The 57,671-nt window shown below is 40.1% G+C and carries 46 protein-coding genes, 3 tRNA genes and 1 riboswitch (2 of these 50 running past the window's edge); of the genes, 16 read left to right on the plus strand and 33 right to left on the minus strand.

Features of this window, described 5'->3' with window-relative positions; all coding sequences use genetic code 11:
- From HMPREF3216_RS01995 to HMPREF3216_RS02015, 5 genes are all read right to left on the minus strand, one after another.
- A protein-coding gene (locus HMPREF3216_RS01995) for a tetratricopeptide repeat protein (protein WP_060786707.1) crosses the window boundary here: on the minus strand, nt 1-9 show its start. Its footprint begins 3,255 nt before the window's first position; the window shows 9 of its 3,264 coding nt (coding positions 1-9); the start codon lies at nt 7-9; its stop codon lies off the left edge, out of view.
- Nucleotides 10-244: 235 nt separating this feature from the next.
- Nucleotides 245-1,147, minus strand: a complete 903-nt coding sequence (locus tag HMPREF3216_RS02000; protein WP_060786708.1) for a LysR substrate-binding domain-containing protein — start codon at nt 1,145-1,147, stop codon at nt 245-247.
- Nucleotides 1,148-1,196: 49 nt separating this feature from the next.
- Nucleotides 1,197-2,816, minus strand: coding sequence for an alkyl hydroperoxide reductase subunit F (gene ahpF / locus HMPREF3216_RS02005; protein ID WP_060786709.1), 1,620 nt, complete (start codon nt 2,814-2,816; stop codon nt 1,197-1,199).
- A gap of 92 nt (nt 2,817-2,908) precedes the next feature.
- On the minus strand, nt 2,909-3,472 hold the full coding sequence (gene ahpC / locus HMPREF3216_RS02010) for an alkyl hydroperoxide reductase subunit C (RefSeq protein ID WP_060786800.1): 564 nt from the start codon (nt 3,470-3,472) through the stop codon (nt 2,909-2,911).
- Nucleotides 3,473-3,740: 268 nt separating this feature from the next.
- Nucleotides 3,741-3,816, minus strand: a tRNA-Gly gene (locus HMPREF3216_RS02015).
- A gap of 161 nt (nt 3,817-3,977) precedes the next feature.
- Here HMPREF3216_RS02015 and adhP point away from each other — a divergent pair.
- Nucleotides 3,978-4,988 (plus strand): alcohol dehydrogenase AdhP, encoded by a 1,011-nt coding sequence (adhP, locus tag HMPREF3216_RS02020; protein WP_060786710.1) that lies wholly within the window; start codon nt 3,978-3,980, stop codon nt 4,986-4,988.
- A 125-nt stretch (nt 4,989-5,113) separates the two neighbouring features.
- Here adhP and HMPREF3216_RS02025 read toward each other — a convergent pair whose 3' ends face one another.
- The gene (locus HMPREF3216_RS02025) at nt 5,114-6,127 is read right to left on the minus strand and encodes a glycosyltransferase (RefSeq protein ID WP_060786801.1); all 1,014 of its coding nucleotides are present in this window, start codon (nt 6,125-6,127) and stop codon (nt 5,114-5,116) included.
- A 98-nt stretch (nt 6,128-6,225) separates the two neighbouring features.
- Nucleotides 6,226-6,377: riboswitch (FMN riboswitch) on the plus strand.
- A gap of 5 nt (nt 6,378-6,382) precedes the next feature.
- Between HMPREF3216_RS02025 and HMPREF3216_RS02030 the strand changes: the two genes are divergently transcribed.
- The 5 genes from HMPREF3216_RS02030 to HMPREF3216_RS02050 all read left to right on the plus strand — a co-directional run bounded on the left by HMPREF3216_RS02030 (nt 6,383) and on the right by HMPREF3216_RS02050 (nt 12,735).
- Entirely contained in the window at nt 6,383-6,991 is a 609-nt protein-coding gene (locus HMPREF3216_RS02030) for an ECF transporter S component (RefSeq protein WP_060786711.1), read from the plus strand.
- Nucleotides 6,992-7,026: 35 nt separating this feature from the next.
- Complete coding sequence (locus HMPREF3216_RS02035) at nt 7,027-9,387, plus strand: energy-coupling factor transporter ATPase (protein WP_060786712.1); 2,361 nt, start codon at nt 7,027-7,029, stop codon at nt 9,385-9,387.
- A gap of 191 nt (nt 9,388-9,578) precedes the next feature.
- On the plus strand, nt 9,579-9,884 hold the full coding sequence (locus tag HMPREF3216_RS02040) for a YhbY family RNA-binding protein (protein ID WP_060786713.1): 306 nt from the start codon (nt 9,579-9,581) through the stop codon (nt 9,882-9,884).
- A gap of 308 nt (nt 9,885-10,192) precedes the next feature.
- On the plus strand, nt 10,193-10,939 hold the full coding sequence (locus HMPREF3216_RS02045) for a hypothetical protein (RefSeq protein WP_060786714.1): 747 nt from the start codon (nt 10,193-10,195) through the stop codon (nt 10,937-10,939).
- Between the two features lie 8 nt (nt 10,940-10,947).
- Nucleotides 10,948-12,735 carry an SHIRT domain-containing protein gene (locus HMPREF3216_RS02050; protein ID WP_060786715.1) on the plus strand — a complete coding sequence of 596 codons (1,788 nt, stop codon included), beginning with the start codon at nt 10,948-10,950 and terminating at the stop codon, nt 12,733-12,735.
- A gap of 309 nt (nt 12,736-13,044) precedes the next feature.
- Here HMPREF3216_RS02050 and HMPREF3216_RS02055 read toward each other — a convergent pair whose 3' ends face one another.
- The 4 genes from HMPREF3216_RS02055 to HMPREF3216_RS02070 all read right to left on the minus strand — a co-directional run bounded on the left by HMPREF3216_RS02055 (nt 13,045) and on the right by HMPREF3216_RS02070 (nt 20,019).
- Entirely contained in the window at nt 13,045-14,418 is a 1,374-nt protein-coding gene (locus HMPREF3216_RS02055) for a replication-associated recombination protein A (RefSeq protein ID WP_060786716.1), read from the minus strand.
- A gap of 78 nt (nt 14,419-14,496) precedes the next feature.
- Entirely contained in the window at nt 14,497-17,025 is a 2,529-nt protein-coding gene (locus tag HMPREF3216_RS02060; RefSeq protein ID WP_060786717.1) for a DEAD/DEAH box helicase, read from the minus strand.
- 31 nt (nt 17,026-17,056) lie between these two features.
- The gene (gene der, locus HMPREF3216_RS02065; RefSeq protein ID WP_060786718.1) at nt 17,057-19,249 is read right to left on the minus strand and encodes a bifunctional cytidylate kinase/GTPase Der; all 2,193 of its coding nucleotides are present in this window, start codon (nt 19,247-19,249) and stop codon (nt 17,057-17,059) included.
- Nucleotides 19,246-20,019: a pseudouridine synthase gene (locus HMPREF3216_RS02070; protein WP_060786719.1), complete on the minus strand. Its 774-nt coding sequence runs from the start codon at nt 20,017-20,019 to the stop codon at nt 19,246-19,248. The genes der and HMPREF3216_RS02070 overlap by 4 nt, the downstream gene beginning before the upstream one ends.
- 209 nt (nt 20,020-20,228) lie before the next feature.
- On the opposite strand from HMPREF3216_RS02070, the gene HMPREF3216_RS02075 reads away from it, so the two are divergent.
- Nucleotides 20,229-21,188 (plus strand): MIP/aquaporin family protein, encoded by a 960-nt coding sequence (locus HMPREF3216_RS02075; protein WP_060786720.1) that lies wholly within the window; start codon nt 20,229-20,231, stop codon nt 21,186-21,188.
- 17 nt (nt 21,189-21,205) lie between these two features.
- Here the strand turns inward: HMPREF3216_RS02075 and HMPREF3216_RS02080 are convergent, their stop codons facing one another.
- From HMPREF3216_RS02080 to HMPREF3216_RS02150, 15 genes are all read right to left on the minus strand, one after another.
- Nucleotides 21,206-21,607, minus strand: a complete 402-nt coding sequence (locus HMPREF3216_RS02080) for a hypothetical protein (protein WP_060786721.1) — start codon at nt 21,605-21,607, stop codon at nt 21,206-21,208.
- 136 nt (nt 21,608-21,743) lie between these two features.
- Entirely contained in the window at nt 21,744-23,381 is a 1,638-nt protein-coding gene (gene purH / locus HMPREF3216_RS02085; protein WP_060786802.1) for a bifunctional phosphoribosylaminoimidazolecarboxamide formyltransferase/IMP cyclohydrolase, read from the minus strand.
- A gap of 71 nt (nt 23,382-23,452) precedes the next feature.
- The gene (locus HMPREF3216_RS02090; protein ID WP_060786722.1) at nt 23,453-24,772 is read right to left on the minus strand and encodes a cell division protein PerM; all 1,320 of its coding nucleotides are present in this window, start codon (nt 24,770-24,772) and stop codon (nt 23,453-23,455) included.
- A gap of 87 nt (nt 24,773-24,859) precedes the next feature.
- A complete protein-coding gene (locus HMPREF3216_RS02095; protein ID WP_060786723.1) occupies nt 24,860-25,441 on the minus strand; it encodes an adenine phosphoribosyltransferase in 582 nt (193 codons plus the stop codon).
- An 18-nt stretch (nt 25,442-25,459) separates the two neighbouring features.
- Nucleotides 25,460-25,885, minus strand: a complete 426-nt coding sequence (yajC, locus tag HMPREF3216_RS02100) for a preprotein translocase subunit YajC (RefSeq protein WP_060786724.1) — start codon at nt 25,883-25,885, stop codon at nt 25,460-25,462.
- A gap of 64 nt (nt 25,886-25,949) precedes the next feature.
- Nucleotides 25,950-26,999, minus strand: coding sequence for a Holliday junction branch migration DNA helicase RuvB (gene ruvB / locus HMPREF3216_RS02105; protein ID WP_060786803.1), 1,050 nt, complete (start codon nt 26,997-26,999; stop codon nt 25,950-25,952).
- Nucleotides 27,000-27,046: 47 nt separating this feature from the next.
- Nucleotides 27,047-27,685, minus strand: coding sequence for a Holliday junction branch migration protein RuvA (ruvA, locus tag HMPREF3216_RS02110; RefSeq protein ID WP_060786725.1), 639 nt, complete (start codon nt 27,683-27,685; stop codon nt 27,047-27,049).
- A 56-nt stretch (nt 27,686-27,741) separates the two neighbouring features.
- Nucleotides 27,742-28,323 (minus strand): crossover junction endodeoxyribonuclease RuvC, encoded by a 582-nt coding sequence (ruvC, locus tag HMPREF3216_RS02115; protein ID WP_060786726.1) that lies wholly within the window; start codon nt 28,321-28,323, stop codon nt 27,742-27,744.
- A 6-nt stretch (nt 28,324-28,329) separates the two neighbouring features.
- Nucleotides 28,330-29,088 (minus strand): YebC/PmpR family DNA-binding transcriptional regulator, encoded by a 759-nt coding sequence (locus HMPREF3216_RS02120; RefSeq protein ID WP_060786727.1) that lies wholly within the window; start codon nt 29,086-29,088, stop codon nt 28,330-28,332.
- 76 nt (nt 29,089-29,164) lie between these two features.
- Nucleotides 29,165-29,815, minus strand: a complete 651-nt coding sequence (locus tag HMPREF3216_RS02125; protein ID WP_060786728.1) for a CDP-alcohol phosphatidyltransferase family protein — start codon at nt 29,813-29,815, stop codon at nt 29,165-29,167.
- Between the two features lie 134 nt (nt 29,816-29,949).
- A tRNA-Gln gene (locus HMPREF3216_RS02130) sits at nt 29,950-30,020 on the minus strand.
- Between the two features lie 75 nt (nt 30,021-30,095).
- The gene (locus tag HMPREF3216_RS02135; RefSeq protein WP_060786729.1) at nt 30,096-31,118 is read right to left on the minus strand and encodes a ribose-phosphate diphosphokinase; all 1,023 of its coding nucleotides are present in this window, start codon (nt 31,116-31,118) and stop codon (nt 30,096-30,098) included.
- A 147-nt stretch (nt 31,119-31,265) separates the two neighbouring features.
- Nucleotides 31,266-32,048, minus strand: coding sequence for a nicotinate-nucleotide adenylyltransferase (nadD, locus tag HMPREF3216_RS02140; protein WP_060786730.1), 783 nt, complete (start codon nt 32,046-32,048; stop codon nt 31,266-31,268).
- On the minus strand, nt 32,041-32,616 hold the full coding sequence (locus HMPREF3216_RS02145) for a hypothetical protein (RefSeq protein ID WP_060786731.1): 576 nt from the start codon (nt 32,614-32,616) through the stop codon (nt 32,041-32,043). The genes nadD and HMPREF3216_RS02145 overlap by 8 nt, the downstream gene beginning before the upstream one ends.
- A 16-nt stretch (nt 32,617-32,632) precedes the next feature.
- Nucleotides 32,633-34,015: a glutamate-5-semialdehyde dehydrogenase gene (locus HMPREF3216_RS02150; protein ID WP_060786732.1), complete on the minus strand. Its 1,383-nt coding sequence runs from the start codon at nt 34,013-34,015 to the stop codon at nt 32,633-32,635.
- A 72-nt stretch (nt 34,016-34,087) separates the two neighbouring features.
- Here HMPREF3216_RS02150 and thrC point away from each other — a divergent pair, with 72 nt between their 5' ends.
- A complete protein-coding gene (thrC, locus tag HMPREF3216_RS02155; protein ID WP_060786733.1) occupies nt 34,088-35,605 on the plus strand; it encodes a threonine synthase in 1,518 nt (505 codons plus the stop codon).
- An 11-nt stretch (nt 35,606-35,616) separates the two neighbouring features.
- On the opposite strand, the gene HMPREF3216_RS02160 is transcribed toward thrC, so the two are convergent.
- From HMPREF3216_RS02160 to HMPREF3216_RS02190, 7 genes are all read right to left on the minus strand, one after another.
- Entirely contained in the window at nt 35,617-36,330 is a 714-nt protein-coding gene (locus HMPREF3216_RS02160) for a regulatory protein RecX (protein WP_060786734.1), read from the minus strand.
- A gap of 18 nt (nt 36,331-36,348) precedes the next feature.
- Nucleotides 36,349-37,509 (minus strand): recombinase RecA, encoded by a 1,161-nt coding sequence (gene recA / locus HMPREF3216_RS02165; protein ID WP_060786735.1) that lies wholly within the window; start codon nt 37,507-37,509, stop codon nt 36,349-36,351.
- 256 nt (nt 37,510-37,765) lie between these two features.
- On the minus strand, nt 37,766-37,999 hold the full coding sequence (locus HMPREF3216_RS02170; RefSeq protein WP_020973608.1) for a DUF3046 domain-containing protein: 234 nt from the start codon (nt 37,997-37,999) through the stop codon (nt 37,766-37,768).
- Nucleotides 37,986-38,738, minus strand: coding sequence for a CinA family protein (locus tag HMPREF3216_RS02175; RefSeq protein ID WP_060786736.1), 753 nt, complete (start codon nt 38,736-38,738; stop codon nt 37,986-37,988). The genes HMPREF3216_RS02170 and HMPREF3216_RS02175 overlap by 14 nt, the downstream gene beginning before the upstream one ends.
- Nucleotides 38,739-38,743: 5 nt before the next feature.
- Nucleotides 38,744-39,358, minus strand: a complete 615-nt coding sequence (pgsA, locus tag HMPREF3216_RS02180) for a CDP-diacylglycerol--glycerol-3-phosphate 3-phosphatidyltransferase (protein WP_060786737.1) — start codon at nt 39,356-39,358, stop codon at nt 38,744-38,746.
- A gap of 96 nt (nt 39,359-39,454) precedes the next feature.
- Entirely contained in the window at nt 39,455-42,178 is a 2,724-nt protein-coding gene (locus HMPREF3216_RS02185; RefSeq protein WP_060786738.1) for an FtsK/SpoIIIE family DNA translocase, read from the minus strand.
- Between the two features lie 260 nt (nt 42,179-42,438).
- Nucleotides 42,439-42,514 (minus strand) — tRNA-His (locus HMPREF3216_RS02190).
- Nucleotides 42,515-42,647: 133 nt separating this feature from the next.
- Here HMPREF3216_RS02190 and purT point away from each other — a divergent pair.
- The 6 genes from purT to purD all read left to right on the plus strand — a co-directional run bounded on the left by purT (nt 42,648) and on the right by purD (nt 52,907).
- Nucleotides 42,648-44,024, plus strand: a complete 1,377-nt coding sequence (purT, locus tag HMPREF3216_RS02195) for a formate-dependent phosphoribosylglycinamide formyltransferase (RefSeq protein ID WP_081090915.1) — start codon at nt 42,648-42,650, stop codon at nt 44,022-44,024.
- Between the two features lie 168 nt (nt 44,025-44,192).
- Entirely contained in the window at nt 44,193-44,975 is a 783-nt protein-coding gene (gene purC / locus HMPREF3216_RS02200; RefSeq protein WP_060786739.1) for a phosphoribosylaminoimidazolesuccinocarboxamide synthase, read from the plus strand.
- A gap of 130 nt (nt 44,976-45,105) precedes the next feature.
- Entirely contained in the window at nt 45,106-48,879 is a 3,774-nt protein-coding gene (locus tag HMPREF3216_RS02205) for a phosphoribosylformylglycinamidine synthase (RefSeq protein WP_060786740.1), read from the plus strand.
- A 69-nt stretch (nt 48,880-48,948) separates the two neighbouring features.
- Nucleotides 48,949-50,442, plus strand: coding sequence for an amidophosphoribosyltransferase (gene purF / locus HMPREF3216_RS02210; RefSeq protein WP_060786741.1), 1,494 nt, complete (start codon nt 48,949-48,951; stop codon nt 50,440-50,442).
- Between the two features lie 78 nt (nt 50,443-50,520).
- Nucleotides 50,521-51,555: a phosphoribosylformylglycinamidine cyclo-ligase gene (gene purM / locus HMPREF3216_RS02215; protein ID WP_060786742.1), complete on the plus strand. Its 1,035-nt coding sequence runs from the start codon at nt 50,521-50,523 to the stop codon at nt 51,553-51,555.
- Nucleotides 51,556-51,629: 74 nt separating this feature from the next.
- Nucleotides 51,630-52,907 carry a phosphoribosylamine--glycine ligase gene (gene purD, locus HMPREF3216_RS02220; RefSeq protein ID WP_060786743.1) on the plus strand — a complete coding sequence of 426 codons (1,278 nt, stop codon included), beginning with the start codon at nt 51,630-51,632 and terminating at the stop codon, nt 52,905-52,907.
- Here purD and HMPREF3216_RS02225 read toward each other — a convergent pair.
- Nucleotides 52,904-54,967, minus strand: coding sequence for an LTA synthase family protein (locus HMPREF3216_RS02225; RefSeq protein ID WP_419470998.1), 2,064 nt, complete (start codon nt 54,965-54,967; stop codon nt 52,904-52,906). The two genes, purD and HMPREF3216_RS02225, sit on opposite strands and share 4 nt — an antisense overlap.
- A gap of 281 nt (nt 54,968-55,248) precedes the next feature.
- Here HMPREF3216_RS02225 and HMPREF3216_RS02230 point away from each other — a divergent pair, with 281 nt between their 5' ends.
- A complete protein-coding gene (locus HMPREF3216_RS02230; protein WP_060786744.1) occupies nt 55,249-56,628 on the plus strand; it encodes an alpha/beta hydrolase in 1,380 nt (459 codons plus the stop codon).
- Between the two features lie 2 nt (nt 56,629-56,630).
- A protein-coding gene (locus HMPREF3216_RS02235; RefSeq protein ID WP_060786745.1) for a bifunctional lysylphosphatidylglycerol flippase/synthetase MprF crosses the window boundary here: on the plus strand, nt 56,631-57,671 show its beginning. 1,647 nt of this gene lie beyond the right edge of the window; only the first 1,041 of its 2,688 coding nucleotides appear in the window; it begins with the start codon at nt 56,631-56,633; its stop codon lies off the right edge, out of view.

The raw sequence follows: 57,671 nt of genomic DNA on the forward strand, positions 1-57,671 counted from the left end.
GTCTTGCATATTCCTCATTCTTTCGTCTTTTAATGTTGATTTTTGCGCAAACCAACAGTTCAGTCACGTTTAAACAACTTTATACCTACAATGTTTATACACACATTGATTCTTACTCAAACATTTTAAGTATAGCGGATATTGAATCTAAAAACACAGCTTAAGCACGCGTGTTTTATTGTATAACAATCTAAGATACCCGTGTTTATTTGCTCTTAAAACCTACATTTAACGATTATTGTTTTTAATTTTTATGCAAGTTTGCACATACTCCAGAAATAATCTTGCCTACTCCTTCCATAATCTGGTCTACTGGAGAAGCGGCACGCCAATTTAAGTACAATGAGCGATATGGTTTTGGAGAATTAAACTCGCGAATCGTTAAGCCAGTTGGCTGAACAATAGGCGGAAGGATTGCAAGACGCGGAAGCAGAGTTACATCTTTACTTCCAACAACCATGTATCTTAATGTTTCCAAAGATGTTGCGCAAAATTCCGACTGCTTTGCGCCAACTTTTTGACAAACATCAACCATGCTTCGTCTCATGCAATGGCCATCTTCCAAAAGCAACACTTTTTGACTAGACAATTGAGAAATATCTATTGGAGTACTCTGGTGGCCAAATTCAGAGTTTGTAGACGCCGCTAAAACAAAATCTTCATCAAAAATGTGCTTAACTCTTAGTGTTGACTCGGTTAATCTCTCGCTTAATATTGCAGCATCAATCTGACCACTATGCAGCATTTCTATAAGAGTTGCAGACTTTTCTTCAACAAAACGAACAGTAAAATTAGGCTTAAGTTTACGCAAAACTGGCATTATTCTTGGCATAAGATAAGGGCATAGTGTTGGGAAAACACCCAAAACTACAGTAGACGACCATGGATCTTCTAAGCGTCTTGCTGCTTGATAAATATTGGAAATATCTGCGTGAATGCGATTTGCGTAATACACTACTTCTCTTCCAGCTGGAGTTAAAATTTGTTTTCCAGGTGTACGCTCAATAAGACATACACCTAATAAATCTTCTAACTTTTTAATTTGCGTAGATAAAGTTGGTTGAGAAACATGCATACGTTCAGCAGCCTTTGTAAAACTTTCTTCTTTTGCAAAGGCTATTAAGTATTCAAGCGATTTAATATTCACGTATTCCCCTTATATGTTTCATACATTTTGTTTTATTCTTAAAGTCGTTTTAATTTTGTGGACTTCTAATCAAATAGTCAAAAGCGCTAAGTGCTGCGTTTGCTCCAGATCCATATGCTGTAACAATCTGCTTATAAGGCTCATCCGAGCAATCGCCAGCAGCAAAAATGCCAGGAATATTCGTGCATCCTCTTCTATCTGTTATTATTTCCGCTCGATTGTTAAGACTTAATTTATCTGCAACCCACTTTGTGTTTGGCATTAGTCCAATCTGAACAAACACTCCGTCTGTTTGCAAAACTTTTTCGTTGTTTTTGCTATTTTCTGCTATTTCTTTATTGCGCTCCTTATATTGCACGGCTGTAACCTTTTTGCCATCTCCATCTATTCTACTCATTGCAGCGCTAGTTAATACAGTAGTGTTGGAAAGAGAATTCAAAGTGTTTAGCAATACTTGATCTGCTTTAAGAAAATCCATAAATTCAATAACGGTAACGTGATTTGCAATACCTGCTAAATCAATTGCAGCTTCGACTCCAGAGTTTCCGCCGCCAACAACTACAACGTTTTTGTTTTTAAACAAAGGACCATCACAATGAGGGCAGAATGACACTCCCCTGTTTCGGTAATCATCTTCCCCAGGGATGCCAAGCGTTCTCCAAGTAGCGCCAGTTGCAATAATAACAGCTTTAGCTTTTAGACTTCCACCAGATTTGGTGTGTATTGTGTGCAAACCATAAGCTTCTTTAGCAATATCTAAAGATGTAGCCCAGTCTGGTGTAAAAACATCAATATTGTACTGTGCAATATGATTTGTTAAATCACTAGCAAGTTGCGCTCCTGTTGTGTGCGCTTGAGAAATGTGGTTTTCTATGCTTTCTGTTTCAACAACTTGCCCGCCTCTATGATCCATAATCATTGCCGTTTTAAGGCCTTTTCTAGCGGTGTATATTGCAGCTGCGCTGGCAGCAGGGCCTCCACCTACAATAAGAACATCGTATGGATTTTTAGAGTTCATTTTCTGTGCCATTAAAGAATCCGCAGAATCCGCAGAATCGCCATTTTTTTCTTGACTTAAAAGAACAGAAACTAATTCGTCTATAGAAGATCTGCCAGAAGAAATCATTTTTCCATTTTCAAAAACAGCAGGAACGCTCATAACACCAAGACTGTCTACCTCATTTTTAAAAGCGCTTCCCTCTACCGAAATATGCTTTACTTTTGGATTAATAATGGAAATAGTGTTAAGAGATTGAACAACTTCTGGGCAGTTGATGCAAGTAACCGACATGTATGTAGTAACATTATGATTTCCAAGCTGCAGAATGGCTTTGCGCTGTTCGTTACTAATTTTTGGAGCATAACCACTTACTTGCAAAAGTGCAAGAACTAAAGAGCTAAATTCGTGTCCTAGAGGCAATCCTGCAAAACTTACGGAAACATTATTTTGTGGATTTAAAACTTCAAAGCTTGGTCTTCGATTTGTACTACTTTTATTGCCTTCTATAACGGTGATTTTGTTGCTTTGATTTGCTACTTCTTGTAAAAGCTCAATAACTTTTTTAGAATTTTCGTCATTTTCAACGTACGCAACAAGATTAATTGGATTAACCATTTTTTGCAGTAATCCAGCAAGTTGAGTAGTTAAGTTTGAATCCAATAAAGTCATTATTTTCACTTTCTATAGCAAATCAAAGCAACATTAAAATTAAATAGTGTTAGAAATTATGCGATTAAATCACACATAAATCACGCATAAAATCAGATTTTTCCAACCAAATCAATTGATGGAGCAAGTGTTTCTTCTCCCTGCTCCCATTTTGCTGGGCATACTTCGCCTGGGTGAGCTGCAATAAACTGAGCTGCCTTAACTTTGCGAAGCATCTCGTCTGCGTTTCTACCAATTCCATCTGCAGTCATCTCGTAGAACTGAATGTTTCCCTGAGGGTCTACAAGGAATGTGGCACGGTGAGCTAAGCCAGATTCTTCATTTAAAGCATTAAAGTTTTTAGAAAGTGCGCCATTTGGGTCTCCAAGCATTGTGTACTTGACTTTTGCAATGGCTTTAGAATCGTCATGCCAGGCTTTGTGAACAAAGTGAGTGTCTGTAGAAACAGAGTAAACTTCTACACCTAGCTCTTTAAGCTCTTCGTAGTGGTTTGCAAGATCTTCAAGTTCTGTAGGGCAAACAAACGAAAAATCTGCTGGATAGAAGAAGAATATAGCCCACTTTCCAAGAACATCATTATCGCTTACTTCTACAAATTCACCATTCTTATATCCATTTACTTTAAACGGAAGAATATGTGTACCAATAAGGCTCATAATAACTCCAATCTTTAATCGCTTGTTAAAATCTTTTGATTGCGTTGTTTGCAATACTTTTAGTTAAACGTGTTAAATAGCTTGCTAAGAGTCTGGATTTAACTACATTCTTATAATAGATTATTTATATCAAAAATCATATATCTATAGACAATATCTATAGCTAAAAGGGTGTTGTATCAATATCATTTTTATATTTTATGCTTGATATTTCAACGAAAACAACGCATAAGCAACAAGTAATACAAGATTTACGATTAATGAATGATGGAGCGGACAGCGGGACTCGAACCCGCGGTCTCAACCTTGGCAAGGTTGCGCTTTACCAACTAAGCTATATCCGCAAACAGTTAACCAGTATAAGTCCACTTTTTTAAATATGCAAATTGTGGAATGTCGTAAAAAAAAATTACATATTTGTAACTAAAACCAAAAAAATTATGTAAAATAAGAATGGATTTATTCCAGGTTGTTGGAATAAAAGCAATAGAACAAGGAGGTATCTATGAAGGCTATTGTTGCAACAAAGGATAAGAGGGCTCAAGTCGTAGAAAAGGAACTTCGCCCATTGAAATTTGGTGAAGCCTTACTCGACATGGAATGCTGCGGCGTATGTCATACCGATCTTCACGTTAAGAACCAAGATTTTGGCGATAAAACAGGCGTTGTGCTTGGCCACGAAGGCATTGGTATTGTTAAGGAAGTTGGCCCTGGAGTAACAACGTTAAAGCCAGGCGACCGCGCATCTGTGGCATGGTTCTTTAAGGGATGCGGACACTGCGAGTATTGCACTACTGGTAGGGAAACATTGTGCCGTAGCGTTTTGAACGCAGGCTACACTGCCGATGGCGGCATGTCTCAAGAGTGCATTGTTGCAGCAGATTATGCTGTAAAGGTTCCAGAAGGCTTGGATCCAGCTCCTGCAAGCTCCATCACTTGCGCTGGTGTTACAACCTACAAGGCCATTAAGGAATCTGGTGTACACCCAGGCGAATGGCTTATTCTCTTTGGCCTTGGCGGCCTTGGAAATCTTGCGTTGCAATATGCAAAGAATGTATTTGGTGCGCACGTAATCGCAGTAGATGTTAACGACGCTCAGCTTGAATTCGCTAAGGAATATGGCGCAGATTTGTGCGTAAACCCACTTAAGGAAAATGTTCCTGAATTCGCTATGAAGAAGGTGGGCGGCGCTCATGGCGCTGTTGTAACCGCTGTAAGCAAGGCTGCTTTTAACTGCGCAGTTGACTCTGTGCGAGCAGGCGGCACTGTAGCAGCTGTTGGTCTTCCACCAGAAGACATGGAACTTAGCATTCCTCGCCTTGTTCTCGACGGAATCCGCTTGGTTGGATCTCTTGTTGGAACTCGTAAAGATTTGGAAGAAGCATTCCAGTTTGGTGCTGAAGGCAAGGTTGTTCCAAAATGCCACATGCGCAAGATGGAAGACATTAACGACATCTTCGACGAAATGCTTAGCGGTAAGATTCGTGGTCGAATGGTAATTGACCTTTCTCACTGAGTTAAACTAAAAAGAGATAAGTTATAAAATCTAAAAGCCACTTAGCAAACGCTAGGTGGCTTTTGGTTTATGTTTTAAAACGTTTTAAGATGTTTAAGATGTTTTAAGACTTAATGTTTTACACACTATTTTAACGGCGGCATAGGCTTCCAGTTAGAATCGTGCAAAATTTTTCTGCTTGCAATCCAACCTGTAAAAAGCTTTTTAATGCCAGTTAGAATATGTTCACGATCTACAGCAACAAGCCTAATAAGCTCTTTTGCAGCCGTTAACGCGGTTCCAAGAGCAAACATAAATGGCCTATAATCGCCGTTAGTCATAAAGTATCGAGCCATAAATCCGCGATTTTTCATAATATAATAGCGGTTCATGTCGGAAGTGGAATTTAGCTGACGAACACCAGCAATATCCCAATTAGGAATATTACGAGTTCTGCGAAGAATAATGTCATTTACAACAATCGGATTTGTAACTTTGCTAGCAAGATAGCCATAAGTAGTGTCATCCCAATAAATAAAGTAGCGCGAATCTGGAAGTCCGATTTTCTCTACAATATTGCGCTTGAACAATCCGCCTTCAAAGCACATTGTGTTCATAACGCGGTAGCCGGATGGGCCAAATGCGGCTGGAGCTATTGGATTAGGGATTCCAAGCGAAACAATAAAGTTATACTGCCAGTAAAAATCGCCGCCGTCGTAATCTAAACGGCTTCCTTGAATTACATCGTGGCTTTTAGTCCACTTGTAAAGACGCTCAATGGATTCTGGAACTGTTTCAACATCGTCGTCCATAACCCAGAACCATTGCGCTCCAAGCTCGTAGGCTTTTTTAACTCCTGCGCTAAAACCGCCAGCTCCCCCAAGATTGCTGCTTTGAGGCGCATAAACAACGCGGTTTGAAGCGCCAGAATCGTCCACGCTAGAAGCACCCCATCTGCGGGAAAGAATATCACTTAAATCATCCACCATTTTGCGCGTTTTTTCGCTGCTTTCGTTGTCTACAATAACAATTCGCCATGGGCATTTATTTAAGCATTCAAAAGATTTAAATAGATTTGCAAGAAGCTCTTGACGCTTGTATGTAACAACAACAATCGCAATCTTATCGATATTTTGGTTATTATTCGTAACTTCACTCATGATTTTAATTTTACACTTAGCATTGCCATCAAGCGAATTAGCAAGTTTAAATTTTACGCAATATTTCTTAAATGTTCTTAGCATAAGATAAAAATAAAGAGTAGTTTCAGGGAAGGTGAAAATCCTTACTGGCGGTAACGAGGCAATTCTTGTATTACTGAATTTTCTCGAAGCCCGCGAGCGGCATTGCGCTGCTGATTCGGTTAAAGTCCGAAGCCAACGGTTAAAGTCCGGATGAAAGAAACGGAGGCTCTAATGAGCATTTCACATAATAGTAATAATAAAACAAGCAATCGCACGAGTAGTTACGCAAACAATCACAAAACAAACTCTGGCACAAGCTATTGGTCAAGCGAAAAAATCGCTAAATACGCGCTGTTTGTTGCTCTCTCAATGGCTGTAAGCTTTATAGAATTTCCACTTATTCCAGACTTAAGTTATCTTAAATACGATCCTTCGGGAATTGTGTGCTTAATTGCAGGATTTGCCTACGGGCCTTATGCTGCCGCAGTCGTAAGCGTGCTAGGATTTGCTCCACACTTCTTCACTAACCCGTTTGGAGCAATAATGGCAATATTAGTTTCACTGGGCGCTTCTGTTAGCGCTGCAATCGTCTACAAAAAAATTAGAACTAAAGAAGGCGCTATTATCTCTCTTGTAGTTGGCTCTGTAGTTGCGATTGCTCTTGCAATAGTTGGAAACCTTATTATTACGCCGCTTTACGCTCATATGAGTGTTGAACAAGTTGCCGCTCTTATTGTTCCAGCTCTGCTACCATTTAACTTGATTAAGCTTGCTCTACACTGTGCAGTAACAATGCTTGTTTATAAGCCTGTTTCAAACCTGCTTAATTACAGCAAATAATTATTTGCATCTTTAATTAAAGAAACAAGCGAATTATGCAAAGCAATAAAGTTATTCAAGATAAAACAATTTGCAAAGACGAAAAAAGCAATACTGATTATTGTGCTAAAAAAGATAATGCTGTTTCTTTGCAAAAAGTTTGCTTTAGCTATGATGGCGGAAAAACTTGGATTCTAGACAAAATAGATCTTGAAATTGCATATGGTCAAAGAATTGCCATTATTGGCAAAAACGGGTGCGGAAAATCAACACTAGCTAAAATAATCGCTGGCCTTTCTTCCCCAGATTCTGGAACTGTTAGTCTATGTGGAACAGAAGTTTTTAAAACAAACAACGTTGATCCGTTAGCATATCAAAAGGCAAGAGAATCTATTGGAGCATTGTTTCAAAGCCCAGAAGACCAAATCGTTACAACAGTTGTAGAAGACGATGTTGCTTTTGGGCTGGAAAACTTAGGTGTTTTGCAAAAAACGATGGTTCAGCGCATAGACAAGGCTCTACTCGCTGTAGGAATGGAAAATAGGCGTTTTAGCGACCCAAGCAATATGAGCGGAGGCCAGCAGCAACGTGTAGCTATTGCATCGTCGATTGCTACAAAATCAAAGCTTCTTGTACTAGACGAACCTACTAGCATGCTAGATTCTTATGCAAAAGCAGACGTTGACAATCTTTTTGACGATTTGCAAAAACGCGGAACAACAATCGTACAAGTAACGCATAAGATTAGCGAATGCAAAAACGCGGATCGAATACTTTTACTAGAAAACGGAAAATTGCGTGATGTAAATTTATTGGAATTAGAAGAGTTTTACGCGCAAAAATCGCAAGCTGCTATTGAATTAAAAAGCATGACGAATAATGTAGAAAATTCAAATATAGCAGTTGAGGTATCGAATTTAAGACTTAGCTATAGCAAAAATCAAACTCCTGTATTCTACGATTATTCACTAACAGTAAAAACTGCAGAAACCGTTGCAATTATGGGCAAAAACGGGTGTGGAAAATCAACGCTAGCAAAAGCTATATGCGGTCTTCTTAAATACGATTCTGGATCCGTTTGCGTAAATGGCGTAAAAATTTGTAAAAATACAAGCAAAAAACAAATGCGAGAAATTCGCAAAAACATTGGTTACGTTATGCAATTGCCAGAGCAGCAGCTTTTTGAGCAAACTGTGTTTGAAGACGTAGCATATGGGCCAAAAAACTTTGGGCTAGATGGGTGCGAATTGCATTCCCGAGTATTAAGTACGTTAAAATCGTTGAATATTGAACACTTAGCACAAAAATCACCGTTCGAACTTTCTGGCGGCCAGCAACGCTTAGTGGCAATTGCAGGAATTTTGGCATGCAATCCAAAGATTTTGGTTTTAGACGAGCCTACTGCAGGGTTAGATCTTGAATCCGCAAAAACCATACGAAAAATTTTAGGTGATTTACACAATAATGGCGTAACTATTATTGTTATTACGCATGATTTAAACGAAGCAAAATCGCTTGGAGCGCGCATAGTTACACTAAAGTCGAACGAAAATAAAGAACAAGCACAAAATAAAACGTGTAAAAAAATTAATCAAAATAATCAAAGCTCAAAAAATAATCACAATAAACAAAGCAATCACAATAAACAAAGCCAATCTTTACTTTCTAACTTAGACCCAAGGATAACACTGTTTTCTTGCTTAATACTTATGTTTAGTGCGTTTAGTATTACAAACTTTATTCAGCTGGCAATGCTTACGCTATCAACTCTTGCATTAGCGATTTGTTCAAAAATGAACATTATAAAACTCTTACAATCAATCCACATGTTCATTGCAATATTTGTATTTTCTGGATTGCTTAATATGCTGGTAGTTCGCTCTGGGACTGAAATTTTTAAAATTTTTACAATACCAATTACAAGCGATGGAATAAAGTTTGCAATATTATTCTCCGCAAGATTTTCACTAGTTATAATAATCGGATTAATAATCGTATTAGCAATAAGTCAAACGCGACTAACTGAAGCATGCGCATCTATTATTTCACCGCTTAAAATCGTAGGATTGCCAATCCAGGAAATTGCTCTTATTATGAGCCTTGCTCTGCGATTTTTGCCAACTCTTATAAAAGAGGCAAAGTCAATTGCGCTAGCACAAACTGCAAGAGGCGGAAGCATAAAAGAAGGATCAATAAAAAAACGACTACACGCAATTACGTCTCTTATAGTTCCAGGATTTGCAAGCGTTATTCGCCACGCAGATATTCTTGGACTTGCGTTAGATTCCAGATGCTACGTACCTGGCGCAAAACGAACGCACTTGCATGCGCAAAAAATACAGCTAAAAGACATTGTTTTTGTAATAATTACCCTGGCCATTGTGTGCGGAATAATTTTTGCTGGAATATTTATATAGACGGAATATTTATATTAAACGCGCCATATTAATCGCGATTCTTACGGTTACTGTATAATCCGATAAGCATTAAAATTTAAGCGTTACAAATAGATAGTCGCATTTGTGTAAGTGTTTTGTTTAGTATTTACTGTTTAAGTTTTAATACTTTGCACTCGGCAAATTTAAACTGCGATTTGGAAGGAATAATAATGGCATTAACTAAAAAGCAGATTAAGCAATTGCGTGCGCTCGCTAACACTTTAAGCCCATTGCTTTACGTTGGAAAGAACGACATTAGCGACGCTGCTGTTAAGCAGGCGGATGAAACAATGCAATCGCACGAGCTTATGAAGTGTGCTGTGCAAGACGGCTCTGGCTTAAGCGCAAAAGAAGCTGCGACTGAGCTTGCGGAGCATCTTGGTGCAGAAGTTGTGCAAGTAATTGGAAACCGCTTTGTGCTGTTCCGTGTTTCCAATCGCGAAGATATTGACCACATTATGCTTGTTCGTGAATAAATTATGCTCCATGACTCTAAGGCTTATTCGTAATCAATTTTATATCCTAGTGAATCATTGAGCATTTTATATTTGACTATGTTAAACTCTAATTCCTATTTTCCCATGTTAATTACTGGGTTTTTCAAAATGCGTTTTATTTATTTAGATGGTAAATAAAGCCAAAAATTTTCTGTGTTTAAATAGTTTTGCATATAGACATACCCCCCCCCGTACATGTAAAATGCAATTGTATTGCAATATCCCTTGTGTGAGGCACTGCACACATTCGTAATAATTTACTCAAAATTTTTACAAAAGGATTAAACATGCGTTTGCATATTTTAGCGCGAGTTGCAACGTCTGCTTTACTCGCATTCAGTATAATTCCAGCCACTGCTGTGGCAGCAAATTCTAACGTCTCAATTTCATTTAGCAATCCGGATACAGTTCCGATTACAGGAACCGCAAAGTTATCGCAAACACTGATTAAAAATAAAGGTAGCGTAAGCGATAACGGAAAAACATATAATGGAAAACTCCAAGGCGAAGTAGATGCGAAAGACCTATTTGATGACGCATATACCATGTATAAGGATCATATGGAGAAGAAATTCGTTGGCCCATTTTTCTATAGACGTCCTGTAAAGAATTTTATTATGTATGATAATGGCGAAAAATTCCCAACCATGCATCTTAAAGTCAAATTCCCGACTAATTTTACGGTAAACAAAGATAATATTGAAGCAACTGCTAGCACTTCTATTATTAGCGAAGTTTCACAGGTATATGATTCCGCTAACAATACCGTTGACATTACTTATAATCTTGGTAATTGGAATGATTATGAAGGTTTCTTCAAACTTGTTGAAGCAGAACGTAATAGCAGTAATAATCACCCACTAAAGCTCTCAATACCTTATTCGGTAAAACTTGACAACACAACTGAGCAAAAACTAGGCGATATTACTCTTCAGGGAGATTGTCATCTTTACAAATATGGCAGACTCAATCCTAAAGGAACGCCGATTCTCAATATTACATCAACTATGACTGTTCCCGTAAATAAGAGGTGAGTGAAGCAATGAAGAAATATCGCGCATTTATAGCATTATTATTAGCATCAATACTTGTTACACCGTCGATAGCATATTGCGTACCAGAAACCGTAAAACCTGCTGATAATAAAGTAGACGATGACTACTATTGGGCCAAGCTAAGTGATTATACTCCATCAAATTCATCATTTAAAATCAACAAGTACCCAACAGGTTTACTTAAACCAGAAAACAGTAAAAACAATTGGTTTACACCACCAACTGACAGCGCAGATAGTAGCTATACAACTACTGGAAACGTTTCAGGCCTCCCAGTAACAAATAACATTTCATCCACTGATTACTGGAAAACTAATGACGTATGTTCACCTAAGAATGCTGGCTCTTCTTTAAATACATTGGAAGAGTACAAAAGTAAAAATATTGACTTAGTTTGTGCAGCTGATTCCCCAAACCCAAACATCTATGGAGATTTAAGCATAGGCAATGATACTGGGAACAAAAGTATACCTGAATTTAAAGATGGAAGTAAAGTTAATCTTAATTTTTCTCTTAATATGAGAACATTTAGAGAAAGCTATAATTCATCTCTGTTACTTGAAAAACAACCAATTTGGGTAGATAGCAATACTAAGATTAGTGGAACTAACCATTCTGATACTGGAGAAGAAGCATTAGTGAATTGGTATTTTGCCAATGATGCTGAACTTATGTTTGTACTTAATCTTCCAAAAGAAGCGAAAGTAGATAATTCAACAAAATATTCAATTACTGGACTTGGTGAAAAAAAGTTTAATAATCCTGTTGCAACATCTACGAGTAACAATGATGGAACTACTACACTTACAATCAAAGTAAGAAAGAAAGATGCAACTCCAATAACTTACAAAGATCTTACTATTGCAATTAATAGTATTGAAAATGTTTCTCTTAAAATTGAAAACGTTACGTTATCACGCAAAGATAGTAATGACAAACCGGCTCGCATCACAGGATACGCGTACGGAATGCTTGATATGCTTGCTAGCCCTAACAAAGATAGTGTCGTAAAACCTTCCGCTAATCAAAATACAACAGGAAATAATAATAATCAGGTTTTCATCGCTCGCACAAATTATCTTTTTGCAGCCAAGCAAAGCGACGAAGGTAGAGATGCTAATGCCGAAAAGGGCAAGGATAGCAAACCTACAAAACCAAATCTGATTACGTTTAGTTTTAAGGTAAAGAAACCAGAAACTTATAGCGTAACGTATAGCTTCAAATCTGGAACTAGTGAAAAATCACTTCCTGCAGAAGTAACAGCTTTGCTTCCTGCAAGCACATCTGGGCATAATAATGGAGTAAACATTACGCCTGCGAAACCTTCAAAAACTTCTGTTGATATTAAGGATAAAGACGGCAAAAAGCTAGGAACATGGAATTTCGCTGGATGGAGCCCAACATCAGCTATTATAAATAATGCTGATGTTTCCTTCGTTGGCACATGGAATTTCACTCCAGTAGAAGAACCAAATCCAGGTTCTAATACTCCACCAATTCCGGACCATCCTCACGATCCAGAGACGCCAGATAAACCAGATACACCGGTAACTCCAAAGAATCCAAATAAACCACAGGAAGAATTACAAACGAAACAAGTATCACCTGAACCTAATACAGGCGCAGCACAGACAGAAAAAAGCGAAGATCAGCAAATTCTTGCAAAAACTGGTGTAAACACTGTATTTATTGCAATATTTGCAATATTTATGTTATTACTAGCTGCATCATTGCGAAAAATTCTTCCACGTCAACAAATAAAACATCTACGATAATTTAACGAAATTAGTTGAAATTATTTAGAACATGTAAAAGGCTCATAGTTTGCAATACTTACTATGAGCCTTTTACATTTTTTGTGTAGCATTAATGTATTACACATACATACGCTAGTTCCAAAATAGGATAAAAGACATAATAGAACTGTTATCAGCTAACACCTTTAGCTTATATTTGCGCAAATTTTTTAGAATCTTTCGACACCAATAGTTTATGATTCAAAATCAACAATTGTTACTTTTCTATTGCAAAACTAGTATTTTGTTTTTTAGTTTTGATAAATACAAATAATCATCAATTAATCATCAATTTTTATCTTCATGATTGTGAAGAATATTGCGAATTTGAGATAAACGTTGCGAAATCTCGTGCTCGTAGCCGCGATTATTTGGGTGGTAATATTCTCTGCCAACCAACTCGTCTGGCATATATTGTTGAGGAGCAACCGCACCTGGATAATCGTGAGCATACTTATATCCATCATGATTACCCCAGCTTTTCATCAAAGCAGTTGGAGCATTGCGCAAATAAAGCGGCACTTGACCAATATTGCCAGAATCAACATCTTTAAGAGCCTGATTAATAGCATTGTAACTTGCGTTTGATTTAGGAGCAGTTGCTACAGCAATAACAGCTTCCGAAAGAATAATGCGTGCTTCTGGCATGCCAATTAGAGCAACTGCTTGAGCTGCAGCAACAGTTACTTGCAAAATTTGAGGAGCAGCCATTCCAACTTCTTCGGCAGCAGCAATCATAATGCGTCTTGCAATAAAACGCGGGTCTTCCCCAGCTCTAAGCATACGTGCTAAATAATGCAAAGAAGCATCAACATCACTTCCACGCATTGACTTAATAAAAGCAGAAATCACATCGTAATGATCGTCGCCATCTTTGTCGTAGCGAACTGTATTAGTATCCATTACGTTAGAAACAATATCGGCAGTAATTACAGGCTTTTTCTTGCCGTGCTGCAGCGCAATATCTCCAGTTACCGCTCCTGCTGCCGCTTCTAGAATCGTAAGAGTTTTGCGCGCGTCTCCCCCGCTTAAGCGAATAATAGAATCAATAGCTTCATCATCAATTTTAAGCTGATTATTAAGTCCATTTTTGCTTGCAACAGCTCGTTCTACAAGCGTGTGCAAGTCTTCTACACTAAGCGACTCAAGTTTAACAACTACTGATCTGCTAAGCAGCGGCTTGATAATTGAAAAACTTGGATTTTCGGTTGTAGCACCAATAAAAGTTATATCGCGATTTTCTACGCTTGGAAGCAAAGCATCTTGCTGCGATTTAGAAAAACGGTGAACTTCATCAATAAACAGTACTGTTTCTTGGCCTTTACTAACTAAACGCTCATGCGCGCGATCTAGAACTGCGCGAATGTCTTTAACTCCAGAAGTTACAGCAGAAAGCTCTTCAAATACACGACCAGACTGATGAGCCACAATATACGCAAGAGTGGTTTTGCCAACACCTGGAGGGCCAAATAACACAACAGAGCTTGGAGATGTAAGAGAACCTTTAGATTGCGGATTTGCAAGCCTTCGCAAAGGCGAACCATCTTTTAGCGCATGAGTTTGACCCAGTACATCTTCAATTGCACTTGGACGCATGCGAACAGCCAGAGGACGAATTAAATCCCCTGGATTGCTGCTTGCTGTAAATAAATCCTGAACCATAATCTAATTATACGCAATCTATAGAACAAACGTTCGACTATATTTTGTATCTTGCTCTAAATCTTAAGTAAAACAAGACTAAACGTGCGACACGCTGTAATCAAAGAAAACAACTTCGCCCGTATCTTGTGTGGAGTCCAAATCAACAATTCCAGTAATAGCCCAATTACGGTCTCCGTCCGAGTCGTCAATAATCTGCCGAACTTTCCACGAATGCTCACTCTTCTCTAGCGAATCGTCCAAAATAAACAAGTCGCCACCACGAGCTTTGGCATCAATACCAACATATTCATGCTCATCGTAATAGTCGTCGAGCACATCATTCCACTCGTGAACGCCGTAGCCCCAAGCTTTATCAAGCTCTCCTAAAGTATCCGCATCTTCCAAATCCATAAGCTGCACGCGGCGGAACATTGCGTTTCGAATCAACACAACAAGTCCACGACGATCCTCAACTACAGACTCAGAAGTTCCAGGCGCGGCCATAGTTACAGCGCTAGCTTCAGCGTCCGACCCTCCAGCACTCTCCCACTCGTCAACAAGACTAGAATCAATAGAGCGCACAACAAGGCGAAGCCAAGAAATAATATCACGCAATTCTTCGTTAAGCATATCTTCTGGCACAGTGCGAGCAAGCGAACGGTAGGCATCCGAAAGGTAACGAAGAAGCGTTCCCTCACTTCTAGCAATGCCATAGCGCGAAATGTAGCCAGTAAAATCGGAAGCAGTTTCAACCATGTCTCGAAGCACAGATTTAGGCTTTAGCCAGTAGTCGTTTGCCCACGGAACATCTTTGCGATATTGCGCAAAAGCAGGAGTTAGCAAATCTTCCAAAGGCTTAGGATAGCTAACTTCCGCCAAGCGTTCCATGCGCTCTTCGTAATCAATACCATCATCCTTCATGCCAGCCATTGCAGCATCGCGAGCCTTGCGTTCTTGAGCGCGCAGAACAGGCTTAGGGTCATCCAAAGTTGCTTCAACCATAGAAATTACGTCAAGAGCGTAGCTTTCAGATTCTGGGTCTAGAAGTTCCAAAGCTGCGAGCAAGAATGGAGAAAGCGGCTGATCTAGCGCAAAACCTTCAGGCATAGCAACATCAAGATCATAATCACAAGAACCGTCTGAAAGCTCTCTGCATTCAATGACTTGAGTATCAAGCAAAGTTTGGAAAATATCGTCGCAACGCTCAAGCAATTTTTCTTTATCTTGCGGCTTTTGTGCGCTATCTTCAATAAGTTTTTCAACGCGTGCTCTAGCATCCCCACCTTGCGTAACTTCGTTCAAAATCATTGAGTGTGTTACAACCATGTGAGGATTCAAAGTTTCTGGAGCGCTTTCAATAAGCTTAGTAAACGTTGGCTCGCCCCAAACTACAAAGCCTTCTGGAGCTTTCTTACGCTTAACTTTTTTAAGCTTTTTAGGATCATTTCCAGCTTTTGCAACAGCGCGCGCGTTTTCAATCTCGAACTCTGGAGCCTCTGCAACTACTAAGCCCTCAGTATCGAATCCCATTCTGCCTGCACGTCCTGCAATTTGATGAAACTCGCGAGCGCGAAGCTTTCTACTACGATTTCCATCAAATTTTGTAAGAGCTGTAAGCACAACCGAGTGAATTGGCACGTTAATACCAACGCCAAGAGTGTCTGTTCCGCAAATAACTGGCAGCAATCCCTGCTGTGCGAGCTGTTCGACGAGCCTACGGTATCGCGGAAGCATACCAGCATGATGCACGCCAACTCCTGTGCGCAGTAGTCTTTGCAAAATTTTGCCGAAGCCTGTAGTAAATTTAGTACCTTTAATTGCTTGAGCAATTTTGTCTCGCTGCTCTTTGCTAGAAACTCCAGTACTTGCGAGCGCTTGAGCTGTTTCTAGAGCTGCATCTTGCGAAAAATGAACTACGTAAATCGGCGTTAAACCCTTGTTAAATAAGAGTTCTACGGTTGTAGCAAGTGGCTTATCTGTGTACTCGTATTCGAGTGGGATTGGCCTTGGCGCGTCTGCAATAATATCAACACTTCTTTTTGTTGATTTTTCTAAGCGTTCCGCAATATCCGTTACGTCTCCAAGAGTTGCGCTCATAAGCAAAAATTGCGTGTTTGCAAGAGTAAGTAGCGGAACTTGCCAAGCCCATCCTCGCTCTGGGTCTCCATAGTAGTGGAATTCGTCCATTGCAACGCAATCAACTTTTGCGTTTGCACCTTCGCGCAGAGCTTGATTTGCTAAGATTTCCGCCGTGCAGCAGATTATTGGAGCATCCGCGTTAATATGCGAGTCGCCAGTAATCATGCCTACGTTGTCTCGCCCAAAAATCGCAACTAAATCGAAGAATTTTTCGGATACAAGTGCTTTGATTGGCGCAGTGTAGTAGGAGCGTCTGCCTGTGGCGAGTGCCGCAAAATGCATGCCGAGGGCGACTAGTGATTTTCCAGAACCTGTTGGAGTGTTTAAGACTACGTGGTCTCCTGCAAGCAAATCCATAACGGATTCTTCTTGATGCGGCCACAAATCTACATGCTTATTAGTCTTAACCCAATCAACAAATGCTTGAAAAATCTCGTCTTCGCTAGCATGATGCAAATCAAGAGCTAACTCGCCTAATCCAGCCATACTACGCTCCTACTCAACTTTACTTGCGATTTTACTTGCGCTTCTTTTTATCTCGTACTTTTACGGAGATTTGAATAGGAGTTCCCTCAAATCCAAACTCTTCTCGAAGAGAACGCTCAATAAAGCGACGGTAACCGTGCTCTAAGAAGCCTGTTGTAAAGATTACAAAACGCGGAGGGCGCGTAGAAGCTTGCGTTGCAAATAAGATTCGCGCTTGCTTTCCACCTCGCAAAGGATGTGGATGAGCAGACTGAATACGACCTAAGAAGGCGTTAAGCTTGCCTGTAGGAATGCGCTTATCCCAGTTTTCTAAGGCTGTTCGCATAGCGCGCGCAAGACGGTTAGTATGCCATCCCGTTTTTGCAGAAAGGTTCACACGCTCAGCCCAAGTGACGCGTTCAAACTCCGTTTTCCACAAGCGTTCCATACGCTGCCTGGAGAACTCGTCCATCAAATCCCACTTGTTAAACACAAGTACGATTGCGCGACCTGCATCCACAGCCTGGCTCATAACTTTTAGATCCTGCTCTGCAATCGGCTGAGAAGAATCAAAAAGAATCAAAGCAAGTTCCGAGCGTTCAATCGCAGCTTGCGTACGAAGTGAAGAATAGTATTCAGCACCCGTAAGCTTATGCTGCCTGCGCTTAATACCAGCTGTGTCAATAAACAGCCAGTCTTCTCCGTCAACTCGCACAACTTCGTCAACAGGGTCTCTAGTGGTTCCAGCTAAGTCGTTTACAACAGAACGCTCCTCGTGAGCCAAATGGTTTAGGAGCGAAGACTTTCCAACATTTGGTCTGCCAACTAAAGCAACCCTACGAAGACCTTGCGGAGTTAAGAATCCAGAAGTCTTATTCGCTTTCTTTAAAGATGCAAGAGCCGCGTCAAGCAAATCTCCAACGCCTCTTCCGTGCATTGCAGAAATTCCGTAAGGCTCGCCCATTCCAAGCTTCCAAAACTCTGCCGTTAAATACTCGCTTCTAGCGTCATCAACCTTGTTAACAGCCAAAGTAATAGGCTTACCAGCAGCACGAAGCATGGAAACAATGCGCTCGTCGGTAGCTGTTAAGCCAACTTGACCATCTACTAGAAAAATCACAGCGTCACTTAAACGCACTGCTACTTGCGCTTGCTGAGCAATCGAAGAATCAATGCCTTCAACATCTGCTTCCCAGCCGCCTGTATCTACCAGCTTGAAGTTGGTTCCGGCCCACTCAGCATCGTAGCTTACGCGATCCCTTGTAACACCTGGAGTATCTTCTACAACAGCGACCCTGTGACCCAAAATACGGTTTACAAGCGTTGATTTTCCAACGTTTGGTCGGCCTATAACGGCAATTACTCCAACCGCTTTAGTATCTTTCGATTCATCTTCGCCTGCTAGATCTCCGCTAAGAAGCGCACGGTCTTCATCATCAAGATCGTAGCCTTCAAGATTCGCTGCGTAACGGTCGTATTCGTCTTGCTCAATAGCAGCGTCAACCATCTCCACAAGCGCGTCGAGAGTCTGCTCAAAAGTCAAATCAGAATTATCGAGCGTCGTAACACCGTCTGCTGCTTGAAGAAAATGCGTTACTTTAGCATCTTTAGCATCGCGAGCGCGAATATTGTCTTCTTCAGACGATTGATTATTTTGCAAATTTTCTTGATTACTATCTTGCTTATTTCTACGCGCCTGACGCACATCTTCTCTTGCAGTAAGAAGCACGCGAACTTGCGCATTAGGGGCTACAACAGTAGTAATATCACGGCCTTCTGCCACTATTCCTAAGCCAGCCGAGAATGATTCTTCACTAGATTCTGCCGATATATACGCGCGCTGAGCAGCAATTAGCATGCGGCGCACTGCAGGAATAGAAGATACGGTAGAAACGCACGAAGAAACATCGCTAGAGCGTAATTCTTCGCTAACATCTTTTCCGTCGAATTTAACTACGGGATTTTTTGGATCCACACTAAATTCAGCATGATCTTCGGTAAATAATGCTCCAACGGCTTCAATAATTTGATCAAAACGCTTAGAATCCGCACTATTTGCAGGCTGGCCATCTTCATTCAATTCAAGCTGTGTGCTTAAATCAATACCTTGCTTTAAGCAAAATAACGCTGCAGCTCTATACATTGCACCCGTATCTAAATACGCAAAGCCGTAGTATTGTGCTAACGCGCGAGAAGTAGAGGATTTTCCAACTCCTGCAGGACCATCAATTGCTACGCAAATCACAGACCAACCTCCTTAGAAAGCGAGCGCACTTCTACTTGCGAAAGAACGCGATATGACCCAGCTTTTAAGTCTCCTAATTTAATCGGGCCAATTTGCGTTCTAACAAGACGTTTTACTGGGAATCCAACGGCTCCAAAAATCCTACGCACAATGCGATTTTTGCCAGAGTGTAGAACAACTTTTACCATTGTTGTATCGTGATTTTGGTCGATTATTGCGCAGCGATCTAGCTTAATCCACCCGTCGTCTAAATTTACGCCTTGGGAAACTAGTCTGCGGCAAATCATGCCGTTAATCTTGCCTTCAACGGTTGCAATATATGTTTTTTCAACTTCATACTTTGGGTGCATTACGTGCTGGCTTAACTCACCATCGTTGGTCATTAAAATAAGACCTTCCGAATCGTAGTCTAAACGACCCATGTGGAAGATTCGCTCGTACTTATCTCCAACAATATCTCTTAAAGTAAAGCGACCTTTAGGATCATCCATTGCACTCAAAACTCGTTTTGGCTTGTTAAGAGCCAGCGTTACAAGCTTGTGATTGAACTTTACTCTAGAGCCGTCTACACGAATCTTTTGCTTGCTTGGATCTACTCGAGTTCCGAGTGTTGTTACAAGCTCATCATCTACTTCAACACGCCCATCAAGGATTATTTCTTCGCATTTGCGTCTCGAACCAAATCCAGCTTCTGCTAGTAACTTTTGCAGTCGAACGGCGTTTTTGTCATCTGAATGCGCCTGATTGGCGCGGGAATATGCGTTTGGCATCGTTCTCCCAACGTGACCTAATTAATGTTATTTACTAATTTTGTGGCTATTTTTGCATATTTTTTTAATATTTTTTAATAATCACAGCAAATTACCACGTTTTTCTATGTTAGCGTATGGCATAGCCGTGATACTATAGCAAACGTTTGGTTGTGTTGTAAATAACAAAAACAATACAACAATATACAAAATTAACGTAAGGAATTGTTATGACTAACACTTTGCAAGCGGAGTGCTCAGCTTCTAAACAAAAATCAGCTGCTAGTGCACCTCTTATTTTTAGAATTTTTGCAGAATTTGTTTCAAGCGTTTTTGCTTTGTTTACTGTTTACATGTTTTCGTCTGTTGTAACAGCAATGTATGGCGTAAACGTTCTTTTGATTGCTGCAGGAACTGGCTTAGCTTATGCTGCAGCAATTAGCATATCTGCTAAAGTTTCGGGCGGACACGTTAATCCTGCGGTAACTATTGCATCTATGCTCACTGGAAGAACGTCTTATATTTCGGGAATTTTGTACATTGTGGCTCAGGTTATAGGCGCTATTGTTGCTGCAGCTTTAACCGTTTTTATTCTTCCACAAACTAAGATGGTTCCAGCAAAAACATGGTTTGCTCCAGTTGTAAACGGTTTTGAAAGCGCTTCTATCTCCGCAAACCAGCTAAAGAGTGTTAATGCTTCTTTTGGCGTTATTGCAGCCCTGATTGTTGAAGTCATTGCCGTTCTTATTATTGTTGCAACCGCAATGACTTACACTCGCGAAGATGGTAGTGCAAAATGCACGTACGCAGCACACATGGGCATTGCCTATTCCGTTGGCACTTTTATTACCTACCAAATCACTGGAACAGGTCTTAATCCAGCTCGCTCCACCGGAATTGCTATTTTTGCTCAGTCAAAGAAGTTGGCTGTTGCTCCGTTAAGCCAGCTTTGGGTATTTTGGATTGCTCCTATTTTTGCGGCAGCTCTAGTTGGATTTGTAATGCTTATTTCTAAGCTTGTAAGCACTCCTTCTATACACGAAGCTAGCAGCATTAACAACTCCAACAATGCTGGCGATTCTTCCTTAAACGATTCTTTGCAAAACAATTCAGCACTTAACGCAGAATCGGAAAATAGCGAGAGCAAGGAAGACAAGGAAATTAACCCGTTCTATAACGAAGATAAATAGTTATATAAACAAAAAGATTACATAAAAACAAAAATGGAAAAATACGTTACTAAGAGTCCAACTCCTAGTGCGATGCTTATAAAAGAGTCAAAACCAACTGATCTGACTTTCCAAGGGCTTCGTTGAGTAAAAATTAAACGTATTGCTCCAAGAATAATGGCTGTTGCAGAAATAATAACTGTTGCAGCCATTATTTTTCCAATAAAAGCTAATATTGCGCACACACATACAATTGCTGCCACAAACCATTGAGCATACGGCTTTCCCTCTTTTGCTTCCGAAACATAAATGTGATTATTTGCCGGATTATTTGCTGGATTATTTGCTGGATTATTTTCCAGATTGTTGACGCTATTGTTTGTGCTTTCTTTAAACGCGATTTTTGATTCTTGTTCGTTGCTCTGCTGGTTAATTGTCATACTTGTATAATACATAAAAAGCCTTGGAAAGTATATTAAACACAATCCAAGGCTTTACGTTAATCAATTAATCGAGTTAATCTAACTGACTAATCATCTATTTGCAAAAACACAATCTGCAAATAGCGATTGATTTTTAGTGGAAGAAGTGCCTCGTTCCAGTAGTGTACATTGTAACGCCAGCTTTACGCGCTGCTTCAAACACTTCCTCGTCTCTAATTGAACCTCCAGGCTGAACAATTGCGCGAACGCCTGCATTAATCAGAATTTGAGGACCATCTGCAAATGGGAAGAATGCGTCGGATGCTGCAACAGATCCTTTAGCACGTTCTAATCCATCTGCCAAAGTATTGGCTCTTTCAACTGCAAGATTGCATGAATCAACTCTATTAACTTGACCCATTCCAATTCCAACAGTTGCTAAATCATGCGCAAGCAAAATGGCATTTGACTTTACGCATCTAAGCGAACGCCACGCAAACTCTAAGTCTTTTAAGGTGGTTTCGTCTACTGGATCTCCAGAAACAAGAGTCCAATTTTTAGGATTATCCCCTAAATCATCAATCTTGTCTGCGCTCTGAACCAAAGCTCCGCCGTCAATAGGATGCACTTGCAAACCTAGAAGAGGAGGATTTGCAACCTTTAGGATTCGCAAATTCTTCTTTTTTGTGCGCAATAATTCTAATGCTTCTGGATCATAATCTGGAGCCACAATTACTTCTGTAAAGATTGGACGCACACTTTGCGCCATTTCTAGCGTAACTGTTGAATTACAGGCAATCACTCCGCCATATGCGCTTACAGGATCGCATGCATGAGCCTTTCTATGAGCCTCTGCAGCCGTTTTTCCAATCGCTAAGCCGCAAGGATTGTTATGCTTGCAAACTGCAACTGCAATTTGTGGAGCAAAATCCCAAACAGCACGCCATGCCGCATCCGCATCAACATAATTGTTATAGCTCATTGGTTTTCCGCCAAGAAGTTCAGCTTGCGCTAAACCACCTTTATGCAACGGGTCAAGGTAAAGCCCCGCCTGCTGGTGCGGATTTTCGCCATATCGAAGATTATGCTCTAAATGCCAAGTGCGTGTGTAATCTGCAGGAAGCAACTCTTCACTTGATTTATCAAGAGAATCCTCGCTGTTTTCTGTATTTTCTAGCATGCTTTGCGGCATTGGCCAAGTGTTATTTGTCCATTGGCATATTGCAGCATCGTAAGCTGCTGTATGAGCAAATGCTTTACCAGCCAAATATTCACGCTCTTGCAAGCTAAAGCCTTCTCCAGAAGCAATTCGATTAGCTAAAAGTTTATAATCTGCAGGATCTGTAATAACTGCCACAGATTTATGATTTTTAGCAGCTGCTCGAATCATTGATGGACCACCAATATCAATTTTTTCAATAATGGCGTCATTTTCCGCACCACTCATAACCGTGTTTACAAATGGATACAGATTCACAACAACAGCGTCAAATGGCTGGATTTCTAAGTCTTTAAGCTGCTTTACATGGTCTGGATTGCTCATATCTGCTAAAATGCCAGCGTGAATATGAGGGTCTAGAGTCTTAACTCTACCATCTAAGCTTTCTGGGAATCCTGTTACATCCGCAACCTGAGTAACGCTAACACCCAATTCTTGAAGCTTTAAAGCAGTTGAACCTGTTGAAACAACCTGAGTTCCACACTTTTTAAAAGCTTCTGCAAGCGTTTCTAACCCTTCTTTGCAAAATACCGAAACCAGTACTCGCTTTATAGACCTTTTACCTGTGGTTATCAGCACATCTGCACTTGATTCTTGCGCATGTATCTGTTGCACGGGGTTCCCTCCTTGTGTTGGATGAGGATTTATTTTTTATTAGCTTTTGAACTAACTATTCTAGAATTTCTAGTTTCAGTTTTGTTCTCAAGCAAAGGTTGATTTTTGGATAAAATTTTGCTTCTTAAAACTTGAATTCCAACTATTATTGCGCAAACTAAAAGAACAATAAGCCAAGCGCAGCCAAAACCGTATATTGTTAAATGACCCAAGGAACGAACACTTCTGCTTACATTAACTCCAACATTCGCTAATCTAAATCTACCTAAGCTTCCGTTTGCAAATATAAGCAATATGCTCATGGAAAGTATTACAACCATACAAGACGCAACCAATACTATTGCAGACTGCGCAAATGCGAAAGCCGTTTTTTTCCAATCAACTTTATTTTCATCAAAGCAAATTCTAAGATTGCACAACTTTGAATACAAGATTACAAACAAAGCCAAAATAGTGCATAGAACAAACAATATGCTAACTGTGGCTGTTCTATACAGTGAATCTTTTATAGCATCTGGAAATATTGAAAATAGTGGAACAGGAGGCAATGATTTTTTGTTAGTAGAAAAAACACTAAAGCTTGCAACACTTCCAATGTTAAATCCTGATCCAGCAATCCAAGATAACGCCCATAACGCAATATTTGGAAGCCAAACTAAACAAGCAATAGAGGTTAAAATCCTAGATCCGATTTGCATTCCAAGTTTAGAAAAAGCAATCTCAACGTTGCTTGAACCAATTACACACCAAAAGATAATTGTTAAAACCGCAACAATCGCATAAATAGCCAAAACACTTATAGAACAATAAGCACAAGTTTTTACAGATTTAATCGTTCGTTCGGAAAAATGTTTTGCTAATTCTTGTTTTATTTGAGCAAACGCGGAAGAGTGTGGTGCAACTACAATAATCATTGCTAAAACATACACACAAATGCTTTTTAGCAATATTATTGGCAAAGAATCCAATAGCTCAATATTTGTATTTTGAGATATTACAGCGTTTATAAACACCCAAACAAATAGGCCAATTAAATTTTCAACCTGCCCGCTTTTTAGTTTTTTCATTGCAATTGCAAGAGTAGAAACTAAAAGAATCGTTAGTCCAAGAGGAATAATCGTAAGAATAAAATCATTAAATCCAAGCCCTACTCCTTGAGAAAAAAGAAGCAAAGCCCAAGTTAAAGACATTGAAGAATCCGAAAGATTGCCAGTTCCTTCTTCAATAGATATAACCAAAAGCGTTAAAGACATAAACAATCCAACAACAAGAGCAAAAACAAAAATTGTTATTGCTGGAATAGCTAAACCCTTTAAAACACTAATAAGAGAAGACTTTAGCTTTTTCACAATTACTTCCCCTCCTACTGTTTAAGGTTTATTTTGGATTATTTATATATTTAACGCTTTAGGCTTAAACAACAATCTGTAGTATTTTTAGGCTGGCATTCTCATTAGACTAGAGCATTTATAGGATTGCAAATCGCTCATTCCATTAATGCCAGTTAACTCCATTACAAAGCAGAATCCAGCAACAACACCTTCAGCTCTTTCAACAAGCTTTGCGGCGGCTTTTGCTGTTCCTCCTGTTGCAATTAAATCATCCACAATAAGAACACGCTGACCAGGCTTAATCAAACCTTTTTCTATCTCGATTTTAGCTTCGCCATATTCAAGAGAATATGATTCACTAATAACCTCTGGAGGTAATTTTCCAGCTTTTCTTACTGCAATAAAACCTTTATTTAAGCGCGCAGCTAATGCTGGGCCAAATAAGAATCCACGAGCTTCAAGACCTGCAACCAAATCAAATGAGTCTTTAGAAACAGGTAAAGAATCAACAAGTGATTCAATAAGAATTTGCATTGCACGAGCATCTGCAAATACAGGTAGAAAATCGCGAAAAACAATCTTTGGATTTGGGAATCCTGGGATTGTGCGAACAAGAGACGCTAAATAATCAGCATCCTGATTGCTAACATTCTTTAAAGGCTTTACAGTAATATCAGTTGTTGTCATAATCCAAATGTTCTTATTTTAGTTTTCTTTATTTTCACCAGATTCATTAGATTCTGGAACCTGATTAGAATCGTTGGATTCTTGCGATTCATCAACATTTTCAGAGTTTGAATCTTCAGCGCTGTTAGCATCTTGAGAATTATCTTCTTTATCGTAGCTATTAAAATCTACGCGAACATAAACTCTATTAACAGCACGGAAAGATACGCGCAACAAACTGTTTTCAGAATCTATAACAATCTCTTCGTGATCGGCATCAACGCTAACAACCTTACCAATAATTCCACCAATGGTTATAACCTCAACACCAGGCTTTAGTGAATCATGGAAAGAGCGCAATTCGGTTTGACGCTTCTTCATGCTACGAGATTGGAACCACATGATACCAACCATGGCTACTACAAGAACAATAAGCATGCCATACTGGCTAAAGAATTGGGGCACAATAAACTCCTTAAGTTATCCAACCCTAAGACGGTAAAACACCGCCCAAATCAAGAATTTTAGGCTATCTATCTGACATTTTTGGCGACTCCAGACCCAAATGCTCCCAAGCTTTTTTGGTTGCAACGCGACCCTTTGGAGTACGAATAAGAAAGCCCTCGCGAACTAAATATGGCTCACAAACAGTTTCAACTGTTTCTGACTCTTCTCCAACCATTGCAGCCAAATTGTTAAGGCCAACAGGGCCTCCATTAAATTGGCTAACAATAGCTTTTAGCACAGCAATATCTAGTCTATCTAAGCCCTGCTTATCAATCTGGTATAAAGCTAAAGCTTTTACAACCGATTCACAATCTACTTCTTTAAGATTGTTAACAACAGCCCAATCTCTAACGCGCCTTAAAAGACGGTTTGCAATCCTAGGAGTTCCTCTAGAACGCATTGCGAGTTCTTTAGCAGCCTGATCTGCAAGTTTTACGCCTAAAACTGTAGAAGAACGCTCAATAAGTTTTTCTAGCTCATCTTTAGGGTAAAAATCAAGATGCGCTGTAAAACCAAAACGAGCACGAAGCGGAGAAGGAAGCATGCCTTCTCTTGTAGTAGCTCCAACAACAGTAAAATGCGGCAATGTAAGCGGTATAGAAGAAGCTCCAGGGCCTTTTCCAACCATAACGTCTACTCTAAAATCTTCCATTGCAATGTAAAGCAATTCTTCAGCAGCGCGAGGAAGTCTGTGAATTTCGTCAATAAATAGTACCTCGCCCGTATCTAGCGAACTTAAAATCGACGCTAAATCGCCAGCATGTTGAATTGCAGGACCAGAAGTTACACGAATAGACACACCAAGTTCGTTAGCAACAATCATTGCTAACGTTGTTTTTCCAAGACCTGGAGGACCCGCAAGAAGTATATGATCTGGCGGAACATTACGTAATCTTGCCGCATCCAAAAAAAGTTGCAGCTGAGCTTTTAATAAAGGCTGACCAATAAAACCTTCTAGAGCATGAGGCCTTAGCTCTTCGTCGCTAATCTGCTCGTTTTCTATAGGAGACGAGGAAACCATTCTTAAAGAATTTTCTAGCACGCCCGTATTTAACGCTTGCGTATCTTGCATATTATTGTTTACGCTGTTAGAACTGTTTTCTTTTAAAGTCACCATTATCACCTGCCTCTATCGAGCGAAGATAAAGCCATACGCAAAACTTTTGGCATATCTGCATCACTAATTGGCAAAGAAATATCTTCCTGAGCACAAACATTTTCCACCGCTTTTTGAGCGTCAAACTGCTTCCAGCCTAAAGACATTAATCCAACAACAACTTTGCGCATAGAAGAATCGCCAAAATCACTAATATTCTTGTTTGTATTTTTATCTACACTATCTTTGCTTAGCAAAGACATGTCGATAGAGCCTTTAAGTTCAAGAATTATTTTTTGCGCGCCCTTTTTGCCTAACCCAGGAGCGGAAGAAAGCGCAGAAACATCTGAATCTGCAATAGCCTGCATTAAACGATCTACACTTAACGTTGACAGCAAAGAAAGAGCCACTTTAGGCCCTACTCCACTAACTTTTTGTTGAATTTGAAGAAAAATACGTTTTGATGCAATGCTTGTAAAACCATAAAGCGTAATAGCATCTTGACTAACTTGCAAAGACGTATAAACCTTAACTTCTTGACCTTCTCGCAAAGACGACAAATCTGAAGAAGGCATATAAACCTCGTAGCCAACGCCACAAACACAGATAAGCGCACAGCGAGAATCAATAGACTCCACAACGCCACTAAGCATACCAATCATGCGCTCACCTTTCGGATAAAATCTGCAATTTATAGAACAGATGTTCTATAAATATCCTACATACCTCGCCCGACAGAACTTGATCCGCGCGCCGCACGCAAAGATTCAGCCCACTTTCTTTGAGCAGCCGTTAAATGTTGTTCTCTCTCCCCTCCCTGAAGTGCTCCAGCAGGCCTAAGAGCATGGCAAATAGCCTGAGCTAAAGCATCGGCAGCATCTGCAGGAGTTGGCAAAACATTAAGATTTAAAAGACGAGCAACCATGCGCTCCACTTGCTGTTTTCCAGCACCGCCATTGCCAGCAACAGCCAACTTAACCTCTGTAGGAGTATGCAAAGCAACAGGAATACCCCTTTGAGCTGCAGCAAGCATTGCTACTCCAGCAACTTGAGCAGTACCCAAAACGGTATTTAGATTTTCTTGAGCAAATACTCGCTCAATCGAAACAACATCTGGCGAAAACCGCTCTATTTTTTCAACCAGTCCGTTGTAAATCTCAAGAAGTCGTAAATCCTGAGAAGTCTTTGGATTACTTCTTAAAACGTCGACGTGAATAAAAGAAAGCCGACGAGAAACGCCGGCTTCAATCACGCCGACCCCGCAGCGAGTAAGCCCGGGGTCAACGCCCAAAATCATCATTGGAAACTATTCTGCTTCCTCAAGCTGAGCCATAACTTCATCCGAAGCGGTCCAGTTGCTATAAATGTTCTGAACATCGTCCAAATCATCGAGATTGTCAATCAAGCGAGACACCTTTTGAGCATCTTCAAAGCTCAACTCAACCTCATTATTTGGATGCATAACGATTTCAGCAGAATCGTAGTCAAAACCAGCCTCTTGCAAAGCCTTACGAACCGTTACCAAATCGCTAGAATCCGTGTATACAGAATACACATCTCCATCATCAGCAACGTCTTCTGCACCTGCTTCTGCAGCAATATCAAAAAGCTTGCTGTAGTCAACACCTTCGCTAGGAACTTCAATCAAGCCCTTGCGCTCAAAGTTAAAGCTCACAGAACCGCTTGTAGCCAAAGATCCATTGCCCTTTGTAAGAGTAGAGCGAACATCTGCTGCAGCGCGATTACGATTATCTGTAAGGCACTCAATAATCAAGCCAACGCCTGCAGGAGCATAGCCTTCGTAAACAATCTCTTCGTAGTTTGCGCCGCCTGCTTCTTCGCCAGAACCACGCTTAACAGCGCGCTTAATGTTATCTGCTGGCATAGAAGCTTTCTTAGCTTTAACAATTGCATCGTACAAAGTTGGGTTACCATCTGGGTCTCCACCACCAAGACGAGCTGCAATTTCAATATTCTTAATAAGCTTGGCGAAAAGCTTGCCGCGCTTTGCGTCGATAGCGGCCTTCTTGTGCTTTGTGGTCGCCCACTTGGAATGACCTGACATGATACTCCTAAAAAGTGTACGGTTACGTAAACGTGATGATTTTAATGCGCTTTAGCGACAAATCACCAAATTTGATTTAGTCAAGCGCATTTTTAACTTCAAAAATACGCTGAACAACGGTTATGGCTCCACCAACGCAAAGAATAATCATTGCCAAGCAAAGCCACAGTAGCCAACCAGTTAATCCACTTAATCCCATTGCAACTAAAATTATGGCCACTCTATCGGCGCGAGTAATCAAGCCTTTTTTAGCATCCACTCCAACAGACTCGCCTCTTGCTCTTGCATATGACGTTACAAAAGCAAACATCATAGCAACTAGAGAGCAGACTAATCCGCAAGAACGCAAAAAATTATTTACGCAAAATGGCAAATATAAACAAATGCTTAGATTATTTGAGCGATATAAACAAATGCAAACACACGCAAAAAGCGACCAATCCGCAATCCTATCGAGCGTAGAATCTAAAAATGCACCAAATTTAGTTCCACCGTTCTTATTTGTTAAAGCAGCAACAGAACCATCCAAAGCGTCTGCAAGAACAAAAATCGTAAGTAAAATCGTACCAAACAAAAGTTGGCCAGTTATTGAAACAAAAATAGCCGTTGCAACAAGTGCCAAGGCACCAAAAACAGTAACACCGTTAGCAGTACAACCAAATTTAACAAGAAGCTTTGCAACCGGCGAAATAACACGTTTGAATCCGCTTCTTAAAGATTCCAACATATTAAGCCTTTCTTTGAAAACAAGCACAAAACACGCACAAAACAAGTACTACAAACTCGTTTTAAAACCCGTTTTAAGCTACAACAGCTATGTTAACAAAAACGCCGCTTAAAACTAAGCGGCGCTAATTCTAGCTCCCTCACCTGGATTCGAACCAAGACAAAGGGTTCCAAAGACCCGTGTGCTGCCATTACACCATGAGGGAACGGCGGAAAAACCGCCAAGTCACTATTATGCCATAACAATCGACATCGTCAAGTTTGGCGTGGCGAAATAGGATTTATGCAAATAAGAACCCTTGTCCATGATGCTCTGGATAGGTGTCAAACAGCTTTGCAACAGATCCATCTTCAAACACAGCCTTAATTGCACTAGCCAAAAGCGGAGCAATAGAAAGAACTGTTAAACCATCCCAACGCTTTTCTTGTGGAATAGGAACAGTATCTGTTAACACCACTTCGCGAGCGCCGCAATTCTTTAAGCGCTCAACGGCAGGCCCCGAAAGAACGCCGTGCGTTGCAACAACAGTTACAGACTTGGCTCCAGCGTCTTTAAGAACGCTACAAGCTCCAGCAATTGTTCCAGCAGTATCGATTAAATCGTCAACCATAACGCAATCGCGACCAGCAACATCTCCAACAACACGATTTGCTACAGCTTGATTTGGACGCGTAATATCCCTGGTTTTGTGCACAAATGCAAGAGGACCTCCGCCTAAGCGCTGCGCCCACTGTTCTGCAACACGAATTCGACCTGCGTCTGGCGAAACAACTGTTACATTGCCTAAATCTTTGCTAAAGCGGTCTCTCACATAATCTACTAGCACTGGCATAGCAATCAAATGATCGACTGGGCCATCAAAGAATCCTTGAGATTGTGCCGCGTGCAAGTCAACGCTCATAATACGATCGGCGCCTGCGGTCTTAAGCAAATCAAACATCAAACGGCAAGAGATAGGCTCACGACCGCGATGCTTTTTGTCTTGTCTTGAATATCCAAGCAACGGGCACACAGCGGTAATAGAACGGGCAGATGCGCGCTTTAAAGCATCAATCATAATCAACTGTTCCATAATGGACTTATTGACTGGATCGCTGTGACTTTGAAGCACAAACACGTCTGTTCCTCGCACAGACTGAGTGTATCGAACATACATTTCGCCGTTAGCAAAATCGTATGCCGTTGTTTCCAATACTTCTATACCAAGCTGATTCGCAACATCTTTAGCAAGCTTAGGATGCGCGCGACCAGTTACGAGAACAAGGTTTTTATCTGGCTTTCCTTCAAGGATGATGCTCACCATATCTCCAAACGCTAGTTCGCTAACCGCCCACAAAAACGGACTGTTTTTAATACTATCTATTTGCGCAGACTATAAGTCTCAAGCTGTTTCGTACATAACAAATCGTTGCAAAGAATTGCAAATCGTTACAAAAAACATTACAAATCATTACAAATCGCGCATATACAATCCGTGCTTAACAATATATTGCACAACGCCATCTGGAACCAAGTACCAAACTGGCTCACCATGTTCTGCACGCTTGCGAACATCTGTTGAAGATATTGCCAATGCTGGAATCTCTAATATGTCAACTGGAAAACGATGATTGTGGCAATTAATCATATCGTCGCAAGAATCGTAAGATGCAGAACGAGCCTCAATTTGAGCAAACTTCTCAGGATTTGCATACCCTGGCCTGGTAACTGCAACAAATCTTGCTAAATTCCACAATTCCTTAGCGTCTTTCCATTGCATAATCTCCGCAATGGCGTCTGCACCAGTAATAAAGAACAGGTCTGCTTGCGGATGCTGAGCGCGTATATCTTTAAGCGTATCAATGGTGTAGGTAACGCCTGGCCTATCAATATCTACTCTAGAAACAGTAAATTTTGGGTTCGAAGCCGTTGCAATTACGGTCATTAAATATCGGTCTTCCGCATTTGTAACTTTTTTATCTAGCTTAAAAATAGGCTTTCCAGTTGGAACGAATATAACTTCATCCAAATCGTACACCCACGCAACTTCGGAAGCTGCCACCAAGTGTCCATTATGAATTGGATCAAAAGTACCACCCATAATTCCTATGCGCGGTCGCTGATGAACATTACCTCTTGCAGACTGCTTGCGCTTAGAAGCATTTACCGAAACAGGTGCACTAGTTTGACTCTGATTAATAGATCCTTGGAATAAATCCGACATCCTGCGTTCTGTAGAATTATTACTACTCATTTACTTGAGCTTTCGCATCTTCCTCATCGTCTGCTTTAGCTTCACTAATCACGCTAGAAGCAACATTCGCCTTGTCGGGATTAATATTGCCCATTTCTTCATTCCACTCATCTTGAACAACTCGCTTAATTTCTTCAAAAGTTGGAAGAGGAAAATCAGGCTGGAAAAAGCCTCTAATATTGGCAACACACTCGGTTATTTCAACAAGAACTTCGCTCATATTATCAACAAGACCAGCACGCTCAAGTTTACTAAACTCCAATATATTGCTTTCCATTTTTTGCAGATTACAATTAATCGACTCTACTGTCTCACTGCTATCTGGCCTAATAACATCTCGATTATCCCTATCTGGCCAACCCATTAAAACTGCATCAGCATATTCAAGAGAAGACCTTTGGCTAGCAGAAGCAATTCCATCTTCTATTTGAACCAAAAACACATAACGAACAATAGACAATCTTTCAGCTGCAATATCTAAAGCATCAAGCACATTAGAATTAGATATGCTTACAAATCCATTTACGCGTTCTTTATGTGTTTTAGATAATTGTGATGTATCAGGCATATTCTTAACCTTACTCTTAAGCCCTTATTTGTCCATCTCCATAGCCAATCCACTTTGTAGTTGTCATTTCTATTAAGCCCATTGGTCCTCTTGCATGCAACTTTTGAGTGGAAATTCCAAGCTCGGCTCCAAAACCAAACTCGCCGCCGTCCGTAAACCTTGTTGAAGCGTTTACCATAACAACAGCACTGTCTATTGACGAAACAAACTCATTAATCGTTAAATAATCTTGTGCAATAATCGTTTCCGTATGACCCGTTGAATATTTTGAAATATGATTAACGGCATCTTTAACACCATTTACAACTTTTACTCCGATTTGCAAAGATAGATATTCTGTAGACCAATCCTCATTATTTGCTCGCTCTAATTTAATGCCATTTATGTTTGCATCGCTTAGAATGTTGTAGGAAATCTCATCTGCATGAATCAAAACATTATGCTTCGCCAATTCACTTGCAACTTTTGGCAAAAATTCTTTAGCAATGCTTTTGTCTACAAGCAATTTTTCTGCAGCGTTACAAACTCCAACTCGTTGCGTTTTTGCGTTTATAATAATCGGAATTGCTTCATCAAAGTTTGCCGTTTTATCTACGTAAATATGAACATTTCCAGCGCCAGTTTCAATAACTGGAACTGTTGATTCTTTAACAACAGCCGCGATTAGATTTGCACTTCCTCTAGGAACCAAAACATCAATATGACCATGTGCGTGCATCATTGACGTTGCGCCGCTTCTGCCTAAATCGTCCACAGATTCTATAAGATTTTCGCTTACGCCAGAATCTTTTAAGACTTGCCTAATTACTGTAATTGTTGCACGATTTGTATTCTCGGCCGCACTTCCACCTCTTAAAATTACAGCATTTGAAGATTTTATGCATAAAGACGCAACATCCACAGTTACATTTGGCCTGGCCTCATAAATCATTCCCATTACGCCAATTGGAACTCTAACTTGCGAAAGTCTAATACCATTTTCCAGCGTGTATCCTCGAACAACTTGGCCCACAGGATCTTGCAATTGCGCTATTTTTTTAACACTTTTAGCAGACTGAATTATTCTTTCTTTATTAAACACAAGTCTGTCTAATTTCCCAGCATCCATGCCGTTACTTTTAGCTTTTTCTATATCTTTAAGATTTGCTTTTTCAATAAATTCAGCGTTACTTTCAATTGCATTTGCTATAGCGTTTAAAAGATTATTCTTAAAAGTCGCATTAGCTTTAGCAAATTCCCGCTGAGCGTTTCGCGCATCATCTGCTCTAGAAAAAACAATAGAATCGGCAGCAGAATCAGCAGCAGAATCTAAAGAAGCCCCACATTCTTTAGACACATTGCCTTGTGCATTATCACGCGTTTTATCAAACTTTATATCACTATTAGTCATATTGAACATATTAGCAATAGCAGTGCTTAGGCTCCACCTCTTCGGGTAACATGTATAACAATTGGCACAAATGGAGGAATTATGGCAGAAAACACTACGAATGCAGTTATGTTTCATAGCACTAGGTCGAATTCTAAAACCTATACGTCGAAGCAAGCTATTCGTAGAGGCATAGCCGAAGACGGTGGCTTGTTTGTTACCGATTGCCTTTCAGATGCGCGCTACGATATTTCTAATCTTCCTGGAAAAACTTATAAGCAGATTGCTAAAGACGTTCTTAAAATCCTCCTTCCAGATTTTACATCTAGCGAGCTTAATGAATGCGTTGAAAATGCTTATGGAAATCAGTGGGAAGATTGCGAAATTACTCCGTTAAAGCCTCTCGGCACTAACAACGATTTTGTTCTAGAGCTTTTCCACGGCCCTACTTGCGCATTTAAAGATGTTGCTTTGCAGATTTTGCCACAATTTATTAGTCATGCAAAAGATGCGTCGGATTCTAATCAAAACGTTATGATTCTTACTGCTACTTCTGGAGACACTGGTAAAGCTGCTTTATCGGGATTTGCAGACGTTGAAGGCACTTCTATGGTTACTTTCTACCCAGAAGGAAAGGTTAGTAAAGTACAAGAGTTGCAAATGACAACTCAAAGTGGAAACAATGTTAGAGTTTGCGCAGTTAGAGGTAATTTTGACGATGCGCAAAGCGGAGTTAAAAAAATCTTTACCAACACTTCGATTAATGAATCGATTAATAACAATAATCACGCTTTGCTTTCTTCTGCAAATTCAATCAATATTGGAAGGCTGATTCCGCAAGTTGTTTATTACTTCTACGCTTATTCAAAGCTTGTTGAGCGTGGCTCTATAGAACTTGGCAGCGAAGTAGAATTTTGCGTTCCAACTGGCAATTTTGGCAATATTCTTGCAGGATATTACGCAAAAATGCTTGGTCTTCCTGTAAAGCACCTGATTGTGGCAAGTAACAGCAACAATGTTTTGTTTGACTTTTTGGTTAGCGGAACCTACAACAAAATTCGCCCGTTCCATCAAACTGTTGCTCCTTCTATGGATATTCTTGTTTCTTCCAACTTGGAACGCATGCTTTATTACATGTGCAATAAAGATACACGACTTATGCAAATGCTTATGAATGATTTGCAACAATGGGGTGCTTTTGAAATACCAGAAGACGTGCTTTCTAAAATTCGAGAACTCTTTGGATGCGGCTGGGCAAACGAGAACCAGATTCGCGATTCCATAAAAGAATGCTGGAATAATCACAATTATGTTATTGATCCACATACTGCTTGTGGTTACTTTGTTATGAGCCATATTCCTCACGATTCTAGTGTCCCTCGTGTTCTTTTAAGCACTGCAAGCCCGTATAAATTCCCTAGAGTTGTTTGCCAAGCATTGGGCTTAAATGTTGAAGGTTTAGATGACTTTGATTGCATGGAACTATTAGAGAATACAACTTCTACTAAGGCTCCTAAAATGCTTAGCGATCTTAAGAATAAAACAGCTAGATTCAACGACGTTATTAATGTTGAAGATATGCCAGATTACGTTCTTAAATGTGCTAATCAGATTTGCTGAATCTTTATGATTTAAGACTTAAACAAAGCATAATACACTTCGTTTAGCATGCTTAAATCATGACCTTTTCTAGCTCCTGCAGAAAAGAATCTTCGTCTTCTAACATCTGATTCTAGACTTTTTGTTCGCTCTGCTGTTTTTTTGCCTAAATCCCATGCAGCTTGTTCAAAAACACCATTTTCTCTAGCCTCTTGCAAAGATGAGGTTATTATTATAGATGGAACTCCCTTTTTTTGCAGCTCCATGCGAGTTGCACGTTCTCCTAATGTTCTAGATGCACATGAGCGTATAACAGACTGAGCGTACTGTTCATCGTTAATTAGATGCAAATCTTCTAATCTGCTTACTACAGAATCAATAGTGTTCTCGTTATATCCCTTATTTATAAGCCTATCTTTTAAATCATTTGAAGATCTTGGCGCATAATCCAACATTCTTAAAGCAGACTCTCTACAGCTATCAAAATCACATGCTTTTTTAGAATCAACTTTTTTAACAGCTTTATTATTGTTAAAAGAACTGTACTTTTGCAATCTATAAGACGAATGGCATGAGTCTTCTTCGCAATCACCTATTTCAGCACTATTCTCTAAATAATGCGAATTAACAACTTCTAAACTACAATCATCTTCTGCACACACATTCTTGTTTTTAACATCATTTTCGTTAAAAACAGAAGCATCTGCTGGCTTATGATTGCGAAGAAAACTCTCAACACTAATCATCTATTAGTCTTCTTACTATTAGTCTTCGTTCTTGGAATCCTTAGTTGAAGCGTTTAGCTTATCTTCTGCTACAGAATCTGACTTTGCTTTTGCACTATCGTCTTCGTCTTCTACTTCAACAAACTGATCTTCTGGTTTCATTAGCCCAAAAGCAACTTTTACCTTATCGCTAATTTCTTCCGTAATAGCTGGATTGTCTTTAAGGAATTGACGAACGTTTTCCCTACCTTGACCAAGCTGTTCACCCTCATAAGTAAACCAAGAACCAGACTTTTTAATAACATCGCACTGAACAGCCATATCGATTACAGAGCCTTCAGTAGATATTCCTTCTCCGTAAAGAACGTCAAATTCAGCGGTTTTAAATGGTGGAGCCATTTTGTTCTTAACAATCTTTACTTTAGTTCGGTTACCAACGGCTTCTTCTCCGTTTTTAATAGTAGAAACACGCCTAATATCCATACGAACAGACGAATAGAATTTAAGAGCTTTACCGCCTGTAGTTGTTTCTGGACTACCAAAGAATACGCCGATTTTCTCTCGGAGCTGATTAATAAAGATTGCTGTTGTTCCAGCTTGAGACAAAGCGCCAGTCATCTTTCTTAAAGCCTGGCTCATTAAGCGCGCTTGCAAACCAACATGGCTATCTCCCATGTCTCCGTCAATTTCTGCCTTTGGAACCAAAGCCGCAACAGAATCAACCACTATAACATCTAGTGCGCCAGAACGAATAAGCATATCTGCAATCTCTAAAGCTTGCTCACCATTATCTGGCTGAGAAACAATAAGAGAATCTGTATCAACACCTAATTTACGCGCATAAACTGGATCTAAAGCATGTTCTGCATCAATAAATGCTGCAACTCCGCCATTCTTTTGAGCGTTAGCAACAATGTGCAAAGCTAGTGTTGTTTTACCAGAAGATTCAGGTCCATAAACCTCTACAATACGCCCGCGAGGAACACCACCAATTCCCAAAGCCATATCTAGAGCAAGAGAACCAGTAGGAATAACCTCTACATCTTGTAGTGGCCTATCTCCTAATCTCATTGCAGAACCCTTGCCGTACTGCTTTTCAACATTTGCAAGAGCCATCTCTAATGCTGCTTTTCTACGAGGATCCGCCTTGTCGGCATCAATAAGACGATCCACAGCACCCTTTTTTGCTTGTTGTGCCATATTATTACTCCTTTCGCATGCCGATGTATTGACGACCATACTCAATACATGATGCCCGTGCAAGCGTTTTAGAGCAATGTGGTTAAAGGCTTTTTTCCACTAACCAATAGGCACTTACACGCTGCAAGAAGCCCAACAATTAAATATTATACACCATAAACGAACATTTGTTCGATAAGCGTGTTGGCTTGAAATTTCAACAAAAATACAGGCAACCAGACATCAACTAAAATAAATCACAAAATAAAATAATCATTTATTTTGCTGGAAGTGGCGGAGCATTATGGTCTTTACCCCAACGCTTGCTATCTGGAATATTCATGTGATCGCATAAAACATTCCAAACAATCCTAGGCTCCACGCCAGCATCAATTGCCTCGCGCGCGCTCATGCCATCAAGTTTTTGCAGCTCCTGATCTTTAGCAATACTCCTGCCGAATTCTCTGCCAAAAACCTCTTCAAGAAGCTCCCAAAATTCACGTTCGCGCATAAAAAATCCAATCTTCAAAAATAAGCGCATAAAAAATCTTGATTAGCACATCAACAACTCCAACGCGAACATCTTGTCTCTGCCCAACAATATTTAACTGCGCACAAATAGTAAATCCGCAATCCAACGAGTCAATATTGCATTTGCTTAAAGAAATATTGCTTATTTTGCCGCATCCGCAATCAAAAACATAGTCTTTAATCTCGCTGATTTTTAACGAAACAGAATCAAAATCAAGCAAAGAACAGCAATCTGAAGCAGAATTGGGAATAAAAATACCAACGTAAGCTAAACCAGCTGGCTTTGTACCATCTGAGCCAGGCCCTGCAACTCCCGTAGTAGAAAATCCAATAACAGGAAAATCTGCATTATCAACGTCTTTTTTAGGCTCTAAACACTCGTATTGCCACTTGGAGCCGCTATATAATCTTGCACAACCAAACGCCATTTGTTTAGCAACGCTAGGCTCTACAGCACCGAAAGTTTTAAGAAAATCGGGGTCCACTCCAAGAATCTTAGATTTTTCGCGAATATCATACGTAACAGCAGAACCGAGAAAAACCTTTGAAGCTCCAGGAATCTTTACAAACGAATCTGCAAGAAGACCTCCAGTTAAAGATTCTGCACAACAAATATGCAAAGACTTGTTTGCGCAAAAATCAAGAATCTTACTTACTAAAACGTCTGTAGAATCATTCACTAAATCGTTTGCTAAAGCGCTTGCTAAGTCGTTACACATTTTTATCAACGCTTAAACGCACCGCGAACATAAAGGAATCCAGAATAAAGTGCAAAACCAAGAGCAATGCCAATAAAACCGTAGCAAACAGCGTAATAGCACACAACCCACATCGACACATTATAAACACAAAATATTGGAACAATAGGCGCAAGAAGCATTGCTATGCCAACAGATTGAGAAAGCGTCTTATATTTTCCTGCCCAAGATGCTGCAATAACTTTTCCGCCTTTATCAATAACATAAAAACGCAAAACAGTAATGCCGATTTCTCTAAGAACAAACAAAAGAGTAATCCACCAATAAAGTTCGCCAAAAGCAGAAGCAATAATAAGAGCGGAAAGTATTAAAAGCTTATCGGCAATAGGGTCCAAGAGCTTTCCAAGTTCTGTAACTTGATTGTATTTTCTAGCCATCCACCCATCAAGCTTATCTGTTGAAGCTGCGACTATAAACAGCACAAATGCGCTCCATCGAACCGAAGTGGACGCATAGCCCCAAGGACCTGAAATAAGGTACAAAACGATGAATACAACAGAAAGAGCTATTCGCACATAAGTCACAATGTTTGGAGCGCAATTCCAACCTTCAAGCAACTTAGACTTACCTTTTTGCAACATTGTTAATACCTCCATAACCGCTACACAAACATGGTATAGCAAACGCAAAACTTAATTAAACATTTATAAAATTTATAAACGATTTATAAACAATCCTTAATTCAAAGAATCAGACTCACCTTTAATAAAAGCTAAAACTTTAGGTAAATCTTGCGGCTGAACAAGAACTTCACGAGCTTTAGACCCTTCGGAAGGGCCAACAACTCCTCTAGACTCAAGCAAATCCATAAGTCTGCCCGCCTTTGAGAATCCAACACGAAGCTTTCGCTGAAGCATAGAAGTAGATCCAAACTGCGCACCAACAACAAGCTCAGCAGCTTGAAGAAGCTCGTCCATATCGTCACCAATATCCGTTGTTTTAGCTTGAATCTGAGCCTGTTCATCTGCCTTTGCAGCCATTTGCTCAATATCTTCCCTATAACGAGGCTTTCGCTGAGTTCTAACGTATTCCACAGCTTTACGAATCTCCGATTCACTAACCCAAGATCCTTGAACTCGCTGCGGCTTAGCAGCACCCATTGGAAGAAACAGCGCATCTCCTTGACCAATCAAAGTTTCCGCACCAACAGTGTCTAAAATAACACGAGAATCTGTAGCAGAAGACGTAGCAAAAGCTAATCGAGACGGAATATTTGCCTTAATCAAGCCAGTTACAACATCAACGGACGGGCGCTGAGTTGCAAGCACCAAATGCACACCAGCTGCACGAGCAAGCTGAGTTATTCGCTGAATAGAACTTTCAACGTCATTTTTTGCAACCATCATCAAATCAGCCATCTCGTCTACAACAACAAGCAAATACGGGTATGGCGCAACTTTTCTCTCGGAGCCTTTAGGCGCATGAACCTTACCTTCTCGAACAGCCTTGTTGAAGTCTTTAACATGGCGGAAACCAAAGAATTGCAAATCGTCGTAACGCGCATCCATCTCTTTAACAACCCATTCAAGAGCCTGAGCCGCTTTTTTAGGATCTGTAATAATCGGAGTTAGCAAATGCGGAATTCCGGCATATGCAGAAAGCTCCACTCGCTTTGGATCTACCAAAATCATGCGAACCTGCTCTGGAGTTGCACGCATAATAATCGAAGTTAGCATAGAGTTTATAAAGCTTGACTTACCAGAGCCAGTAGCTCCCGCAACAAGAAGATGCGGCATTTTATCGAGCGCTGCTGTTACAAAATGACCCTCAACATCTTTACCAACACCAGTGAGCATAGGATTTGAATCTTGTCGAGCTTTATCTGATCTTAAAACATCTCCAAGGTTTACAATCTCTCGATCTACGTTTGGAATCTCAATACCAATCGCAGACTTTCCTGGAATTGGAGACAAAATACGCACATCCGTGCTTGCCACAGCGTATGCAATATTCTTCTGCAGATTTGTAACCTTCTCAACTTTTACGCCAGGGCCTAATTCAACCTCGTATTGCGTAACGGAAGGGCCTCGCAAAAAGCCAATAACCTTTGCATCCACTTCAAACTGTTCAAACGTAGATGTTAACGCGCGAATTACTCGATCGTTTGCAGGAGTTCTAGTTGCGTGAGGCTTTCCATGAACAAGCATGTTTAAATCTGGCAATCTGTACGGTTCTTCTTTGTAGTCTTTTGAACCATCGCTTAAATATTCATCACCATTATTTGCGCTATTTGCACTAACACTATTTACATCAGCGCTATTTTCATCATTTTCTTGCGATAATCTATATTGATCCAATTGCTCGGCAGGAATTTTACTCCAAGGGTCTGCTCCACTATATTGTGAATTGCCACTAATAGGCGCCTTTGGGTACTCATCAATATACATTTTGCCAGACGATTGCAAAGAACCATTAGAGGCAACAATACGAGGATGTTGGCTACGATTCTCATCTTCTTGCTCGCCAATCTTAGAGTCATATTCTCCAGCAGGGCCATCTTCTTGATTTGGCTTAGAAGAAGCAGAAATAAAAGCGTCGTCACCAGCATACGCATCTAAAAGCTCGCTGTTATTATCTTTCTTTTTAGAGCCAAACAGAGTGTTGAAAAGCTTTGAAATTACTGAATTATGCAGAGTTTTGCGCGACTTTTCGCCTTCGGAAGCATCATGAGTTGGAACACCTTCTGCAAACTCAAGATTTTCACTGTTAGCAGAGCTTAAATCTTTAGAATCATAAGATTCATCATCTGGATTATCTTTAGCATCCCTAGACTTTTTAAAAATAACAGAAGATACAAATTGAGTAATGTCTGTAACATGCAGCTTAAGAATCATTAGAAGAGCAAAAATAGCGATAATAACAAAGATTGCAAGAGCAAAAGTTTTAGATAACCCCCATGCTAATGGCGAACCCAAGGAAAATCCTAATAATCCTCCAGCTTTTTGCAAATCATCTATATTAAATTCCTGATTTTTGCTTGCAAACAAAATGTCTAAAATGGAGCAAATAGACCATAGTAAAAGAACAAAGCCGCCTATAACGCGCGGATTACCAGATTTAGCACCACTATTTCGCATAAGTCTAATTGCAACCGCACTAAGCCACACTGGCAAAACAACACTCATAACTCCAAAAACAGCAGAAGACAATGAGTGCAAGGCAATTCCTAAGAATCCGCTAACTCTAAACCATTCGGATGCACAAAAAAGAACAGCAAGAATAAGCATTACAAAACACAAGCCGTCCCTGCGATAGGCTTCATCATATTGCCCAACTCCAAAAAGTGAGCGAACTGCTTTGCCAATAACACGCGGTACAAAAAGAAGAGCAGACTCCCAAAATGGCTCACCAGAAGAGACTTTTGACAATGTTTTAGACTGCTTACCACCCTTGTCTGGCATACAACCGCTCCTTTTTAAAATGCTAAGTCTAAGTCCACTAACCGCTAATTACAGCACACAATCGCCAGCTTTTAGCTAACTAAGTACCACACCAACCGAATTACTTAAACAATATCCAATCACCTATTAGCAAATCATTAGCCTTAACTATTCTACTCCATTGCATAAAACAACTCGTGCATAAATAGGACGGATTATAGGGGTTGGGCTATAGCCTAAAAGTCATGAAAAAAAAAACGGCTGGAAACCAGCCGAATAAGTGGGGTGGCTAACGCGGCTTGAACGCGCGACCTTCTGAACCACAATCAGATGCTCTACCGACTGAGCTATAGCCACCATTACGGCGCGAAACCCTTCGGGAATCGCACAACAGAGGAATACTATACACGATTTTTTTCATTTACGCTAGCCCACACGTTTTCGGCGCGTCGCAAGAAAATACGACATTACTTAATGACACAATATAAATATGAGTTTTTTGCAAAAATCGGATGCAAGCATTGCGTCTAATAAAGAGCCAAACAATAACAAAAATGCAAATAACGATTTAAGCAAGAGCATTGCAAACAATCGAACTTTTGGCATTTTAAATTCAAAATCACACACAACTACAGTCCTTCTTTTAGGTTCTGGAGAACTTGGAAAAGAAATTGCTATAGAACTTATAAGACTTGGCGTTAAAGTGTGCGCTGCAGACAGTTATGCAAATGCTCCAGCAATGCAAGTTGCACAAGAAAATCGCGTTTTAGACATGAGCGATTCCAAAAAACTGCAAGATTTAATAGATGATATAAATCCAAACATAATAATTCCAGAAATTGAAGCAATATCAACCGAAGTATTAAGGAATGTTGTAAAAAACAAAAAGATTCAAGTTGTTCCAAGCTCCGATATTACTGCGATTGCAATGGACCGCGAAGCTTTACGAAAAATAGCACACGAAGACATTGGCTTGCCTACTACACCATATCGCTTTGCTTCTAGCTACAAAGAATTAGAAGAAGGCGCCAAGCAGGTGGGATACCCTTGTGTTGTAAAACCAATAATGAGTTCTTCTGGGCATGGTCAATCTATTGTAAAAGATTCTAAAAATCTTCAAGAAGCTTGGTACGAAGCTCAAAACGGAAGAAGATCTAAGCATAAAAGTGCAGATGCACAAAACGATATATCTCGTGTAATCGTGGAAGCATTAGCACCTTTAGACTATGAGCTAACTGTTTTAACTGTATGCTCTAGCGCTGGAATAACAACATGTGAACCTATTGCTCAATGCCAAAAAAATGGCGATTATAGGCAATCGTGGCAGCCAGCAAACATACCAGAAAGCGTTCGTCTTAATGCTCAAAACATTGCTAAACAAGCAGTAGAGGGCTTAAGCAAAATTGCAAAGAATAACGGCGAAACCGGCTGGGGCGTTTATGGAGTTGAACTTTTTGTTCTTAAAAATGGAGATTTACTTTTTAACGAATTATCTCCAAGACCTCACGACACTGGCATGGTAACAATGATTTCGCAATATTACAGCGAGTTTGCCCTACACGTTTTAGCAGTGTTAGGCGTTCCAATTACGCAAAAACACACAGCTCTTTGCCTAAAAGATAACGAAGTTGCTTTAAGCTACGCTCTTGTTGTGCAAGGAAACGGAGCTGTAGGATTTACAAATCTTGCGCAAGCATTAGATGAAGAAGATTGCCAACGCAGCAGCATACGAATTTTTGGAAAGCCAGAAGTTCACGGCTCAAGAAGGATGGGTGTTATTTTGACAGTGTCAAGCAGCCAGCAGAAAGCAAAATCTTTTGCGACACGCATTGCAGATTTGCTGCACACAGTTGAACTTCCCGCATAAACCGTTGAAAAATCAAGGTTTTTACCATTACATTTACGTAAAAAATCAAAAAATAATCTAACTAAATTGTAGGTAACAATTGTTAGTCTAATCGTGCTGGCAGGTTGAATAAATCATCAAATATGATGATTTACGCCGTCCGCATAAATGCAACAGAGAGGCACGTCAATGGAAAAACTTGACAAGTTGTATGAAGGCAAAGCAAAAAAATTGTATGCCACCAATAACGATAACGTATTGTGGGTTCAATACATGAATCAAGCCACAGCTGGCAATGGTCTTAAAAAAGCTCAAATTGCTGGAAAAGGCAGCTTAAATAATCAAATCACCTCTTTAATATTCAATCTTCTTAATGCTCGTGGTGTAAAAAGCCATTTTCTTGGAAGAATCTCTAATACCGAGCAACTCGTTAAGCGCATGAAGATGTTTCCGCTAGAAATAATCATGAGAAACACAGCTGCGGGATCTTTTGCAAAACGATATGCAGTTAAAGAAGGAACTGCCCTAAAAAAGCCTCTTTTGGAATTTTGCGTAAAGTCAGACGATCTTGGTGATCCATTTATTAACCCAGATGGCGTTGTGGCTTTAGGTCTTGCTAGCGAAAGCGAAATGGCAGAAATTACAAAGCAGGCTCATGCTGTAAATAATGCACTTTTAGACATCTTCAACAAAATTGACGTTCAACTCGTTGACTTTAAGATTGAAGAAGGCGTTGACGCGCAAGGAAACATTCTTCTTGCAGACGAGATAACGCCAGATACGTGCAGACTTTGGGACAAGCGAAATGCAAATGGATCCGAAGTAAGTCACTTAGACAAAGACTTGTTCAGACGCGATTTAGGAGACATAATCCCAGCCTACGAAGAAATATTCTCAAGGCTTAAATCTCTTGCGCAAAGCGAAGGAGTGAACTTCGACGAAGTCAATCCAAACGATTGCACTGAACAATGATTTTAATGTGGCTCGCATCTTTTAAGGTGCGAGCCACGCGCGTTCTTAAACGAATAAAACAAGTAAAAACAAAAACAAAAATAGCCAAACTACAAAATAGCAAAAACTACAATTGTAAGGCAGGTTCACCGTGGTATTTCGCGTTTATGTTGAAAAACGATCTGGTTTCGATATAAAAGCCCAACATCTTAATCACGAGCTTAAAGAGATTCTTGGTATTAATTCCCTAAGATCCACGCGCATAATCAACAGGTACGACGTAGAGGGAATATCTAAAGAACTTTTTAATACTGCAATTAAAACTGTTCTTAGCGAACCGCCAGTAGATAATACATACGACTACTTGCCTATTAGCACAAATGAACACGTTTTTGCTATAGAGTTCCTTCCAGGGCAATTTGACCAACGTGCACAATCGGCAAGCGAATGCATACAAATGATTAGTCAGGGAGAATGCCCTAAGGTTAAAACAGCTCAAATTCTTGCATTTAAAGGCGATTTAACTAAAGAAGACCTTGATGCAATAAAACACTACGTTATTAATCCAGTAGAAGCTCGCGAGGCATCTTTAGATGAAGTTAGCACGCTTGCAACCGAAGCGATTGTTCCAGCAAATGTAGAGGTATTAGACGGATTTAACGACTTAGATTCCATTGGATTACAAAAATTCATAGAAGACCGCGCGCTTGCAATGGACTTAGCTGATGCCAAATTCTGCCAGGATTATTTTAAAAACGAAAATCGTAATCCAACTATTACCGAAATAAAAGTAATAGACACGTACTGGTCTGATCATTGCCGTCACACTACGTTTGGAACACATTTTAAAGACGTACAAATAGATGATGAGCAAGTAAAAGATGCTTTTAATCGCTATCTTAAATTAAGGGAAGAGCTTAAGCGTACAAATAAGCCGATTTGCCTTATGGACATGGCAACTATTGGCGCAAAATATTTAAAGCATACCGGAAAGCTTAAAAACTTAGACGAATCCGAAGAAATCAACGCGTGCACAGTAAAAGTAAAGGTTGACGTTAACGGGCACGATGAAGACTGGCTGTTTTTGTTTAAAAACGAAACGCATAATCATCCTACAGAAATAGAACCTTTTGGTGGAGCCGCAACATGCATTGGCGGTTGCATTCGTGACCCACTTTCTGGCAGATCCTATGTGTATCAGGCAATGCGAGTAACAGGAGCAGCCGACCCTAGAACGCCTATTAGCGAAACTTTAGAAGGAAAACTATCTCAAAGAAAAATCGTAACTTCGGCAGCTGCAGGATATTCGTCTTACGGAAATCAGATTGGACTTGCAACAGGCGAAGTTCACGAGCTTTACCATCCAGGATATGTTGCAAAGCGCATGGAAGTTGGAGCTGTTGTAGCTGCTACACCAGCAGACCATGTTCGCAGGGAAACGCCTGAGGCAGGAGATGTGATTATTCTTCTTGGTGGCAGAACTGGAAGAGACGGAATAGGCGGTGCAACTGGTGCTTCTAAAGCTCAAGATACTGAAAGCATTGAAGAATGCGGAGCAGAAGTACAAAAAGGAAACGCACCTATTGAGCGTAAACTACAACGACTTTTTAGACGAAAAGATGCATGCCGTCTTATTAAGCGTTGCAACGATTTTGGCGCGGGCGGAGTTAGTGTTGCCACGGGCGAAATCGCAGATGGATTGATTATTGACTTAGACAAAGTCTCTAAAAAATACGAAGGGCTTGATGGCACCGAACTTGCTATTTCCGAGTCTCAAGAGCGCATGGCTGTTGATGTTGCCGCAAGCGACGTAGACGAATTTTTGAGCTACGCTCGTCAAGAGAATCTGGAAGCGCAAGTTGTTGCAACAGTTACAAAAGAAGCTCGAATGAAGATGACTTGGCGAGGGAAAACAATTGTTGATTTAAGCCGAGAATTCTTAGCTTCTAATGGCGCTTCTAAAACTCAAGATATTCACGTTGAAGGTGGCAAAAACTACACTACAAAGTGGCAAGACGCAAGTGACGAATATGCTAATAAGACTTTTAGCGAGCGCATAAAAGATCTTGTTTCAAATATTAATGTTTGCTCAAATAAAGGTCTTAGTGAAATGTTTGACTCCACTATTGGAGCCGCAACGGTTCTTATGCCATTTGGAGGCCGCCGACAACTCACTCCAGCACAAGCAATGAGCGCAAAATTCCCAGTATTCGGCGAAACAAACACCGCTTCTGCAATGGCTTGGGGCTTTAACCCGTACATTATGGAAAAGAATCAATTTACGGGCGCTTACTTAGCTGTTGTAGAATCTTTGGCAAAGCTTGTAGCAAGCGGTTTTACAATCGAAAACGCTTATTTAAGTCTTCAGGAATATTTTGGCAAGCCGCAAAACGTTCCAGAACGTTGGGGCAAACCTACTGCAGCCGTTCTTGGTGCTTTATGCGCTCAAATTGATTTTGGAGTTGCTGCGATTGGCGGTAAAGACTCTATGAGCGGAAGCTTTGAAAATCTTGATGTTCCACCAACCCTTATATCTTTTGCTGTTTCTACAGGAGACGCTCGCTTGGCAGTATCTCCAGAGTTTAAGAAAACAAATAGCAAAATCCTTAAGATTTCGCCAATCTACAAGCAAGACGGCCTTACTCCTAACGCTCAAAGCTTCTTAGAGGCGATTAGGATTGTGGAAAATCTTACTTCAAATAAGCATGCGCTCGCAGTTAGTACTCCAGGTTTTGGAGCTAGTGCGGAAAGCTTGTTTAAGATGACTTTAGGTAATCATATTGGCTTAAAGCTTAATGAGTCTGTTAAAACCGACGACTTATTTAAGCCTAGCTACGGAACTTTCTTTGTAGAAGTAAACGAAGATTTTAACGTTAACGATTTTGCGAGCGAATTTAGCAAAGATCTTGTAAATGTTGAATTTATTGGCCAAACTTGCAGTGAATTTAAGTTTTATATTTGCAATGAAGCTATTAGTTTAGACGATTTGCAAGAAGATTGGGAAAGTCCTCTAGAGGGCATCTTCCCTTACAGAGCTAAGGGCAATGCGGTTCGCGCAATAAATTCCACTAATCGCAAGCCTATTCGAAATCATATGAAATCTCACAGAAGAACGCCGTTAAGCAAGCCGCGCGTTATTATTCCAGTCTTCCCTGGCAATAATTGCGAATACGACACTCAAGCAGCGTTTGAAAAGGCTGGAGCAGAATGCAAAACGCTTATAATCAACAATTTAAGCGCTAATGATGTTGTAGAGTCTGCACAAGAGCTTGTTAAAGAGATTAATAAAAGCCAGATTGTTATGATTCCAGGCGGTTTTTCTGGAGGAGATGAGCCAGACGGTTCTGCAAAGTTTATAGCGGCATTCTTTAGAAATCCTGCTGTTAGCGACTCTGTTCGCGATTTGCTAAACAATCGAGATGGCTTAATGCTTGGTATTTGCAACGGCTTCCAAGCACTTATTAAGCTTGGTCTTGTTCCATTTGGAGATATTGTTCCAATGGATGCAGAATGCCCAACTTTAACGTTTAACACTATTGGAAGGCATCAAAGCAAGATTGTTCGAACTCGCGTTGCTTCTAATCTTTCTCCTTGGCTTTCAAATTGCAAAGTTGGAGATATTCATAATGTTGCAATATCTCATGGCGAGGGTCGATTTGTAGCGTTGCCAGAAGTTATGGATGCGCTTATACAAAACGGTCAGGTTGCCACACAATACGTTGACAGCAATGGCGTTCCAAGCATGAATCTTAAGGTAAATCCAAACGGGTCACTTATGGCTGTAGAAGGAATCACAAGCCCAGACGGAAGAGTGTTTGGAAAAATGGGTCATTGCGAGCGCACTGGAAGCGGCTTGTACGTAAATATTCCAGACTTTAAAGAGCAAAACATTTTTAGCGCTGGCGTTGAATACTTTACGTCGTGATTGGGGATTTTGTGTTTAAATATTCTAATCAAACTATTTGCAGCAATTTTAAAACAATAGGGGGCGCAAATGTCTGCTGAGCTTGAAGGTGTTCACGAAGAATGCGGTGTTTTTGGAGTGTGGGGTCATTCCGATGCTGCAAGACTTACCTACTTTGGCTTACACGCATTGCAACACCGCGGTCAAGAAGGTGCTGGAATAGTAGCCAACAATAATGGCCATCTTAAGGGATACAGAAACTTAGGTCTTTTAACGCAAGTTTTTGCAAACGAAGACATTATGAAGCAACTAACCGGAAACAGTGCCATTGGCCACGTTCGCTACGCGACTGCGGGGTCTGGAAGCGTTGAAAACATTCAACCTTTTCTGTTTTCTTTCCACGATGGAGACGTTGCTTTAGGCCATAACGGCAATCTTACTAATTGCACAACTCTTAGAAATAAGCTAGAAGATTGCGGAGCTATTTTCCACTCCAATTCCGACACCGAAGTTCTTATGCATCTTATTAGAAGGTCCACAAAAACTTCGTTTATGGATAAGCTTAAAGAAGCTTTGCGCACGGTTCACGGCGGATTTGCATACCTGCTTCTTACGGAGAACTCGCTTATTGGAGCAACGGATCCAAACGGTTTTAGGCCGCTTTCTTTGGGAAGAATGAGTAACGGAGCTTATGTTCTTGCATCCGAAACTTGCGCTTTAGATATTGTTAGCGCAGAGTTTATTCGAGATATTGAGCCGGGCGAAATAATTGTTATTAATAACGAAGGCTACAAGATTGAGCGTTATGCAAAAAACATTCAGCACGCTGTTTGCTCAATGGAATTTATATATTTTGCTCGCCCAGATTCCAACATATACGGCATAAACGTTCATTCTGCACGAAAACGAATGGGAGCACGTTTAGCTAAAGAGTCTCCTGTAGATGCAGACATGGTTATTGGAGTTCCTAATTCTTCGCTTTCTGCGGCTGGAGGATACGCCGAAACAAGCGGAATTCCTAACGAGATGGGTTTGATTAAAAATCAGTATGTTGCACGCACTTTTATTCAACCAACTCAAGAACTAAGAGAACAAGGCGTTCGCATGAAGCTTTCGGCTGTTCGAGGTGTTGTTAAAGGAAAACGCGTAATTGTTATTGACGATTCAATAGTTCGCGGAACCACGTCTAAAAGAATTGTTCGTCTTCTTAGAGAAGCAGGAGCAAAAGAAGTTCATATGAGAATCTCTTCCCCGCCTCTTAAATACCCGTGCTTCTACGGAATTGATATTCAAACCACTAAAGAGCTTATTGCAGCTAAACATTCCGTTGAACAAATTCGCGAATATATTGGCGCCGACTCTTTAGCTTTCTTGTCTTTAGATGGTCTTGTTGAGTCCATTGGATTAAACAAACCAGCTCCGTATGGAGGATTATGTGTTGCGTATTTTAATGGCGACTACCCTACTGCTTTAGATGACTACCGAGATGAATTCCTCGCTTCGCTTTCTAAAGAAGATAAGGAAGTTTTAGAAAACATTAAAAAGAATAGTAAATACAATTTTTGCGATTCAAACTGCGATTAAATCTATAACTAAAAACAACTAAAAACTGCATTTAAAACTGCGATTAAACACTTAAAACAAACACGAAAGGACTTTTAAATGCCAAACGCATATGAACAAGCTGGCGTTAGCGTAGAAGCGGGCTACGAGGTTGTGCGAAGAATAAAATCCCACGTAAATCGCACAAAAAGACCAGGCGTTATGGGAGGAATTGGCGGTTTTGGCGGCCTATTTGACTTAGCAAGCCTTGGATACAAAGATCCTGTTCTTGTTTCTGGAACAGACGGTGTTGGAACAAAACTGATGATTGCGCAAATGATGAAAAAGCACAATACAATAGGCATTGATTGCGTTGCTATGTGCGTAAACGACATTGCTGCTCAAGGTGCACAGCCCCTGTTCTTCCTTGATTATATTGCTTGCGGAAAAAACAATCCTATAGTTTTAGAACAAGTTGTTTCAGGCGTTGCAGACGGATGTATTCAAGCAGAATCTGGCTTAATTGGCGGAGAGACCGCAGAAATGCCAGGAATGTATAAAGAAGACGAATACGATCTTGCAGGATTTGCTGTAGGCGTTGCAGAAAGAGAAAACATTGTTGACGGCTCTAAAATCACACCTGGAGACGTTCTTATAGGTCTTGCATCATCTGGAGTTCATTCCAACGGATTCTCACTTGTTCGAAAAGCTTTATTTAGCGAAGGCGGCTTAAACGTAAACAGCAAGCCAGAAGAATTGAGCGGCAAATCTGTTGGAGAAGTTCTTTTAGAGCCTACAAAAATCTATGTTAAAGCTCTAAAGCCTCTTTTTGCCAATCATCTTATTAAAGGCGTGGCTCACATTACAGGCGGCGGATTTATAGAAAACGTTCCAAGAATGTTTGCAGAAAATCTTGCAGCACAAATAAACACAAACAGCTGGCAAGTACCGCCAATCTTCAATCTTATTGAAAAATCAGGCAAAGTAGACCACGCAGAAATGTTCAATGTTTTTAACATGGGCATTGGAATGGTGCTGGCAATAGAGAAAGATAAAGCCGATGAAGCCATGCAAATCCTTAAAAACAATAATGAACAAGCGTATATTATTGGCAAGATAATAAACAGAAACAATAGCGCTATAGAACTGGCATAAACGCAAAGCGCGTAAACAAGTAGAACAAGTAAACCAAGTGAACAAAACGTGTTAACAATACAAAAGGAACAATTATGAAAGTTTTAGTTGTTGGCTCAGGCGCCCGAGAACACGCAATCGCGACTGCGTTTTTAAATAGTAAAAGTGTTAGCGAAGTTACGGTTGCTCCTGGAAACCCTGGCATGATTAAAAGCGGAATCAAAGTTGAAGCCATTAGCGAATCAGACCATAACGCTTTAATCGAATTTGTTAAGAACAACAACTACGACTTTGCATTCATTGGACCAGAAGTTCCATTAATCGAAGGAATTGTTGACGATTTTAAATCACATGGCCTGCTTGCATTTGGACCAAACAAGGCGGCAGCTCAAATTGAAGGCTCCAAAGATTTTGCAAAGCAGCTTATGCAAAGGCACAACATTCCAACAGCCAGCTACCGCACATTCAGCGAGCTAAACCCAGCGGAAGAATATGTTAAAAAGCATGGTGCTCCAATTGTTATTAAAGCAGACGGTTTGGCTGCTGGAAAAGGCGTAACAGTTGCAACTAGCGTTGACCAAGCATTAAATGCATTAAATGAGATTTTTGTAGACAACCGTTTTGGAAAAGCTGGAGCAAAAGTTGTTATAGAAGAATTCTTAGACGGCGAAGAGTTCTCATTAATGAGTTTTGTTAACGGAACAGATTTTTGGGTTATGCCAATTTCTCAAGACCACAAGCGCGCTCACGACGGCGACACTGGCCCAAATACGGGCGGGATGGGAGCCTATAGCCCAGTTCCACAAATTAGCGAAGATGTTGTAAAACAGGCGATTAGCCAAATTGTGCGTCCAACTGTTGAAGCTCTTTCAAGCGAAGGCATGCCTTTTACAGGAGTTTTGTACGCAGGATTGATTAACACAGCGCAAGGTGCAAAAGTTATAGAATTTAACGCTCGCTTTGGAGACCCAGAAACCGAGGTTGTTCTTCCAAGGCTCACTAGCGACTTTGGCGAAGCCATTTTTAACATTCTAACTGGCAAAAAACCAACGTTTACTTGGGCTAAAAATGGCGTAACTCTTGGCGTTGTTCTAGCAAGCAAAGGTTACCCTGGAAAGCTTGTTACAGGCACACCTCTACCCCAAATTAGCCTTAATAGTAGCGACCAGCATGTTTACTACTCTGGCGTTAAATTAGACGAAAACAATAATCTTGTAACATCTTCTGGAAGAGTGGCACTTTTGCAAGTAAACGGCAAAGACGTTAAAGATGCGCAATCAAAAGCCTACAGCATATTAGACAATATTGATTTTTCTAACATGTTCTATAGGCACGACATTGCATCCAAAGCGCTTAAAGCGTTGCAAAGCTAGAAGTCAAGAAAGTTTGTGTTTTTAAGATAATGCTTTCCTGCTGTAATATCGTATTGAATCAAGCGGTAGTCATGCAATAATTGCTTAGTTTTTTTGCTCATTTTACTAGCAATCATTGGCTTTCCGCTTGGATTCAAGTAAATTGGCTGGCCTTGCGGAATTCTATCCCACCCCTGAATCTTATTTACTACAGGCGGCTCCATTGCACTAATCTTTTCGTGCAATCTTGTAAGGAATGCAAGATATGGCGAAACTTTAGAATTTGTGTGAGACGCCACTTGCGATATAAAGAAGTTTGGAGAAGAATAATAGTCCCTGATTTTGTTTGGAGCTTTATTATTTTCTTTAGCTTTTTTATTTGACCAAATAAAGTAATCAGTTAGATGCAAATCAAGAGAATTATTTTCATCATCGCTTGCTGTGCTATATATTCCAGGAAGATGATCGCCATAGAATACAACAGTCACTGGCTTATCTATAGAATCCAAGTCATTTAAGAATGATTGAGTTGCCTGATCTGTGTACTTTACACCCTTAGCATATGTTTCAATCGAAGATATCTCCGACCTTCCAAGCTTTGGCGAACCGTGCTTTGCACTAGCCTTAAAATCATTGTTTTTATACCAGTTTCTAAATGGCATATGATTTTGCATTGTGACTATTTGCACAAACTGGTTATTCTTGCTTGAGGCGATTTTTTCGAACGCACTTTTATACGCAGACTCGTCACAAACATAAGGCGACTTATCAAGCATATTTTTATGTGCAATAACATTTGGAGCTTCTAGAGAGTAGAACTTGCTAAAACCAAACTTCTTATAGTTTGTTGAACGCAAGTACATACTCGGCTCGTATGGATGGAATGCTATTGAATTACTTTCGCTTCCCCAATATTGATTAATTGTAGGAGTCCAAGAAGAATTTGGAACAAGCTGCTGATACGGGCTTGTAAGAGATGAGTTAAAGTTAACCATGCTCAATCCCGTAAGAGACATGTATTCAAGGTTTGCTGTTCCGCCGCCGTAGCCAGATGAAAGCATTAATCCACTATCTGTATGCTTTTTTAAAGCACTTATAAATGGCATTGGATTTTTATTTAATTGCAATCCAGGAACCCTCATTGGATTAGAGAATGATTCCGAAAGAACATAAACAACAGTGTTATCGGAGATTTTTGACTTTCTAGAAGCATTTATTTTTTTAGCCTCATTATTGTATTTTTCTAGCAAAGCCTTCATAGTTTGCTCGCTATAATCCGAAGGCTTATCCATAACCTTTGGATTCACTTGCCTTAAAAAGGCCACTAAAGTACCGTTTCTTTGAGCGTCGTAAACGGAATCCCACATAGATGGGGAATCTCCCATAAACTTAGAGAAATTATTTGCATTAGAATCAACAGTTCCAACTGTGCAAACGTACCATCCAAAAACCGCTGATAGTGCGATTACAGTTGCAATACGAACCAAAATCGCAGTTCTTAAATCTGCAATAATAACAATTTTCCCATGATTTGCATCCAAAACATGCATTAAAACAGCAACAATCCAAGTTATTATAACGGCAACAATAGAGCTAAAAATAACGGCGTTAGCATTGTCTGGAAGAAAAGATGCAATGTTTCCAGTGTTGCTTTTTAAAAAGTTTAAGTCGGCTGGAAGAATCGTTTCGTATCGAACGTTTACCTTCATATATTCAATAACAGAAACAATTATTGACGCACTAACCAAAATTGCAGACGCAATCCAAAAACGATTTATGATTATTAACAAAATCCCATAAATCAACGCAACAATAAGAAGATTAAGCACAAAAACAAAATTAAGCTTAAGCCACATTTTTGAAATTATGTTCCATGCGCTAGCCGAAAGCGAGGAAGTCATTTCCACTCGCCCAGAACGCTGAACAGAAAGCTGCACAATCATAACTGTTATTGCGCATAAAACAACAAACATAACAGAGTACGCCCAGCGAGCAATCGTAAGCTTAAAATGCTCAAATCGCCTAAAAATTGTAAGAGAATTGCTTAATGGCAATTTTTCACCCTTCTGATTCATGCCCATGCTTAATGCCTAATGTTTAATACATGTTTAAGTCTTAATACATATTACGTATTGATATTACGTACGCATCTGCTTTACACATACATCTTAAGTATCACTATCGTCATACCAGCAATCGCAGTATTATAAATATTCATACTTTTGGTGTATTGTAATAAGTTCTACAGTCTATATCATTATAATAGATGACAAAATATAGAAAATTTTAAGGATTATATACTATATTTGCAATGGTTGTGTTTGTTGGCTCCAATCTAGCGAGGTTTTAAGGAACAGTAAGAATGAAGCAATTTGTTGCCACAATTAACTTAATGCACGGCATTTTACCTGTAAGCGTATTCGCAATATCTGGGTTATGCCTAGCTGTTCTTTTAATTACAAAACCTAAAGGGTCAAAGTATTTTTCAAAACTCTTAACTCAACTAGGCTCGGCATTTTTATTCGCCATTATTTTTGGATTCATAACTTGGCTTATATCCGACGTTTTTCTTGTGTTTGGCGTAAGTCTGGGATGGCTTGTTATCTCCTCTATTGCAGCAGGATTTGCAGCCGTAGGTTTTGCACTAAGCGCAGCAATAATATCTAAAGGATTTAGAAGAGCCTTTGCTATTTTTTCAATCATCTTGTTTGTTCTGGCAACAATGATTCGCGTAAACATGATTTACGGAGAATACACAACAATCGGGTCTGTTTTTGGATTAGGAAACTACCCAAAGCTAGAAGAGCACAATAAGCATAATGCCATTATGGAAATTAAAGATTGGAATTTGCTAGCAGAACAAAACAAACTGCCTAAAATGCCAGCTAAGGGTATTAGCCGTTCAGTTAGAATTCCTGCAACTCAATCCGATTTTCGCGCACGAATCGCAAACGTATATCTGCCTCCAGCAGCTCTAACGCGATTAGCGCCAAAACTTCCTGTAATGGTTCTTCTTTCTGGACAGCCAGGAAGCCCTAATAGACTATTTGCTGCAAGCGAAATAGTGAATACTTTAGACGCTTACGCTAAAAAACACAATGGTTTAGCTCCGATTGTTGTTTCCCCAGACCAAAATGGCACTTCAACGCACAATTCACTTTGCGCAGACACAAAGATTTATGGAAACGCTCAAACTTATTTAACTAAAGATGTTGTTAACTGGATTCGTAAAAATCTTCCAGCAAGCACAAATCCAGCACTTTGGCTTATGGGAGGATTTTCTCAGGGAGGAACTTGCGCAACTCAAATAGTTCCAGCATATCCAAAGTTGTTTGGAAACATGTATTCTGCTGGCGGAGAGCTAGAACCAACGTACAAGAATCGAAAAGAAACAATAAACCGTTATTTTAACGGCAATCGCAAGGAATACGAAAAGCATATTCCGTCAAACATAATGAGAAAAAATGCTCCATTAAATCAAAACTATTATTCAGTAGCTGGAGCTTGGGATCCTAAGTCTCAAGTAAATCAGTCTACTATTGCAATGGCAGCGCATAAGGCTGGAATAAGCGTTATAACAATGATTTCTAAAGGCTCTGGCCACGATTGGCATACGGTTCAAAACGGATTAAAGGTTGCAATTGATCATCTTTGCAAAGACGCTGGAATAGCAAAGCATGATCCAGATTTAAGCTCTTATAGTAATATTCAAGTGGTTGTTAATCAGAAGGTGAGGCGATAAACATGCCAAACTTTTTATCAAAAAATCACAACTCAACAGCAAAACATCATTTATCTATACTAACTAATGATGTTAGACTCTGGCTATCTCAGCGAGTTCTTGCTGTAAAAATCACGCTTGTCTTTTTGCTTATAAACCTTGTACATTGGATTTTCCGTACTGTAATGCACATTTACACTTACGGCACAAATGCTACACTTGCACAGTTTTTCTCGTACCATAAGCCAAAAATTGGCTCTACATTCCTTTTTGGGCATAGAAACATTCCTCAGCTTTTAATTAAACTATTCCATTCGCTTTTCTTTGTAAATAGTTTTCCGTCTCTAGCTGTTAACGCTATTCTTTCTTTGGTTTTAATCGGATTAGCAGAAACAAGAATTGGAAAAATGCGCTTGCTTTTTGTTTCTATAGCAAGCACGCTTGTTGGAACACTACTAGGGCTCACACTAATTGGCAATCTTTCGGCAATTATTCGCAACATGCATTGGATTACGAGAATACCAATTAGACTTTCACCTTTTACGCTTTTTGTTGGCGCGTTTATGTCTGCAGCAACATGCGAATCAATATTGTGGCGTAGACGAATGCTTGTTTTGGGATATTCAATAACCTCGGCAATGCTTCTTTATAGTGGAAATCCTGGGGATTATTGCACGATTTTTGCGGCGATTTGCGGCCATATTATTGGCAATGTAATGAACAAAAACAACAAAACTAATACCGCTAAAGTCGCAAGCTGGTGGCATGGAACAGACTACGAAATTAGGCGTCTTTTTTCAATAACGCAGCTTATTATGGCTTTGGGTCCTGTTCTTGCATTGTCTTCAAGATCTCACGCTGGAATACTAACAACACTAGGCTTGTTTATGTCTCCACAAATGGGTACAAAACCTTGGCTTGCAAGATGTATATCGAACTATAGTTCCAGCAGCTGTTTGCTTCATTCTGGCTTGCAACACGCAACAATTGGCGGTCTTTGGATTCGCATTCTTTTGCCTATTGTTACTCTAATGATTATATCTTGGGGTCTTTTACGCGGAAGG

The organism is Gardnerella vaginalis (genome assembly GCF_001546455.1).
Lineage (GTDB): Bacteria > Actinomycetota > Actinomycetes > Actinomycetales > Bifidobacteriaceae > Bifidobacterium > Bifidobacterium vaginale_B.

Bases quoted from the DNA above. Each gene is read 5' to 3' on its own strand.
- ahpF (WP_060786709.1), bottom strand. From the start codon at position 2,816: ATGACTTTATTGGATTCAAACTTAACTACTCAACTTGCTGGATTACTG.
- ahpC (WP_060786800.1), bottom strand. From the start codon at position 3,472: ATGAGCCTTATTGGTACACATATTCTTCCGTTTAAAGTAAATGGATAT.
- adhP (WP_060786710.1), top strand. From the start codon at position 3,978: ATGAAGGCTATTGTTGCAACAAAGGATAAGAGGGCTCAAGTCGTAGAA.
- HMPREF3216_RS02025 (WP_060786801.1), bottom strand. From the start codon at position 6,127: ATGAGTGAAGTTACGAATAATAACCAAAATATCGATAAGATTGCGATT.
- HMPREF3216_RS02030 (WP_060786711.1), top strand. From the start codon at position 6,383: ATGAGCATTTCACATAATAGTAATAATAAAACAAGCAATCGCACGAGT.
- HMPREF3216_RS02035 (WP_060786712.1), top strand. From the start codon at position 7,027: ATGCAAAGCAATAAAGTTATTCAAGATAAAACAATTTGCAAAGACGAA.
- HMPREF3216_RS02040 (WP_060786713.1), top strand. From the start codon at position 9,579: ATGGCATTAACTAAAAAGCAGATTAAGCAATTGCGTGCGCTCGCTAAC.
- HMPREF3216_RS02045 (WP_060786714.1), top strand. From the start codon at position 10,193: ATGCGTTTGCATATTTTAGCGCGAGTTGCAACGTCTGCTTTACTCGCA.
- HMPREF3216_RS02050 (WP_060786715.1), top strand. From the start codon at position 10,948: ATGAAGAAATATCGCGCATTTATAGCATTATTATTAGCATCAATACTT.
- HMPREF3216_RS02055 (WP_060786716.1), bottom strand. From the start codon at position 14,418: ATGGTTCAGGATTTATTTACAGCAAGCAGCAATCCAGGGGATTTAATT.
- HMPREF3216_RS02060 (WP_060786717.1), bottom strand. From the start codon at position 17,025: ATGGCTGGATTAGGCGAGTTAGCTCTTGATTTGCATCATGCTAGCGAA.
- HMPREF3216_RS02070 (WP_060786719.1), bottom strand. From the start codon at position 20,019: ATGCCAAACGCATATTCCCGCGCCAATCAGGCGCATTCAGATGACAAA.
- HMPREF3216_RS02075 (WP_060786720.1), top strand. From the start codon at position 20,229: ATGACTAACACTTTGCAAGCGGAGTGCTCAGCTTCTAAACAAAAATCA.
- HMPREF3216_RS02080 (WP_060786721.1), bottom strand. From the start codon at position 21,607: ATGACAATTAACCAGCAGAGCAACGAACAAGAATCAAAAATCGCGTTT.
- HMPREF3216_RS02095 (WP_060786723.1), bottom strand. From the start codon at position 25,441: ATGACAACAACTGATATTACTGTAAAGCCTTTAAAGAATGTTAGCAAT.
- ruvB (WP_060786803.1), bottom strand. From the start codon at position 26,999: ATGCAAGATACGCAAGCGTTAAATACGGGCGTGCTAGAAAATTCTTTA.
- ruvA (WP_060786725.1), bottom strand. From the start codon at position 27,685: ATGATTGGTATGCTTAGTGGCGTTGTGGAGTCTATTGATTCTCGCTGT.
- ruvC (WP_060786726.1), bottom strand. From the start codon at position 28,323: ATGATGATTTTGGGCGTTGACCCCGGGCTTACTCGCTGCGGGGTCGGC.
- HMPREF3216_RS02120 (WP_060786727.1), bottom strand. From the start codon at position 29,088: ATGTCAGGTCATTCCAAGTGGGCGACCACAAAGCACAAGAAGGCCGCT.
- HMPREF3216_RS02125 (WP_060786728.1), bottom strand. From the start codon at position 29,815: ATGTTGGAATCTTTAAGAAGCGGATTCAAACGTGTTATTTCGCCGGTT.
- HMPREF3216_RS02135 (WP_060786729.1), bottom strand. From the start codon at position 31,118: ATGGTGAGCATCATCCTTGAAGGAAAGCCAGATAAAAACCTTGTTCTC.
- nadD (WP_060786730.1), bottom strand. From the start codon at position 32,048: ATGAGTAGTAATAATTCTACAGAACGCAGGATGTCGGATTTATTCCAA.
- HMPREF3216_RS02145 (WP_060786731.1), bottom strand. From the start codon at position 32,616: ATGCCTGATACATCACAATTATCTAAAACACATAAAGAACGCGTAAAT.
- HMPREF3216_RS02150 (WP_060786732.1), bottom strand. From the start codon at position 34,015: ATGTTCAATATGACTAATAGTGATATAAAGTTTGATAAAACGCGTGAT.
- thrC (WP_060786733.1), top strand. From the start codon at position 34,088: ATGGCAGAAAACACTACGAATGCAGTTATGTTTCATAGCACTAGGTCG.
- HMPREF3216_RS02160 (WP_060786734.1), bottom strand. From the start codon at position 36,330: ATGATTAGTGTTGAGAGTTTTCTTCGCAATCATAAGCCAGCAGATGCT.
- recA (WP_060786735.1), bottom strand. From the start codon at position 37,509: ATGGCACAACAAGCAAAAAAGGGTGCTGTGGATCGTCTTATTGATGCC.
- HMPREF3216_RS02170 (WP_020973608.1), bottom strand. From the start codon at position 37,999: ATGCGCGAACGTGAATTTTGGGAGCTTCTTGAAGAGGTTTTTGGCAGA.
- HMPREF3216_RS02175 (WP_060786736.1), bottom strand. From the start codon at position 38,738: ATGTGTAACGACTTAGCAAGCGCTTTAGCAAACGATTTAGTGAATGAT.
- pgsA (WP_060786737.1), bottom strand. From the start codon at position 39,358: ATGTTGCAAAAAGGTAAGTCTAAGTTGCTTGAAGGTTGGAATTGCGCT.
- HMPREF3216_RS02185 (WP_060786738.1), bottom strand. From the start codon at position 42,178: ATGCCAGACAAGGGTGGTAAGCAGTCTAAAACATTGTCAAAAGTCTCT.
- purT (WP_081090915.1), top strand. From the start codon at position 42,648: ATGAGTTTTTTGCAAAAATCGGATGCAAGCATTGCGTCTAATAAAGAG.
- purC (WP_060786739.1), top strand. From the start codon at position 44,193: ATGGAAAAACTTGACAAGTTGTATGAAGGCAAAGCAAAAAAATTGTAT.
- purF (WP_060786741.1), top strand. From the start codon at position 48,949: ATGTCTGCTGAGCTTGAAGGTGTTCACGAAGAATGCGGTGTTTTTGGA.
- purM (WP_060786742.1), top strand. From the start codon at position 50,521: ATGCCAAACGCATATGAACAAGCTGGCGTTAGCGTAGAAGCGGGCTAC.
- purD (WP_060786743.1), top strand. From the start codon at position 51,630: ATGAAAGTTTTAGTTGTTGGCTCAGGCGCCCGAGAACACGCAATCGCG.
- HMPREF3216_RS02225 (WP_419470998.1), bottom strand. From the start codon at position 54,967: ATGGGCATGAATCAGAAGGGTGAAAAATTGCCATTAAGCAATTCTCTT.
- HMPREF3216_RS02230 (WP_060786744.1), top strand. From the start codon at position 55,249: ATGAAGCAATTTGTTGCCACAATTAACTTAATGCACGGCATTTTACCT.